Origin of the sequence: Rhizorhapis suberifaciens, from assembly GCF_014200045.1 — a bacterium.
Classification (GTDB): Bacteria; Pseudomonadota; Alphaproteobacteria; order Sphingomonadales; family Sphingomonadaceae; genus Rhizorhapis; species Rhizorhapis suberifaciens.
This window is the reverse complement of sequence record NZ_JACHOV010000012.1, coordinates 1-57235: the sequence shown is the minus strand read 5'-3', so window position 1 is coordinate 57235 and position 57235 is coordinate 1. Positions and strand designations below refer to the sequence as shown.

Here is a 57235-nt window from a genome sequence, read left to right as displayed (position 1 = left end):
GCGATCGTCGCCGTCCTGCGCTGGCGCGGCGACATCGCCGCCACATGGCGTTGAACTGTCGATCGCGCGGATTTCGCCGGCTTGTCCATGGATGCGTGTGACTTCATCAGCTTCCTCCTGTTTCGGCGCTCCGCGCACGCTCGTAAGCGGCTCGGGAAAAGACATCCCAGGCCGGGGGTGGTGGTGATGCTGCCCGCGCGGGCATGGCTTCGGGCATATTCTCCGCGACCAGTTCAGCCAGCATATTGGCTGGCGGCTTGATCGCTGCATCGGCTTGTACGGGCAGGGCAGGGGGCGCATAGGCGGCAGGAGCGATCCCGTCGGACACGCCGGCATTGTTCAGCACGCGGCCGACATAGCCGTTGCGAAAACCCCGCGTTCTCGAGCCGGTATTGTACATGGACAGGGCGACCCGAAGCGCCTCTTGCGGCATCCTTCCGTCGCGGACCTGACGATAGTTGCCCGCCAGCACTTTTCCGGCAGCGCCGATGTTGATGCAGGGATCGAACACATTGCTCCACGTCAGACCCAGGGCAGACATATTGTTGGATTTGATCTGGCCAAGGCCAAGATCCACCGAATGGCCTTGCGCGATATAGCGGCGTGCGACGCGTGAGGCCTCGACGGCATTGGTCGGCCGCGCGGGTTGACGGGCGACCCCGTTGACGTTGAGCGCGAACGGATAACCCTTGCTCTCGGTGTGCACCACGGCGGCGATGGTGGAAGGGGCCACGCTTGGTGCACATTGCGCCGCAAGGCCCAAGATCGCTGCCGTGGTGAACTGCATTATAGCGGTCCTCCCGGATTGGCTGTGGCTTCCGCCTGTGCCACGTCGGCTTGGGTCGGGACTGTGTAGGTGGTGCGGCTTCCGTCACGCATGGTCATCACGACGAAGCCAGGACGAACGCTTTTCGGTTTGGTGTATTTGGCCGCGGCGACGCCGCCTGCGGAGCATGTCGGGAAACCGCCGCCCAATGCCAGGCTCCGCAACAGTTTGCGGATAGGAGCGACGCACTGGGCATATTGCATCCAGCCCCCCGGATTGCTGGCGCACAACAGCACTTCACAAGCCCAACTGCTGTCGGCGGCGCGTGCCGAGGTTGGTGTTGCCGATGCCAGCAGAAACGTGATTGCTGAGACCAGATTGGACGAGCGATTTAGCATGTTTTCACCTCTCTTGTGAAAACACCTTAAATCGCTTTTTGAGCTCTGCCTAGACTGCGAAGGACTCGCAATACGGGTTTCTGCCGTCTCGCCTTCCATTCTGCGTCAGAAACGGGACGGGTCGTTCCAGTGGGGCGATGGGTTGACGCCGATTACGGAAGCGTAGCCATAGGCCGCCACGATGTGCCGAATGGCCGAGGAAACCTTTGAATAAACACGAATTCTTTTTTTGTCATAGAGGGCGACATGGAAAGCAGCGGACCCGCGCCAGCTCACGCGGACGTTGATATACCACTTGCCGTCGTCCTCGCGCTGATGCACCTGGACATCGGTGATCGTGCCGGCGACCGGACGCTGCGATGTCAGTTCGCGCTCCAGGATCAGTTCGAGTTCCATTTTCCCCCTGTAGCGATTTATATCATTTTCGCTGGATAAAATTATGTGTTTCGGTTAGTATAGGATAAGGGGCAAGCCAGAGGAGGTCCAGTGAGCGGACGAGATCCCGATGCCGTTGCCCGCGATGCCGATCGCATCGTGCGACAGCTTGGCGGTAAATGGCATGGTGATTACGCCATGTGCCGATGCCCAGCCCATGCCGATGGCGATCCCAGCCTTTCAGTGCGCGTGGGCCAGCGCGCGGTTCTGTTTCATTGTTTCGCGGGTTGCACGTCCGACGCGATCGTGGATGCTCTACGCACAGGCAATTTCGCTGCCGCGCGCGATCATGATCCGGGGCAGCGCCATGAAGGAGGGAAGGGCGACTTCAACAAGCTCGCCCTGTCGATATGGCGATTTGCCGATCCCTTCGCTGGCAGCCTGGCCGAACGCTATCTGCGCACGCGCGCCATTACTCCCGTTGGCATCAAGGCTCGTTTCGACGCGCGCTGTCAGTTCGGCGCCGGGGACGAGAAGGCGTTTGCACCCGCGCTGATTGTGCCCGTCGAAGAAGACGCCGGCGTTGTCGCCATCCATCGAACCTTCCTGCGCGCCGATGGCACCGACAAGGCCGAGATTATCAAGCCCAAGCGAATGCTGGGCAATCCCGGTGGCGGGGCGGTGCGCTGGGGCGGTATCCCCGCCAATGGCGTCCTGCGCCTTGCCGAAGGGGTCGAGGAAGCGGCCAGTGTGATGAACATGCTGGAGCCGGAAACCTTTGTCTGGCCGGTGTTGGGGATCGAGCGATACCAGACTCTCAATATTCCCGAGAGCATCCACACCATCATCATCTACAGTCAGCATGGGGCCGAGGCCGCGCGCGCCGTCAAACGCGCAGCGCCGCACCTGACGGCCAATGACCGCCAGCTCAGCGTGAAGCTGCCGCCCCATGCTGGCGACTGGAATGATCTTTTGCGTGAGATCCGCGCGCAATGAAGCTGTTTCCTGGCCTGCCCAATCACCAGCGGATCATGATCGCGGTGATGTTCGGGGCAGTGTCCGTCTATGCGCTGGCGCAGCAGAAAGAGCAGGTCGCGCATATCACGTCGTTGCGGCTCAATGATGCACGGCCGCGTGTCGTGGACGGTGATACGCTCGACGTGTCGGGGTCGCGGGTCCGGATTGTCGGGATCGACGTGCCGGATGATGATCGGCTGCGGCTGAAGCAGCTTTCGACGCTGACGATGCAGGGATTGGCGGAGCGGGATGGCGGCGTAGAATGCGCCACGAGCCTGTTCGATTTTGCGCTGAGGCGGGAGAGGCAGTGCCGCAGTCCGGCGACGAGCTATGGCCGGTTGAATCTGTCATGTCGGTTCAAGGCAAATGGTGCGAGCGTGGCCGCGACGATGGTGGCCCAGGGCTATGCCGTGGATTATCGGAGATATTCGGGCGGGGCCTATGTGAAACTGATGCAACGGGCAGCGCAGCAACGGCTTGGTTTGTGGGGGCAGGACTATGAAGGGATGCGCCAACTGGCGATCGATCGGGCGACCTTGCCTAGCGGTTGTGGGGCCAATTCCATCAGGAAGTGACGACCCTGCTTTATCAACTGTTGATAAGCTGCTATATCCCCCGTCGAAAGGAGACGCTGCATGATTAGCGCGGATCTCGGGCAGCAGCTTGAAAGTTTCGTTGCGGGCCTCGTCGCGACGGGGCGCTACAACTCCAAGAGTGAGGTTCTCCGTGAGGGGGTGCGGTTGATACAGGATCGCGAAGCGCGTCTTGTCGCGCTGGATTCCTCAATCGCGCGTGGACTTGCCGATGCCGATGCGGGGCGCACCAAGCCGGCGGGCGAGGTGTTCGACCGACTTGAAGCCAAATATCGCGCCATGGATTCCGGCGACGAATGATCGTCCATCTGTCGGCCGAGGCCGAATATGATCTTGAGACGATCGGTGACTATATCGCCCGGGACAATCCGGTGCGGGCCTTGAGTTTCCTGCATGAACTGCGAGCCAAATGCCTTGGTCTGGCGGAGATGCCGGAGCGGTTTCCGCTGGTCCCCCGTTTTGAAACGTCCGGCGTACGCCGGCGCGGGCATGGCGATTATCTGATCTTCTACCGTGTCGAGACTGAAAAAGTGGTCATCATTCACATTCTGCACGGCGCTCAGGACTACAGCACGATCCTCTTTCCCTCCTGACTGGCCGTTGCCTTCGGCCCGCGCTCTATTCCGCCCCGTTCCGGCGCTCCACGGAACCCCGCCACGGGTTTCCGCCCATTCGGGTGACGATCGACTAACGGAGCAGGGGGAGCCGATCGGCCTGGTCGACTTGTTCAAGTGGAGGCCTGACCGGCAGCTTCCGGGAACGTACGATAGGATAGCGGCCATTCCTGAAGGTTGGCCGCCGCACAGGCAGAAGCGGGCACCCCATTTTTACCGGATTACGCGACGGCGACTTGCGCAGTCGCAGCACCCGAGGGGTGGTACGCAAGGCGTGCGCCCCTTGACATATGCACTCGGATGATTCACGTTTTGTTCACAACCTGGCATGAAGATGGCGAGGAGCCCATGAGCCGGAAGTCACCCAACCTGACCTTGAGTCTGCCCCAGTGCCCACATTGCGGTCGACATTGGCGCCCAGCGCAGGGCGCGGTGGCTGACGCGGCGCACTGCAGGAAGTGCTCGGCCGAGCGTCAGGCGGTGGCTGCGCCACGGTTGGGCCTCACGCCCATCACAGCCGCTGATCTGACGGGCAACTACCTGCTGCCCAGGCACCTGAGGCCGCGCTAGCCGAAGAAGGCTTCGAGCCCCTTCACGGCCGCAGTACGACCGACCACGCCGCCCGAGCCCGCGAGACGCTTGTTTCGCCCCTTGCCGATGGGCTCGCTCCACGCCTCCCACTCATTCTTGCGCGGCGAGATCCGCCTCCATTCCACGACGACGCGGCGCGCGCCCTTTGTCTTCTCCCAACGGATTAGGTCCGTCGTGACGCTCGTCTCCCAGATTGGCGACGTGGGGAGGTTCGCCAGCACGTTGAGCGCCTGAGCTGCGTTCTGGCATCGGGCGTCGTCGTCGTCGTTCAGCATCTTGCGGATCGCGCGGCGCCATGGCTTCGAGACGTGGGGTAGCCATGTCAGCGTGTCGGCGAAGCCACCATCCTTGACGATGTCGCGGGGGTTGAGCGCTTCCTCGTACCAGACCTTCCCGTGGAGCAGCCGATATAGCGTCATTCCAATCGCCCAGATGTCCGATTTCGCGCTGGTGCCCTTACCGTTCCAGACCTCATAGGCGATGTGGTCGCTGTAGCCCGCCTGTGATGCGTAACCTAGGACGAGCTCGTCGGTGACGAGACCGAAATCGCTGATCTGAGCCTCGGCCTTGCCATTCAGCAGAATGTTCGCCGGCTTGATGTCCCGATGGACCATTCCACGTGAATGCATGACCCCCAGGCCCATGAGAACCTCGGTGCCGACCTTGCGCACCGCGGAAAGCGTCATGGGCCCGTGCTCGAAGGCCGACTGCAGGGAACCGCCCGGGCAGAACGCCATGCAGATCACCACGCTGTCACCGTCCGGCGCCTCGACGACATGATGCACCTGGACGACGTGCCGATGGCTCGCTTTCGCGAGATTCTTCGCCTCGGCCAGATAGCTTGCCTTATAGCCGGGCCACGTGGCGTCGTCGTGGAACCACTCGCGCTTCAGCACCTTCACGGCTACCTGGCCATGCGCCGGATCCTCTCCTTGGAAGACCTCGCCGAAATGACCATTGCCGAGCTTGGCGCCGAGCTTTAGGTCGGAGACGTAGTTGGCCATCAGGCGTTCCGCGCCGCTATCAGGAGCATCGTCGCTTCCCGGCTGAGCTTCCGCAGGGAGCCGCCGGTGGTCTTGTCCGTCCAGAAGGCATCGTCGCCGACGTATTCGTCGACCTTGCGATCACCATAGGTCCTGCTAATCACGGCTTTCGAGAGTGCCTTCACGGGGCATTGCGAGGCGGCGGCCGCGATCACGATGCCCCTGACCTCGGCGCTGAGGAGAAAGCCCAGCGTGGCGGAGCCCTTCCCCGCGACGGCGCTGGCCTTCACCACCACGGCATCGATGCCATTTTCCTTGATATAGTCGGCGCACTGCTGGTGAAGGAAATTGTAGGCGGCCGCCCGGTCGCCCTTTTGTACCTTCCAAGTATCATCCGACTTGATGATGATCGGTCCATCGTCATCCGGTATCTCGGCATCGACCGCCACAACCGAGTCTTTCGAAGCACTTAGCCCCAGCCACCGCGCTGCCATTCAGATCCCCCTATCGTTGAATCCGGTTGATACAGCACCGCCGCATCGTAGGAAATCGAGAACGTGCCGAATTCGGCCGCATTGAAATTGAACACGGCACGACGCGTGCGCTGTATCGGGCTGGAGAGGCGTCAGCTCCGGCCCGACACCAAGATCGTGGCTTCGGCAATCAGACTGTTCAGCACGGCCTCCAGCTTCGAAGTGTCGTACCCATCGCCAGCTAGATTTTCGTCCGTCTGCGCAAAGAAGTGCTTGGCGTAGGATTCCTTGAAGTCCAGCGCGCCCTGCCAAGCGTCGACCTCCTTCTTGTAGTTGCTCCACAGCACCTGCGCTGGACCATAGTCTGGTAGCGCGAGGTCTAGGTAGCATTCGATCGCGGCGGCTCGTCCGTTGATGTCGCTGGACGATATGCCCTGTGGTCCACGAGCCGGAAATGCACGGAACGCTTCCTGGTCCGGAAGCACCATTGCGCGCATGTTTTCCGGCATACCAAGATTTTGCAGGCGGCGATCGGCGTCTTTGCCTTCCGCATCATTGTCGAGCAGGAAGAGGATCTGGTTCTGGACATCGATCCGGACCAGTCCCTCGGCGAACTTCACGAGGCTGCCGGTGCCCCAGAACGGGTGACTCTCATTCACGTCGATGAAGCGGAAGAAGTCGGTCACGTCGGGGCGGAGCACGTCCAGCGCCCGTCTGACAATCCGTGCGTCAGAAGTACCTTCGGTCGCAACCAGGATACGCTTGTGCCGTGGCGCCCCCGGAACGAACGATGAGGCGTCCTCCCAGCCGTTCTTCACCAGCGGCCCGTATTGCCAGATCACCTCGGCATCGGCGTTGGCGCCATCACGGCCGAGCACCTGCAACATCGAATATGCGTCGAGAATGCAGGCCACCGAGGCGAAATAGCGCCTCTCCGACTGATCATACCCACCTAGCCAAGGGTAGGGGTCAATCTCTTTCGGGATCCTGCGGATCTCGTCCGCATGGGCGGCAAAGCGGCCTGGCGGCACCTCGGCCTCCCCTTCGGCATCAGATGCGACAACGTGATCGCCGAGGCTTGAAAGCGGGTAGCGCCGGCAGAACGCGCAGAAGTCGTCGAACGACATGAAATCGGTCGGTAGTTCGACGGATGTGACATCTTCCGCGAGCTCGATGGCGCTCTGCACCGCCGCTTCATACGCGAAGCGGGCACCGTCGAGACCGTGCCCAAGCAGGTTCAGGCGTGGAAGCACGCGCGCCAGTGGGCGCACGAACGCCGCTTCATACGGCGCAGCATCGAGCTGGTTCTGCTCGAAATAGTAGTAGTCGATCTCTTCAGCTCGGCGCCTGGCGCGATTCCCTTCCTGAAACAGGACGCCGTGATCGATCCCCATCATGTTCTTCGACCAGTCGAGGGCGATGCCCTCGACTGTCAGTTCGATTTCGGTGCCCACGTGAACTCCCCAATGTCTTGAAGAACATGCCTGCGTTGAGTGTGGAAGTCGACGGCGTCCTGCAGCGCAGCCGGGGGCCCGCTGCCAGCGATCGAGAAGCTGCCTGTCCGCTTTCGGAGCGCCGGCCAGGGCGCTCGGCCGCCCACGTGTCGGCGGCAAACCGTGGTGTTTCGCATGCATATTGTCTTCAAGGGGGACCGCCAAGGGCTGCTGCCCTTTCGTTCCCGAACAAAAATAGACCGCCCGTGTAGTCCGCCAACCCTGGGTAGCCCGCCGCCTTGCGGGCGGCGACCAGGCTAGGCGGCCGGCCCGCGCCAGCGGTCGATTTTTGCCCTCCCTCCCCATCCCGTTCCTCGCCGGAAGGGCAGAGCCGCAGGCCGCAGGCAGCGGCTTTCAGCCCGATGGAAGGAGCAAAATCATGGGACGGATCACCGAAAATCGCACCGATGTTTATCAGGAAATCACCGATCAGATGATTGCGATGATCGAGGCAGGCACAAGGCCATGGTCGAAATCATGGGCAGGCACTTCCCCCAGCATCCCGCTTCGTCACACCGGCGTTCCCTATCGCGGCATCAACGTGCTGACCCTTTGGGTCTCAGCCATGACGAAGGGCTTTGCGTCGCCGCATTGGCTCACCTTCAAGCAGGCGCTCGCCTTGGGGGGTTGCGTTAGGAAGGGCGCGAAAGGCTCTGTCGTGGTCTATGCCAACAAGGTCGAACGGACCGAGGAGAATGACGCAGGCGAGGAGGTCCGGCGCGGTATCCCTTTCCTGAAACGCTATGTCGTTTTCAATTCCGAGCAAATCGACGGGATCGAGGCCCGCTATCCGACGCCCGAACCCATCCTGAAATCCACCAATCGCGACGGCGAACTGGACGCCCTATTCCAGCGTATCACCATATCCTTGCGCCATGAGGGTTCGCAGCCCTATTACATGCCCGGCTGCGATCAGGTCGTGATGCCCGAGTTTCGGGACTTCTTCACGAGCGACGACTATTATTCCACGCTCGCGCACGAATTTTGTCACGGCGTCGGACACAGCAGCCGCTTAGCGCGCCCGACGCTCTATTCCGATAAGCGGGAGGATGTCGCCCGCGAGGAATTGGTTGCGGAGCTGGGCGCGGCATTCGTCAGCGCGGCCATCGGCATAAAGCTGCATGATCGCGAGGACCATGCCTCCTACCTAGCTTCATGGTTGACCGCGCTGCGCAACGACAAGCGCGCGATCTTCACCGCCGCGACCCAAGCTCAGGCCGCCGCCGATATGCTGCTCGGCATGATGGGCGCGGAGGCGCTGTCGTGCGCGGCATAGGCGATAATCATGGTCCTCGTCTCGATGACGAGGACCAGATACGTCCAGTGCTCGCGGCGGCCGCCAATTGCGGCGGATGCCGGCACTGGCGTCCGCCGCCTGAGCGAGACCGTGACGATTATCGCGCATTTCAGAATGGCGCGATCAAACGACGGATCGCCGAGCCGCGTGGGGCCTGCGATCGGCTGCGGCTTCGTCCCACCGGGCCGACTTCATTTTCTGCAACTGTCGAGCGGTCGCGTTGCTATAACTTCGAGCCGAAGGAGGCACCGGCCCGCGCGACGCGAGTGCGCGGATTTGTCACCATCTATGAAAATGGGCGCATTGCCTGGCAGGGGACCGAGGGGGACGAGCCAGCGCAGTATCGCCAACAGGAGTTAGACCTATGAGCCAAGTGCCCCAAAAGCGCCCGTTATCCGCGCTGTCAGTTCTGACGAGATGGGCGCGGCGATCGGCCGCCTCCTAGCCATAGCTCTTCCGTCGACCCGCGCGGCCGAACCGGCGCATCCGGCAAAGTGGCGGATTTCCTGCTTGCTTGGTGGAACGGTGACAAATGCGGCCATTTTCCGATCCTCCACTTTTGCAACGTCGATGCGGTCATTGCCGAAGATATGCTGACGATCATGGCCTATCTGGCACAGGAATCGACGGTCTATGCCGACGCATGGGGCTATCGTGACCAGGTGGGCGAGCTTTGGGAGCGATATCGCGTCTAGCGCGTGAGCGCTCGGCAGGCAGCGGACGCACTAGGCGCGGCGCCCTCGGCGGCGCCGATGCTCTCTGATAGGGCGCATTCAGCGCGGGGAACGCCAAGGGCGCCGCCCTTTCGTTCCCAAACGACAATCGACCGCCCGTGTAATCTGCCAAGGCCGGTATTGCGCCGCCTATGGCGGCGGCCGACCTAAGCAGCTCGCCCGCGCCAGCGGTAGATTCTCGCCCTCCCTCCCCATCCCGTTCCTCGCCGGAACGGCAGGGCCGCCAGGCCGTGGCCTTTCGGCCTGCGAAGGAGGACCATACTATGACCATCGAATTGCCCGACGCGGAGAAAACCGACCGCATTCGCTCGCTGAACGATACAGCGCGCCAAAACCCAGGGGTGGCGTGCCGCGCCAACATGACCATCGGCTTTGCCGCCCTTCAGGATCATGATCGTCATCGGGCGGTGCGGCAGATCATGGTTTTCGATCAGTTTGACGAGGGCAACGATCCGCACGGCGAGCATGATTTCGGCGCAATCTATCGCCTTGTTTCCGGCGAATGGGTGCAGCATCGTCCCCAGGATGAAAAGCTGATCGAGGAAACGGTTTTCTGGAAAATTGACTGTTATGACAGGGAGTTGGAATTTGGCAGCGAAGCGCCGTGGGACAGCGCCCAGACGACCCGTGTGCTGACCATCATGCTGGCCAGTGAGTATTGAAACAGGCCGCCGCCCCACGATGCGGGGCGGCGGCCTGTCCGATCGGCGCCCTAGTGATTTATTGTCTTTTCGCTCCATTTTGGATAAAGAAGCGGTAAGGATATCGACCATGCTTCATTTCGACATCGAGGCCATTTGGGCGCAGGTCAGGGCGATGGATTTCGTTCGCGGCACGCCACAGGAAGTTCATCAGTGGCGCATGGATGACGCTGAATCGCGCGCCAATCTCGCGATTGAAGATATGGCGCTGGCGTCCAACGAGGCCGAGCTTTTCGATATGCTGTTGGACGAGGCCGTTCCCCCGGCGCTTGCATCCAAGATTGTCGCGGGCCTGATCGAACGTGGCGCTGGCGAGCTTGCCGCCTGATCGACATTGGGCACCAACCACGAATCCGTTCAAGCTCGCACTGGCCCTGGAGGCATGGCGTTTCTACCTGCGCGTGATCCCCCGACCGGGCAGCGCTATCGCCTGAGCCTGAGCAAGGTTCGCGAGGAGCTTGACCGCTATCTGCCGGCGGCGCGCACCGAGGCAGCCGAGCGCCTGCAGAAGCTGGTGAACGATGGTGCGCCGGACAGTCGGATCGTCGCGGCGCGCATGGAACTTGCCTATGTCCGGCACGCCAAGGGGCCGGTCTATCAATCGCATTTGCTTAACTTTCTGGGGCAGCGTGAGGTTGAGGCGGTCATCTCCGCTGAACAGACGCCGTTGGAGCGCGTGCGCGAAATCGGCGCCGCCTTGGCGGCCCGTATCAATACGCAGCAGCTTGCGGCTATTCAGCGGGCGGTGCGGTCGCTTGAACGGCCGATCCTTCCTCCGGGCCAGTCTCCGGCGCATGAGCGCCTGGCCGACACCTTCCTGAAAAACACTCCCGACCAGAACAAGGCTGATCCCCGTCTCGCGGCCGCTCAGGATATTGTGGACAGGGCGCAGGCTGCATCGCTTGCGCGGGGTGATAGTGCGCGCCTGGTGGAAGCAGCGGGCGATGCCGCGCGCGCGTCCGTCGCTGCCAATATCCGCACGGGCAAGCCTTTTGACGAGGGAATGACCCTTCCGTCTCCCGGCGGCCCCAAACCCCCTGCCCTGGGCAAGGACCGCAGCCGATAAATAGTCGCGCGCGGCGCAGCTCGTGGCCCCGCAGCCCTTCCCCCGGAAGGTCATTGGCGCGGGGAACACCAAGGGCTGCTGCCCTTTCGTTCCCGAACAAAAATAGACCGCCCGTGTAGTCCACCAACCCTGGGTAGCCCGCCGCCTTGTGGGCGGCGACCAGGCTAGGCGGCCCGCCCGCGCCAGCGATCGATTTTTGCCCTCCCTCCCCATCCCGCTCCTCGCCGGAGAGGCAGAAGCCGCATTGCCGCAGAGCAAGCGGCTTTCAGCCGGAAAGGAGGTGAAAACAATGTCTTACACACGGTATCGAGGCGATCCCTATTGGAAGCGCGCCAAGAGCGACGGGATCAGCGTGGATGGCACCGCCTACAGCCAAGGCGACCGGGTTTTCTTCTACCCGCGCACCGGAGCGACATACGCCGGTGACAGCGCGCAGCGTGCATCAGCCGAGTTTGATGAACTGGCTGCCTTGGAGGGCTGACCCTCCCCTTTCCCCTTCAAAGACACAGAATTCAGGAGATCACATCATGGCTATCATTACCGTCAAGCTGTCGCAGCTTCGCATTTCCCCCCTCAATACCCGCCGCGTGAAACCTTCCGCGATTGAGGCGATGGCCGACGACATTGCCGCGCACGGCCTGCTACAGAACCTCGTCGCCTACGAGGAAGATGACCTTTTCTGGGTCTTTGCCGGTGGGCGTCGCTATCGCGGCCTCAAGGAATTGGTGAAGCGCAAGACGATCAAGAACAGCGATGCGTTCCCCATCGAGGTGCGGACGAAGGAGGAAGCCATCGAGCTTTCCCTTGCCGAAAATGTCGCCCGTGAGGATATGCACCCTGCTGATTGCATTCGTGCCTTTGCCGCGCTGCGCGATACCGGCATGGACGTTTCCGATATCGCCGCGCGCTTTGGCTATGCGACCAGCTATGTCTATCGGATGCTGCGCCTTTCCGCGCTCAACCCCAAACTGATCGACATACTCGCTAAGGACGAACTCACCATCGAGGCGGCCAAGGCTCTCACCCTATCTGACGACCATGCTGAGCAGCTTCGCGTGTTCAAGGCATCGAACGGCCAAGCCCATGGCATTCGGCGGATGCTGACACAGGAGAAGGTGACAACGCAGAGCGGCGCGTTCCTGTTCATTGGACGCGATGCCTATCTTGCACAGGGCGGGACGATCACCCCGGACCTGTTCTCGCAGGGTGACGAGGGTTATGCCGATCAGCCGGAAATCGTGCAGGATTTGGCCGAAGCCAAGCTGGATGCGCTGGCAGACGAATATCGTCTGGAAGGATGGTATGAGGTCAGCGCCGCGCTCGACCAGCCCTATGACCTGTATGCGAAGGGTTATCTCTACCCCAGCGAGCGCGATCCCAGCGAAACGGAAGCGGCGCGCATGGCCGAACTGGACACCCAGATCGAGGCCATTGCCGAAGCCGAAGGCGAGGATAGCGAACGCATCGAACCGCTGTCGGCGGAAAGAGAGGCCATCGTTGAAGGGCTGCGCTCCTACAATGCGGATCAGAAAGGGGTGGGCGGCGTTGCGCTTTGGATTTCTCGCGACGGTTCGGTTGCCCAGCGCATCTATCGTGCGAAGGCTGAGAGGGCATCCAAGGTGTCGAGCGTGAGCGATGGCCCTGCCCCGCTCTACCCCAACAGCCTGATTGCGGACCTGACCCGGATCAAGACGCAGATCGTGCAGGAAGCCGTTGCGGCCAATCCGGTGCTGGCGCTCGATGTTCTCTTGGACTCGCTGTCCGGTCAATTGCTGCATGGCGCGCACAGCTATCGTTTAGCGCTGGAATTGAAGGCCGAGGCCGTGGCGACCGATGTGCCCGATGAAATGATGGCGACGAGCGATGTTCGTCCGGTTGAGGAAGTCATGGCAACCCGCTTCGCTTCGCTGCCTACCGAGGGACGGTTTGAAGCAATCCGGGCCATGACGACCGACGATAAGATGGCCCTGCTGGCGGGTTTGGTCGCCATGATGGTCGACGGCACGGTGTTCGCGGGCGGTTCGCCTTCGGATCGGCACCACCAGTTCGAGCAGATCGCCAAGGCGAGCGAGGTCGAGATTGCTGATCGCTGGTCAGCTCCTATCGCGGTGTTCGACCGTATGAAGCGGGCTTCGCTGATTACTCTTTTGCGTCAGGAAACTGGTGATGCCAGCGCTGAAAATTGCGCGACCATCAAGAAGAAGGCTGACCTTGCCGTCAATGTGTCGGGCCGTCTCCCCGGCAAGTGGCTCCCGGAGCCGATGCGGATCGGAGCTTTTGCTAAGGCCGAAATGCCGGAAGGCGATAATGGCATGGTGGAGAGGAACGAGGCCGATGAGGATGCCGATGAAATGGTATGAAGGGCTGGGGGCGGCGCAAGCCGTCCCCTTCCCTACGCCTCGGGATCGGGAGCGGCGAGGCGCCGCGCTCCCAAAGTCGCGCGGCGCCGGTTCCTGAATAGTCAGATAGATTGAATTAAAGGCGGCTAATTCGCCAGATGGCACCTGAAAGTCAGGCGGAAGAGCGTGCGAACCCTGCCCGATCAGGATCGTATTGATATTCAATGATCGTACCGTCGCTGATCTTGTTCACCAATTCATCAATGGCTGACAAGGGGACAAGGAACCATTCTCGGGGCTGAACGGCTTTGCCGAAGCGGTCACCCGCAGATAGATCGAGCCTTGCCGGTGCCAGAGCGCGATGGATCAGATTTTCAAGCTTGGTCTTGTTGATATTGTACAGCCGATAGGTGGCGACAATCTCCACGTCGGCCAAAAGAAATGTCGGGTCGTTGCGCGCATTGGCGATCCGAGTTTCGACCGGCTGACCAGTGACGCCGATCTTGTGAATCAGATCGCGCCGTTCCGCGACATAGGGGTGCGCGGATTTGCTGCGCAGGACATAGATCGTGCCGCTCTCAAGGTCGTCGGGCTCAGCGATACTGCCGAAGAGCGGGCCAGCGCCTGGTTCGGTGATGCGCCGTGCAGTATCGTCTCGGTAGAGAGCCTTCTGAAAGGAGCGCGACAGGACGCTGCTTTCGGTCGCATTGTCATAGATCACGCGAACTCGACGATCCTTGCGCTCATATTGGGTGACGAATTCATCGGTGGCGCCAGCGATATAGGCCAATTGGCCACCAACAATGTAGAAACTACCCGGCTGAATTTCCGCGAGCGTGATCTCGGTCTGCACGATTGGCTTGGTTTCGCGCACGCCGGCCGCGAGGTCGACCCGCACTTGCTCGAAAAGCCTCGCAAACTCGCCGAAATCTTCGCACTTCTCGCGGTTGGCGATTTCTTCCGCAGCCCGCTTTTCAGCGCGAGAAACGACATGCTTGAGCTGGGTGATGTCGGAAGCGGGATCGGCAGCAATGCCGAGTTGCTGAAGCAGTTCATCATCGGCGAGAGTCGTGGGCGCATCTCCCGAAGACGTGCCCAGAAGCCCGCCGGTGTCCAGGTTCGCCAGAAGTTCACAGCAATCGGGTTGGGCGCGCAGGCGATCCAGACGGACGGCGTAAAGCCGTTCGAAAATGTCGCAATGCTCTCCATGCTGAGGTAGCCTGCCATGTTCGGCAACGAAGCGCTGAATGTCTTCGAACCCGGCGATGATGCGTTCATCGCGCGGCGTCAGGGCGCGCTTGCTTTGCAGCGCGGTATCAATGCCAAGCTCGGCCAGGAGCTCAAGATCAGAAAGCTCAGCCATCGGCTGCAGTCTTCGTCGCATGGCGCTGCAAGAAGGCGACGCCTTCGGCCATTTTGCGCTCCCAGGCATCCTGAGACGTCAGCGATGGCAGCCGACCGCGCTCCCGCTTGAACTCGAGCGCCCGTTCGGCCAGCGCACGGGCGTCGTCGTAGGTCAGCTTGTCCTTCTTCGCGTTGATGACCGCCTGCACTTGCAGCAGCGTCTTTTCGTCCATCGCCTTGGCGAGCACTGCATAGGTCGCGCTGAAGGGGTTGATCCGATCGATCAGGTCGATGTCTAGCTCCGTCACACTCAGCGCGAACTTGCGCACGCCGTCGATGAAGGCGGTACTGGCTTTGCCCAGTTCGTCGAGATCTTCGCCTCCGAGCGCGGCCTTTGCCTGTTGAGTGACTGTCAGCGCGGCGATCGCGTGCTGGCGCACCGCCTCCTGGTCCTCCTCGGCAAGATCTGGATATTTCTCGCGGACGATCTTGCCCATCCGCAGTTGCGTCAGTTCTTCGGGTACGACTTCGGGATCGAACATCCCGCGCTCGACGGCTGACTTGTCCTGGACAAACGCGGCTATCACCTCGTTCAGATCCTCGCGACAAATGCGGGTTGCCTCGATGCTCTTGGGCAATTTCAGGCCCTTGATCTCGAAGTGCATCTGCCCCTGCTCATTGATCCCGACGTTGGTGGCGCCTTCCTGATAGCCGTCCGGACCATAGTCGAAGCCCGGCTTTTCGCCGGCATCCTTCGGAGTAAAATCGAAGCGCGGCGCCAGCACCTGCTCCATCAGCAGGCTGGCCGCGATCGCCTTGAGATAATCGTTGATGGCCTCGACGACGAGTGGATCATCGGCGGCGGGTTCCGCGATCAGATTGGTAAAGCGGGTCCGGGTTTTACCCGGCGCATCGCGCGTGGCGCGGCCGATGATCTGGATGATCTCGGTCAAGCTCGAGCGATAGCCGACCGTCAGCGCATGTTCGCACCAGATCCAGTCGAAGCCTTCCTTGGCCATGCCCAGCGCAATGATGATGTCGACAAAATCGCGATCGCTGCGCGCCTGCGGGCTTTTGAGCGCACCAATAACGCGATTGCGTTTCGCCGGGTCATCATCGACCAGATCGGCGACCCGAACGATGCTGCCTGCTGCCGTTCGAATGAGGTGGAAGCCGGTTGCGTCATCGACCCCCACCCATTCGCCAAGGTGGTTCATGATGTCCTCGGCCTCGCGGTGCTTGTCCTTGAGGCTTTCCCGCGAATTGACCGAGGGTATGTGGACGATCGTCTTGACCGTCGGGTCGAGCAGCGCCGAAATCTTGTCGGTATAGGGGCCGGTGTAGAAACTATAGCCGATGTCGAGCACCTTTAGATGCTCGTAGCCATTGAGCTGTTGGTAGTAGGTGTAGGTAACGGTCTCAAACTTCGCTTCGTCGTCCGGCGCCAGCACGGGGATTGCGTCACCGCGGAAATAGCTCCCGGTCATCGCGACGATATGCGCCTTGTCCCGTGCGATCAGCTGGGCAAGCTGGGCGCCAAGACGGTTGCCCGCGTCGGCCGAGACATGATGGAATTCATCGATCGCAATCAGCCTGTCGTCGAAGGCCTCCACGCCGAGCTCGTCAAAGGCGAAGCGGAAGGTCGCGTGGGTGCAGACCAGAACCTTGCTGTCACTGGCGAGAAATTCACCGACAGCCTTCACCTTCGATTTCGCGACTTTGGGATCATCCGCACCTGGCGTGTTGCAGAGGTTCCATTGTGGGGCGACGTCCCAGTCGGCGAAGAAGCCATGCTTGCTCAGCGGCTCGCTGTTGAAGCTGGCACCGATTGATCGTTCGGGCACGCAGATGATGGCCTGCTTCACGCCCTGGTTGGCCAGCTTGTCGAGCGCGATGAACATGAGCGCGCGCGACTTGCCCGACGCCGGCGGAGATTTGATTAGCAGATACTGCTCACCGCGCTTGTCATAGGCCAGCGCCTGCATCGGGCGCATGCCGAATTCATTCGATTTGGCGGAAGCTCCAGGGGGAGCGACAGCGAACGAGATTGCGGGAATGATCTTGGCGGAGTCGGTCATGTCAGAACTCATCACTTGAACAGTTCGCTATGGGTGCCGGCCCGAACAAAATAGATCGTACCGCTTTTGCCGATGGTTTCGTCGAGGTTGTAGATTAGCAAGAAGTCGCCGCCTACATGGCATTCGCGGCTGCCGAGCCATTCTCCTTTCAGCGCGTGGTCCTTCCATTCGGGACCGAGCGGGGCGTCATTGGCGATCAGCAGCAGCATCGCCTCCTTCAGCTTGCCCATGTCATACCGTCCAGAGCGGGACAGCCGCTCCCAGTCTTTATGGAATGCCTGCGTATAGTCGACGGCACGCGGAATGGCCGCGCGCTTACTCGGCTTTGCCATCGAGCGCTGCAAACATCTCGTCGGGATTGGCGAAGCGGGCAGTGCGCGCTGCCTTCATCTGCTCGGCCTCCGCGAGTGCTGCGCGGGTCTCCGCATTGGGCACCTTGAGTTCGAGAGGGAACGCCTGGTCAGCGGCGATGCGGTGAAACAGCAGCCGAACGGCATCGGACGCGGTCAGGCCCATCGCCGCCAGCGCCTCGGTCGCCTTGGCTTTGAGCTCATTATCCAGTCGGATGTGGAGCATTGAACTCTGGGCGTTCATCACTGCCTCCTGTATCTCATTTGAGATATATGCGCTTTGGATGTAAGCGAGTCAAGGAATGCGCCATCAAGCCGCAGCCCTGGCTCCGGTCATCCTGGCGTAGAGCTCAAACAGCTTTTCCAGGCGCTCGGTATCGTTCTTGAACCGGCGGCCGATGTAGATCCGTTCCAGGACCTCATCGTTGCGCTCATGCGCGTGGCGGAGGTTTTCGGGCATTTTATTTTCGCCGTCCTTAACCTCATATAGGTCAGCGATGGTCGCCGGAAAATGCGCCTCGCGAGCGAGCAGAATGTCCTCGGCGCAGCGCATTAGGTCAGCTTTGTTTTGCTCGGTGAGCTTCGGGATAGGAAAGGTATTCCAGCCCATAGTGTTGGAATAGCGGTAGTCTGTCTTAAACTTCCCGCAGACCGTTGCGATCCAAATGAAGTGCAGTCGAGAGTTCAGAATCGCGATGTCCGAGATTGGGCCGTCCAACTGCGCGAATGAAAGGTTCGTGATGATTGTGCCCGAAGGTTCCAAGCCAACCGGAATAAACTGCCGCTTTTCCGAGGTCAGCACAGGAACGAGGGTTACCCTCTCAACACCCGTTTGTTTCACTTCCTGAAACCTGTGGGGTCGACCTGCGCTCGCCCTAGTCGCAGGCTTTGGGCTGGCCAATCGCATCTCGCGGACGCCATCCAGCCTGCGTTTTAGCCGTTCATCCTGCTCAGCAATTGGTGCGCCGTCGTCGCCAATCCACAGCGCATACCTGACGATTCCCTTGTTGTGTTCGTTCGCGCCGAAGACACGCTTCAGGAACCGAGAGGCCATAGGCACCTCTCTCAGCAACTGGTCGCGCTCGTGGACAGTGAGCAACAGGTGTCCACCCTCGACAGGTTTGCCGCCAGCGTCGATTTCCTGTCGTCCGTCTGGCGGCGAATTACGGGAATGGACGATGATGTTTGGCCCAGCTACGAGATAGGCGTTGATATGTGAGACTTGCTGCATAATCGGCTCGCCGATGTCGGATTCCGAAAACAGCTGCCGTGAGCTGGGCACGTCGATGGCAATCGAAATGATCGCGACGGTGACACCGGCATTGAAACTGGCAAGATTGGCCCACTTGAAACTGGTATGAGCGAAAGCGATCTCATGCCCGGTCGCGAAAATCAGAGGCCATAGGATCGGCACCTGCTGGCCCTGGCAAATGCTATTGGTTGAAACGAAAGCGGCGGCAGCGTTCGTCCGCATTCCGTAATCAGCGGCTTTCATGAACCAACCGGCAACGTAGTCTAGAGACTTCCAGTTGTTGGTGCGATGGCTGAAAATTGCCTGAAGATCGGCCTTTTGCTCGTCGGACTGCAAAGTGGAGCCGAGATAGGGCGGATTGCCGCAGATGTAAGTTTCGCCCCCTTCGTTCTCGAAGTCGATCTCTGCTTGTTGCAGGTCAGTCTTGAAAAGGTCGTCGGCCTGCAACTTCACGCCCGTGCCGGTCGGTGGACACAAATACAACCAATCGTATTGCAGCGCATTTCCACAAGTGATCCAGTTCTGGCTGTCGAGCGGCAGGAATTCGAGCAACGCCTCTTGTTGCCCACGATAGGTCACGTCACACTGAAATTCGGCGATGATCAGGGCAAGGCGCGCGATCTCCGCCGGGAAGTCGCGCAGTTCGATGCCCCGGTAATTGGTGAGGGGAATGTCGCTGCGCCGGTCCGGCTCGCCGCGGCGCCGATTGATCTCCGCCTCGATCTCGCGAATCTGCTTGTAGGCGATGACAAGGAAATTGCCCGATCCGCAGGCCGGATCGAACACCCTGATCTTCGCCATGCGTTGGCGCAGGTTCAGCAGCTTCCGGCCATTGTCGCCCGCCTCGTCAAGACTGGCGCGCAGATCATTGAGGAACAGCGGGTTCAACACCTTCAGGATGTTGGGCACGCTGGTGTAATGCATGCCGAGAGCGCCGCGCTCCTCGTCGTCGGCCACTGCCTGGATCATGCTGCCGAAGATGTCGGGGTTGATCTTCTTCCAGTTCAGATTGCCGATATGGACCAGATAGGATCGGGCGATGCGGGTAAAGCGAGGCGTTTCCGTGCTGCCGGAGAACAGCTGGCCGTTCACATAGGGAAAGCCACACGCATAGCGCGGGATATTGGCACCGGCACGATCGTCGAGCTTGGTATCCATGGCGCGAAATATTTCGCTGATCACATGCGCCGTATCCGATGAATCGCGGGCGCTGATCTGCTCGACCGTCTTGCTGAACAGGCCTTCGCCATGGAAGATGTCGGTATCCTCGGCAAAGAAGCAGAAGATCAGCCGGGCCATGAAATGGTTCATGTCCGGACGCCGCTCGGCGCTTGCCCAGTCGGGATTGTCCTTCAGCAGCTCGACATAAAGTTTGTTCAGGCGGCTCGTCGCCCGGATGTCGAAGGTGCTTTCGCGGATCTGCTTGACGGTGGTGATGCCCGCTAGCGGCAGGAACACGCCGAAGTGATCGGGGAATTCGGCATAGGTGCAGGACACCGTCTCGCCGCTGGCAAGGTCTTCCGCCTGGAACTGGTCGCCATCGGTGGCGAGGATGAACTTTGCCTTGGCGGCAGCGGTTTTCGGGCTGTCGCGCAGGGCTTTCAGCGTGTCATCGACGACGCCGCTATCGCAGGTCGCGATGTGGATATTGCTGCGCTGAAGCACGCCGCCAGGGACATCCGACGCATTGGACGCCCCCGAGCGCAGCTTCTTCAGCGTAGTTGCCTTGTTGCCGAACGCCTCGAGGAAAGCGAACGCGAATTCAGCCCGATCGAATGGCAACGCTGCCAGATCGGAAATGGCCTGTTCAATTTCTACTGCGTTCATAAATGCCTGCTTGTCTCTCAAATGCGACACTACGCTGTGTAGCGGCATAACCGCAAGCGCAGTAGCATGAGGTAAGCGGCCACGATGACACCCGCCTTTTATGCGGTTGCTTTCATCTGCTGGGCACCGGTCGTCTGGTTCCAAATCAGCGCGCAGCGCCTTGCGCTAGGCTGACCTGCATTTCTTGGCCTTATGGGCGTGAGCACATCCTGCCCAATTCGCGGACGATTCACATTCGCGCCACTTCTCGATGCAGAGCCTCGCGCGCAAGTTTGAGGGTGCAGGAGAACACCTCCTTGGCAGTCGTGATTTTGCCGTTACGGATCCAAACTCGATTGACGCCATAGGAGGCCAGAGCACGCTTTACCCCTGCCTCCACCCGGCCCATTTCCTGGACGTAGCGAAAATCTCTCACGATCCAGTCCCAGATGTCTGCGTATCCCTCCAGATTGGCAATATACAGGCGGTTATCGAAGTCCGCGGATAGGCCCACTTTGACAAGCCTCGTACTGTTCGATCGAGCAATATAGACATAGCCAGGCGAAACGTTGTGGCGGACATACGACAGGTACTGCGTATTGCATTGCGGGCAACCACCAACAGTCCGCATAGTATGGCCATTCTTGCAGGGCGGAAGGCCGTAGGCGAATAGCTTGCCATCCCGACTAAGGGCAGCCTGATATTCGCGCCTGGTAAGTCCAGTAGCATTGAGTGCCCATGATCTTGGATCGTTAAATCCGTGAGACTTCAAGAAGCGTGAATGCTCGGCCGTCCAACGTCCCATAGCTCGCTCCCCCAGCGTTCGCTTCCAGCGACTAGAAAACAGGAATTCTTAACAACTTGCTCGTTCCGTTCCTAATAGCATCTTCTGCTGAAGCTCAGGAAAATTGAGTGAAGCACTGACTCACGGATGCTGCACTGATTCAGAAGATCGATTGGACCCCAAGGCGCGTAGGCTGCTCTAGTGGCGGCTATGATAACGAATTTGCCCACCCAGTTACGCGATTGGCGCTGCGATCTCAGGGCCATCAACGAAACCCAAAATGTGGCGCGCGCATACAGGGTCAGCGTGACGCATGACTTGTTCGGGCACTGGATTGTCGAGCTTAGCTGGGGCCGGGTCGGGACATCGGGAACAGGCTTAAGCCTGTCGTTCGAGAGCGATGGCGCCGCCCGCCGATTTGTCGAGCGAACGCTCGTTCGCCGGGCCTCTGCACCGAAACGAATCGGCGTTCCCTACCGTCCTGCATAGTGGGATATCCAGCGTCAGATTGCTAAAGCGCGCTCGCACATGTCACCCCGTCATTCCGGCTGTAGCCTCAGCCCCCTCGCTCGTATCTGCCCGCGTCAGCAGTCGTCCGGCGGAAAACATGCGACGTGATCGCCCGCGCGTCTGTCTCGACCATGACCTCGTACAGAAACGTCGTCTTAGGCACATAGCGGACGCACGGCAGGTTGGACTCATCGTAAATCTCGAGCTTCAAAAGAAACTCGCCGCCGAAGTCGATGAAGACCGGACAAGTGGCGTCCAGCCAGGTCCGGCGCGGCCGGACCCAGTCATATTGGTGATGGCCGCAATAGGAGTCTTCGACGTCGGCCTGAATGTCGCGAAGGCTGTAAATCCGCCCGAAACTTAGCGTCGCCTTTGTTATCGTCCGCTCGGGATAGTCACGCTGCATCTCGGCCAGCCGGAAGAACAGCCCACCCGCCGCACCCTGCATCGGACGGGTCGCCTTCGACCACACGATATCCCGCGCGATCTCCGACCTCGGGTCGGGCAGCCGATGGTAGATATCGAAATTGTCCCGAAAACCTCGCCCGTCGATCACCCATACAAGGTTCTTGTAGAACGCCTCGCGCGAGATCCGTTCGGCGTCGGACATCGCCGAATGTTGGACCTCGATATAAATGCCGGTCGGCGTCATGATGTCGGCGCGGTGAATCTCGCCGTCCGGCGCGGTATGGGAAATCTCCCTGCAGTCCTCCGGAAAGAGGTTCTTCCATTCGCGGTGCCATTCGGTTTCATTCTCCCACCATGGGTCACAATCCCGCCGGCCCGCGTGTGCCCAATGATGGAGAATGCGCGGCCCACATTTGGCGACCATCACCGCGCTGCAGGTCGGGCACTGCCCACGCCCGCCGGGGAAGGCTTCGAGCCGCTCAGAACCGACGAGCGCGAGTTGCATGAACCGACCTACTCCAGCTGCGAACTTCCGGGAAACGGCCGGATCAGCGATTGCGCCGGAATAGCGGGATCGAGGCGACCGCGCCAATGCCAATCATAAACATGACCGTTGGTGATTGCAGGCGAGCTGTCTATCCTCAGTTGCACCTTTGTCGTGCGGTCCTGACCCAGATGCATGCATCGTCGAACACCTCATGCTCCGGGCGGATGGGCGGCTTCACGACCTCATACCCCTGCTTCGCGGTGGGTCCGTGCCTGGATTGCGTGAGAAGGCTTATGCTTCTCCCTCTTCCCAGAAGGCGAGACCTTCCTTGACCATCTTGGTGGCGAATGCCGGACCGTCGCCGGTCAGGTGTCCGCCGTCATCCTGCCGGTTGCCATCGTCGGCATGGAAGGTCACCGGCAGGCTCATGCACCTGATGATCTCGCGCCCGATACCCTGCTTCAAATATGCCCCGGTCCCGTTCGGGCCGTCGAGATACATGTTAGTGACCAAGAAGTGGTCGTCGTCCTGATGCCCCGCCCCCTCGATGTGCATGAAGGTCATGCTGCCGATCAGTTCGGGCGGGGAGCCGGTGGTGCGGACGAACGCCTCGTCGTCGTATGTCCACTCGATCTCGACGTCGCCCTTGCTCTTTGTCTTGAAAATCCATTTCGTCATCGGAACAGTATAGCAGAAAGCTGGATGTGGACGCCATATTCGCGTGAAACCTAAGCGTAGCGTAAAGCGATCACCTGAACCTGACAAGGCTAGGCAGCCGACCTCTACCTTCGTACAGGCGTGGCACGATGTCGCTATAGTCCAGAACCGCTTTTCCGATCGCTACCTTGAACGGCACATACAAGCAGCCATTCGATTGTAGCACCAAGGTTGTCTGTTCTCGCCAGATGCCTCCGTTCGGAATGCTACAGATCGGTAATTCGAAACGGAACCTTTCGCCTATAAAACCTGAATGCTGGATGCTCGTTTCCGCGTCAACGGCGATGACGGTCCGGAAAGGCGATGACATGACCTTCGCCTTGCGGTGATGCCTCGCCCTTCGACGTGGCGGGCTTCAGCGTCACGACCTCAGCCGCATCGCGCTCGAACCAGCCCGACGACAGACCGCAAAGCAATTCGACATCGGTTGCCGAGATCGTGAACTCGGTCGCGAGCAGGTCCGCTTTGCTGCGCACGCCATTGTCGACAATCAGGTTGAGGCTATCGCGAAGAGCTCGCGGCGGCTGGACGGGCCAGTGCTGATCCAGCGGCTCGCCCTTCGACCAGCCTTTGGCCGAATAGAGTTTGTAGAGCTGCCGCGACAAATCTTCAGGAATGATGTCGAGGTCGGAAAGGCGTTTGATTTGCGCCTTGATCGAAACCCGCCACCTCTCCTTGAGGCTCGCCAGCACCGCAAGCGAGCAACGGCGAACCTCATGCGGATAGCTCGTCGACGGCATGAGGAAAGCGCTGCCGAGCCGAAAGGCCTGACGCTCGATAACGCGAAGATTGGCTTCGAACTCCTCGGCCGGCACCGCCCTATGGAGAATGGCATGCGCCAATTCGTGAGCAGCATCCATCTGCCTACGAGGAAAGGACATCTTGTCGGTGGCGAGCAGAACATGCGGCCGCCCGTCGATCGGCGACCAGCTACAGAGGCCATCCAGCTTAGTCGTGTTCATCGGGATGGTTGCGACAACGATGCCGATGCGCTCCATTAAGGCGACCATGTCGCCGCTGGGCCCTTCGCCGAGGTTCCAATGCCGCCGCAGGTCAAGCGCGATCTGCTCGATGTCCTCGTCGCGCAGCTGAGTATAATCAGCACCTGCAAGGACATCGGGAATATTGACCTCAGGCAGGTCGACATAATGGCTGATGATGTAGCTGGCTTCATGCAGCCACTGCATCTGAGCCTTCTGATACGCCAGGTCGCGAACAAGGGTGCTCGACAGCGAACGCAAAAAGGTCGGCCGATCGCTCTCGTAGGTATCGCGAAGAAAATATTCCGGACGAACCTGCATCTCGCCAGCAAGCTGAAGAAGTGTGGCCGGGTCTGGGGTCTGGTCTGAGTCCTCGTCTTCCCATCGCGACACCGTGCTGGCGCTTGAAGTGAGTCGCCGGGCCAGCGCAGCGCGAGAAGGGATGCGCCGCGCATGGCGGATCTCAGTTAGCCTCGCCGGAATGAATCCTGGAGTACCAATTCTCATGGCCGGAATCCTTACGGCTTCGCACCCTTTTGGGGTGCGAAGCGGAGAAATCTGCGTCTGTCAGCGCGACCGACTTATTCGTTCGAGCCGTCCTCGACGTCGCTATCCGGGCGATTCTCGGGAGGCAAGAACAGCTTGCGAGTTTTGCGGAGCTTGACCTCGGCGCCGCGGTCGTCGGAATCATCGGGACCATCCGGCGCGTCGCTGCCTTCGCCGTAACCGCGCAGGAAGTCTTCGAGCGATTCGTAGAACAGGAAGTCCTTGTAGTCGGCGCCGATGACGCCGACCGCGATTTCCTCGATCATCCCGGCCTTGTTGCGATCGCGGGCGGTAAGAAAGAGTACGAAAATATCGTTTGCGCGCACGCTGTTGGGATCGTCGAACATGCTCGGCTGGAGATGCCAGTTCAACGACACGCCGGCAGCGCGTGACATGTTCTTTGCGGGCATCTTGCGCGGCTCCGGCATCGCGGCGAAGCCGAGGATGACGCCGATTTCCGGACCTTGGAAGCGGGCGAAGGGCTGATAGACGCGCAAATCGGTGCCCGGCATGATGCCGTCCTCAACAAGATGGCCGCCGTGAAGCTGCACCACCTCTTCATAGCCCTGTTCCTGCAGGCGGAACCGGATTTGCCCCTCAACCTCGCGGCTGCGCTTGACGTTCAGCGGAATGTTCGTCTTCACGACTTCGTGCGCCTTGAACGCCTCGGCGCGGTGACGGTCCTCAAGGTCGATCCACAGTTCCTTCGGAACGGTATTTAGAATGGTACGGCGAATATCCATGGAGCAGCGTCCCCGTTAGCAACAACGGATTTATGGTAGTAATATTTGCGTATTGCAAGTTATATCTGGAAAATTCGTGCGCGTAGCCACGCCATTCCTTATAACCGAGGCGAAATGCGAAGGCGCGCCCATTTGTGCTATCTCGAAGGCGCGACCGGGAACTGACAATCTCCAATCGTCCATGCCTCGCGCGTTCAGGCAGGAAAGCGGACGGTCGGCACCCGGGGATCGAAAATCGAGGGCTGAATGACGACAAAGGCCTCAGTGCATTATTGGGACACAGATATACGGTAGCGCCATGACAGTCTGAGCGACAGAAATTCGTCCTGTCCAGGGGGCGCCATCCGAGAACACATGGTCGCCTGTGAGATCGATGATCCCAACCTAAACGGCGAAATTTCGCCGAGCAAGTTTCCTTGGAACAGGCTGTTTATGGTGTTAGCGAAGCCCCGGCATAGGGATCATAAGAATTCGCCAGAGACGGTGGTGGTACAGGCTTTATTGGGGAAGGAACAGGTCCGAGGCTACTATTATTGCTCGCTTCGTCCACAGCACCGTTTCCAAACCCGCGCAATCCCTTTGCAATGGTCGGCGCACCGAACAGGATGAAGCAGCCGAGAACGACCGTCAGGCCACGCCTCAGATCGATGCGGCCAGATAGCATCATCAGGCCGACCCAGCCAATCGCGATCACCGCGATCGTGGTGGCGAGCGACCCCAACAACGTACCTGACATCCATTGCGTCGCAGCAAGGATCGCGCTCGATCCTAGGGGGTCGATAAGCGAGGATGCGCGTGCACCGACAGAAGCGAAGAAGCCGAAGCTCATGACAAATCTTCCTTGACCCCGATGTCGAGAACATGACGGCGTCCGCCGCTGCGTCCCAGTTGCACGAAGATATCGACGGTCGACCGCACATAGCGGACGATATCGTCATGAGTGAGTTGTGTACCTGTTTGCAAGACAAGGAGCGCGATCTGCTCGATGGCGCGCGCGGGGCTATCGGCATGGATCGTTGTCATCGAGCCAGGATGCCCCGTATTGATCGCGCGCAGGAAGGTGAAGGCTTCCGGGCCGCGTAATTCGCCGAGGATGATACGATCAGGACGCATCCGTAGCGAAGCGTTCAAGAGATCGTCGGCGGTCATGGCGGATTCCCCCAACGAACTGCGCGCAGCGATGAGACCAATGGCGTTGGTGTGATGAAGCGCGATTTCAGGTGCGTCCTCGATCAGGATCAGACGTTCGTCTTCCGGAATTTCCCGGATGAGGGTATTGAGGAAAGTGGTCTTGCCGGTCGAGGTTCCACCTGAAACGAGTATATTTTTCCGTGCCCTAACGGCTTCACGCAGCAGGTGAGTGAACTTCCCTTCGTCGCGTAGCCGGCACAGCACCGCGTCGATATTCTGTCCATCATCTCGACGATGCACCGCATCGAATGCATAAGCGGCGTTATAATCTTCCAGTCTTAGATCGAGCGCCTGATGCTTGCGGATCGCAAGCGCCAATGCCCCGCGGGTCGCCGGGGGCACGATGATCTGGATACGCGAACCATCGGGCAGCGATGCTGAAAGCAGCGGATGCTCGCGATTGATGCCCTGGTGGGCTTGCGCCGCCACCTGACGCGCAAAGCGGTCCAGCAGCGCCGCGTCAAGCGGCTCCACCTCATGGCGCTCGATCGCGCCACCTTGTGTTTCGAGCCAGACTTCCTGAGGCCGGTTGACATATATGTCAGTGACGTCGCTGCGCTGGAGATAAGGCTCAAACAGCTGGAGATAATGGGAGAGATATACAGGGCGACTGGCAAGGCTCGCGTTCATCGACCGGCTTCCACCGATGTAAAATCAAGATCGCGCATCACGAATACAGAGATTCGTCTGCCCTGACGCACTTTCAATGTCGGCTTGGGGGCAGGTCCCATGATCTGCGAGGTTGCGCCCTGCACGCTGCCGGGAACCGAGATAAATACCGAGTCGCCGCCATCATAGATTTTGCCCGAGGCGACGATCGTTCCGATATCGATCGTCGATTGCAGCAACGCCCCGGTCAAGCGTTCAAAAAAGTGGCTGTTAACGCGACCCTTAATCCCGGCGCGGCCCAATTGATCGGCGGCGGGGGAATCGATCGCGATAGTAACGCCGTCGGGCCGCACCAAACGAGTCCATTGTACAAAGGCGCGCTTCTGCCCTGGTGCAATATCGCCCTTATATTCTCCAAACAGGCGGCTACCGCGTGGAATAAGTATACGATCGCCGCGCAGATTGACGACGTCGGATGACACGAGTGCCCGCGCTTGACCCGGCTGCGTTGAATCGAGTGCGGTTTCAAGCACGGCCGCGATCAATGTGCCCTGCGGGACGACCGTCGCGCGATTACGCAGACGCGATGCCCGCGCGCGGCTTGCAACCGCAGGTGCCCCACCATTGGTATTAGGCGGCCCATCGGGTTCAGTCATACTGGCGTCGAGCACAAGCAACGGACTGCTATTTGCCTGCGGCGTAGGCGGCATAGGTGCAGGATTGGATATAACACTCTCAAGCTGCGTGACGGCAGCGGGGAGTGCGGACGGCGCAGGAGACACAGGAGCAGGGGCTGGCGTCTCCGGTATGTTTTCTCTGATGGTAATGACTTCAGGAGCTGGGAGCGGGATTACGGAGTCGGGAGGAATATAGAGCGGTGGCGGTTTGACCGCCGATGTCCAGGCGAGATCATCCAGCCGAGCTTTGACGGCGGGAGCTGAAAGGTCTTGCCTTCTCGTCTCCAGCATGAGGAACAATAATAGTCCCAGGCCTAAAATAACCGCCATGCCGATCCACAAAGGCCTGTTGCCTGTGTCCCGTGCAACCAGCGGACGAATGTCCACCGCTTCGCCCTGGTCCTGCTCTGCTGTTTGTGTCATCGCTTGCCTCTGATACGCGAGCGACTGGCGTTGGCTGTCAGGCTATCGAGGCGGAAGATGAGTTTCTTTGGCGTTCCCTCAATCACGAAGTAACCATCCTGCATTTCGCTGTTGACGAGGCTTTCCGCACCATCGTCGTCAATGCGGTACATGGCGGGCAGAGGCGATGTCTCAGGCCAATTAAGGAAAAGTCTACCTCCATCCTGAACGATGGAGGTAGGTCTGATCTGCCGTGCACCACCGATACGATATTTATAACGGACGGGCGTTTCCAGCAGTGGCTCGGCAGGTGGTGGCGGATCGGGATAGACAAAGCGGACGGTAAAGGGCGTTTCTCCCTCCGTTGCGGAGGAAAGCATCAGCTCGAAATTATAAACCCGTGCATCGGTGACTATGGTCATATTGGTGGCAGGCGCGGGCACAATATTCTTGATGAAGAGATAATCGCCCCGCCTGTTGGCGGTAATCTGCCACGACGTGCTATCGCCCACCGCGATGGTTTCGATGCGCTCGCCGGTAGCAAAACTCACCATCAGCTGATAGCCCGATGCTACGGGAAGCTGGACGACCTGCTCGGGATCATAAACGATCGTCTGCAATCGTGGATCGCCCGAACCGGGTATCGGACTGACCTGCCCGGCCAGGGGCACTGCCAACAATCCGATCAGTAAAGTGCCCAACCGCCAGTACATGGTTTATTGCCCCTGTCTGGTAGGAGTAACCGCGCCGGCACTTTCAGCTTGCCGTGTTTCGAGCGGAACTTCAACCGATTGCGGCGGTGCTTCGGGGCTGCGCTTATAGCGCGTCACTTGAAAGCCCAGGGGATTGATGAACCGCTCCTCCATTGACATCGGCCCATGGGAATAGCGATAGGTGATCATCGCCACCCAGTTGCGCCGCTCTTGCTCACTTCCCTTGTTGTCGCGGCGGACAGTCTCGAAACGCACCAGCGCCGAGCCAGCCCCTAGAGGCGAGATCGAGCGCACCTGCGCCTCGACGCTGCTCCCGCGTGGCACGGTCAGCAGCGGGCTGGCGGGATTGGTGACCTGCATATAAGCCGTATAATCGTTGCGCGCGCTGTCGGCCGACCAGGCCCATGCCTTCCTATAGTCGCCTTTAACGGTGCCAAAATCGAAATTTTCACGCGCCAGCACATATTGCACGAGAAAACTTTGGGTGAGCGCGGCGTCGGGTGCGATCCGGTTCGCATCGAGCGGGTCGAGCTTCTGCACATTTCCTGTCTGGCGATCGACAAGCAACGTATAGGGCACTTCCCGTTTTAGCGGCACAAGGAGGATCAGCGCAAAAGCTTCTGCCAGGGCGATGACAATGGCAATAATCGCCACGATCCATGCAACGCGGCGCGAGGATGCAAGCGATTGCCGCCTATCGTCGGCCCATGTCGCCGCATCCTTGTAATAGGTTTCCAGTGCTGCTCGATTTTTGGGGGTCATGGACGTTGCCGCCGTTCCAAAGTAGTGATGGAAATTCTCCGCCGGATCGGATGATATGTCTGCGAAGTTGGCCCTGCCCCTTCATTGACCCCCCCTGAGCTGGTAGAGGAGGAGGTCACGGAAGATGGCCCCCATGCCCCAAGCGAAGACCTGCGGCTCGTCATCAGCGTTTCACGGCGCTGTGTTGAAGCAACAGCTTCGGAAATGATCATAGCGCGCGAGACGACGGACGCTTCATGGAGCGTTCTGGGTGTGGGGGTGGTTGAGGTGGAATAGAAGGACGATGGTAGCGAACGCCAGCGGTCTGGCAGGAAGCCCGGAATATGCAGGGCAAAGGCGATTTTTCCACACAGTGCTGCGGAACCAATGGACATGAGCGCGAAGGTGAGCGTCACCACCAGCAACTCCACTGGTGCCGCCGGAGTAGCGATCTTTACCTGCCTAAGCGCGAGAATATTGGCCAGCCACGGTTCTAGCATGCTGATCTCTACGCCAAGCAGCACATAGATGCTGAGCGCGCCAAGTGCAGTTGCAGCCAGGGCCCGGACCCACCCGAAGAAGGCACCGCGTGTTCCCTCGAACAGCAGCAGTCCGGCGAACAGGGGCGCAAGCGCCAGCAACAGTCCCGCTGAGAGCCACAGCAATGACAGCATGCCGGCAGTGGAAACGAGAAAGGCCAAGCGTCCCATGCCAAAGGCAAGATCGTCGCTGATGACCGTGCGGGCCAGCGGCAATGCCCCTTCCGCGCCACTATTGGGATTGACTCCAAGATCGAACCGACCCGTACCGAGCGCGGTAAAGGCCAGCATGCCATCATCTACGCCCTGCAGGCCGATGACAAGACCATCGCTTGCCGCAAGATCAGTAGCACCGCCAATCGAGCCCGCTATCTCCGCAGGCCCATGAAAGACGATGTCATAGGCTATAACGCGATAGGCAGCCCAGCTTGACGCCAACATTAGCACGATGCCGATCTTGAGGGCGAAGGCAATGAGCGCGCCTCCATCGGGAATTTGGCCCATCAGCAGCCTGATACCCCAGATTGCGATAAACAGTGTCAGCAGCCCCGTCAGGGCCATTGATACTGGCGAGCCGCTATTGGCCAATGCCTGATAGCCCGACGCGCCGATGGACTGCGCCTGACAATCCATATGAGTGAGGACCGAAGTTAGAAAGCTAGGACCGGTGGAAATCGGAAGGCAGGCCGACATCAGGCGTGCTCCAGCAGATTGGGCATCCAACTCTCCGGATCGTCGCCATGCTGCGCGCGCAGAGCGTCCAATATGCGCACCGTGCGCTCACGGCCCGAGAGGATGGTGAGGAGGTCTTTCTCGCCGGAAAGATCGAGCCTTGCGACAACACTCTCATTGCCATGCTTGATCAAGAAACAATGCGCGCTGTCGGGCAATGTACGAATGAGATCAAGCTCGTGCGTGGTTAGACCGAAGCCCTCGATATAGTCCTCGGCCTGTGCCTTAGGGTTCACCATGAACAATTGCGTGGCGGCCTGTTCGATGATCGCACTCGATATTTTGCTGTCGAGCGCATCGCGCGCGCTCTGGGTAGCAAAACCCACAATACCGTTCCTCTTGCGGATCGTCTTCTGCCAGTCCTTGATCCGGCGCACGAATATATCATCGTCAAGCGCTTTCCAGCCTTCGTCGACGACTATAATGGCAGGGCTCCCATCAAGCCGTTCCTCGACGCGGTGGAACAGCACCATCATCGCGGGCGTGCGGGCGACAGAATCGTCGAGGATCGCAGTCATGTCGAAGCCGACGGCACGGGCATCGAGATCGGTCAGATCTTCCGCGTTATCGAACAGCCAGGCGCGCTCGCCTGTCCCCCACCAGGGCTTCAAGCGCGACCATAAATCGTTGCTGGTCGGACGCGCGCCGCCCCGAAATAGCTCCACCAGATGGCGCAGTCGCCGATGCTCTTGTGGCTGTGCATAATTGGCGTAGATTGCATCCTTGATCTCGGCAAGTTCCTCGACGCTGGCGCCTCCAGCAAGCAAAGCCACCCAGTCGATCAGAAACTGGCGGTTGGGGGGCGTGTCGTCCAATTGAAGCGGATTAAGGCCGGAGCTGACCTCGGGATGCAGCCGGTCATAGCGCCCGCCGATCGCGCGGATAAACAGTTCCGCACCCCGATCCTTGTCGAAAAAGATAATGCGCGGGTTAAACTTGCGCGCCTGAGCGAGCAGAAAATTGAGGATCACGGTCTTTCCCGTGCCCGAAGGCCCAATCACCGTGAAGTTGCCAAGATCGCCCTTATGGAAGTTGAAGAAATAGGGTCCTGCCGCCGTGGTTTCGAGGAGCGTCACCGCCTCCCCCCAATGATTGCCGTCCATCTGGCCGACCGCGAAGTTGTGCGCACTCGCAAGGCCAGCGAAATTGGTTGTCGAGACAAGCCCGCGTCGCGCGATATAACCGAAGTTCCCCGGGAACTGGGCCCAGAAGGCAGGTTCCAGCGCAATATCCTCGCGCACCCCGATGGTGCCGAGATCGGCGAGCGAGGCAGTGACGTCCGCCACCGCCCGGTCGATATCGCGTAAGCCACTGCCATGCACCGCGACTGTCATATGATGTTCGCCATACCCCGCTCGGCCCGCCGCCGTCTCATCTTTGGCAAGCAAGAGTTCGTCGCGCAGGCTCACGGCCTCGTCCTCCGCTGAGCGCATCCGCCGGATTGCGAGGTTCATCCGTCCCAACGCCGCCTGCCGTTCGACAAAGGCAAAGGATTGGGTAAGTGTCATCTCGAACGGAAGGCGCAGCAGTTCGTCGAACATACCGGGTGCGGTTTGTCCCGCATAGTCTTTGACTGAGACAATCGCCGAATAGCTGCGCGGCAGCAGCCCATTCGCGCCATGTTCAATTGCATTTTGCCCGAAACTCACCCGACGGACCGGGATATAATCGCCAATGTCCTGATGCGGGAGCAGTGCCGGACGATCGTCGCCATTGTAGAGTCGCGAGAGAAATTCGATAGGCTGGGAACAAATTCCGCTGGGAGTTTCATACACACCCAGCAGATGCGGTTCATAGCTCCCCAACGCCGCCATCAGCGCTTCGCGGCCAGCATTCAAATGACGCAGCTCTGCCGCCACGAACGCGGCGTCCTGTTCGCCGATCCGCCCCAGCCAGCGCCCGAGGCGATCCATGATTCCGATCCGTCCCTGCAGGGGTCTGCGGATCACGGTCAGATAGAGATCGTTCACGTAAAGCTGTTTTGTATCGAGGCGGCTTTTCCAGCGAGCATCGAGATTATGTGAGAAATCATCCGGAAATGTTGCGGAGAGTGCCGGATCGACGCGTCTCCTCACGACATGGTGATAGAGCGCAAAGCGCGACGATCCGATCGCCTGCAACATCGCATCGCGCAAGTTCTTGCGATAGTTCAACTCGCTGGTATCGGCGGTCTCAAATAGGAAGCCGCGCAGATGCAGGCACTGCATCAGCAGGCCGTCGCGCGTTTCTAGCGTATGATCATTGACATGACGGGCAAAGGGGAGATGCGCGCCCGCTGTCTTCTCGCGATCAATGACGCGCCGATCTCTGGTCAGGGCCGGTAGGAATTGCATCGCCACAGACTATGATTAGGGACACGTCCGCATCTGCTCGCGCGAACTAGCCAAAGATCGACGATAAGTGGCTCGCGCAGACAGAGCAGTACGCCTCCGCCATGGATGAGAAGTGCGGGCAAGATCACCCAGAATGAGCGGAAGATAAGGAATAATTCAGCCGACAATACGAAATTGACGACGAAATAGCTATAGGTGACGCCCGCGAACATCTGCGGGCGAGTCAGAGCAACGAAGAGCCGATCCCGGTCCAGCGCCTCCATGCTTTACTGTCCCGCAGACAAGGAGACGGTCGATTGAATGCCCGCGACAATGCTCGCCGCCCCGAACAGGATGAAGCAACCCAAGATCACCACCGCGCCATAACGCCAGTTGATTCGGCCACTCAGCATGAGCAGGCCGACCACCCCAACCGCAATAACCGCAACGACCGTTGCTACAGACCCCAGCAATGTGCCCTGTATCCAGTGCGCAGCACCCAAAATCACACCCGAGCCTTGAGGATCGGTTGAAAGTTCCTGGGCCACGGCCGAACCATGCAAAAAGCTAACCGAAATCAATAGGATTGATAGAAAAAATTTAAATATTTTCATATACCTCAGAAAATAAAAGATAACATTCATGATTTCATTTTGAAATACCATATAATCAAAGGTGCGGTCATAATCGTAAAAACTACAACCTTAGAAATCCAGTTATCGCTCGAGAAGTATGATATTCCAGCGGCCGATAATAAAAATAAGATCCAATAAATATAATAATTCATATCTCGAAAACAAAATCTTAAACTAATAATGATAAACTGTCAAAACTACTTCCTTCGTTCTGAAAGAGCCCAAACGCGAATGGCCATGTATAGAAGGTAAGCAAGGCCGGAGGCAATGAAGACCAAAGGAAATATAGTTCCATCGGCCTTATATACGAGAGAATAGGAAAATGAGAGCGACATGATGGCAGCGCTTCCCACTTCTAAGAGAGTAAATTTCCAGAATTCTTTCCCAATAAATCTATGAACAAAAGAAAGAAATATCTGCGCGTTTATCCAGTAAAGTAACTTTAAGGCGATAAATATCAGCACCGATAGTCCTGCAAATGAAATAAGCTGTTGCATCACCGTACCCCGCAAACACCGGATTCGGTGCCGTAAGATGTGGCAAGCCCATATCCCTCAGCAGCTACTCCGGCAAAGCGATCCGTAGCTCCATTTAGCTTTAGCAAAATACGCGTGCCAGCCTCGGCTCCGCCCCCTACTAAGGCGCCTATGCCCGAAGCTGCCGCACCTCGATAGTTTCCATCATATAACTTAAGGCCAGCACTTACCAAGCTTGTGCCTGCAGAGAACAGCCTCGCGCCTGCAGCTACACCGCCGGCGGTGATCCCACCCCCTATAGTAGGTGCCGTCGCTACGGGGACCCCTGCAGCACCGAGTGCTATCACGTCAGCGCCAAGAGCCACTCCGTCCAAAACATCGGTGCAGTACCCAGCATCGAATCTGAACTCTGACATGGAGCCCTATCCCCCCTCTGCCGCTCCGCCAAAGAGCGCAATGGCAACAGCCCACAGGAACAATGCCAAAGCACTCACGATAGCCGCGACACCCACAGCTGTGCCGATGCCGCCAGCATCCCCAACGGCCACACTGCCGGTCAACAGGGCTGCCGAACCAAGAAGGATGCGAACAGCCTTCTTGGCGACTCCGAGACGACCTGACGCTTGATAAAGAGCCTTTGGCTTACCGGTTGCAGCAACAATCGCGTAAACCGCTGCGACCCCAAGGTAAGCCCACTTGCCAGATGCATCGGCTTGGCCGGCCCCATCAACATACCAAAGCACGATGAGCGGCAAGGACAGGACCAGAAGTCCCATATGAACGCCGGCCAAGCGGTAACCGGGGCTCACTTCGGGCACCTATCAGGATCAAGCGAGGCGTTGGTTGCGGACGCCACTTCACCGATGACTTGGCCGAAAATAGCGTCGCCGATACCGCTTCTCACCGATCGCGGAACAACATTATTCACCGCGCGCGCGCCGAACGCGTTAACGGCAGCCCGCGTAGCAATCTCTCCGAAGGGGCGACCAAAAGCGACATCTTGCGAGACCTGGCCGAGGGTTGAAAGCACTCCTCCAACCTCGGTAATGAAAAGACCCGGCACCGCTCCCTCTGGCCCTGCGAAAGCACCAATCCCAGCGATCGTGAGGCCGGAGTAGCTCACCCCCTTACCCGCGTTCTCAAGAGCGTTCCCGATCCTATTGCCAAGAGACTGGCAAGGGTTTGGCTTGTCTTTTTGCTGCGACTGAGACGCCTTTACCACATTTGCGCTATCGTTAGGCTTGTATTGCGAACTGGGTGAAGATGATGGCAAGTTGATAATAATGGACGGTGGACGCATCGGTATACGAAACGAAGGTGTCCACGGATTGAAATTCCAATTAGAAGTCCTATTGCCAGTTACAACTATCCCGCCTGGGCTAGCAGAAGATGTGGCGTTACAGAGCTGGCAGGATCCATAACCATAATATCCCGCCGATCCATTGCTTCCATATCCAATAAAGGAACCCGCCCCTCCTAATCCTGTCGGATCAACCATGTTGACCGGGTCACTGCCGACATAATTATACCAGTTGATGCCGTCCTCATAGCCGATGGGATCGGTTTGCATGAACCGGCCCAGGGTAGGCGAGTAGAGCCGTGCCTTATAGTAATACATGCCCAAGCCAGAGAGCCAAGCCTGCCCGGTATATTGAAACCGACCAATATTCGCGCTGCCCGGAATACCGAACTCATCATAGCGGTTAATCGCCGTCATCGCGCCGGTGCTGTCCGTGAGGGCGATAATCGAACCGCGTTCGTCGGCATGCATCCACCGGCGGTCTGTCGTACTGCTCCCTTCATACCAGACGAGCACCTCGTCACTACCCGGTCCCCAGACATAACGGCGTAGAATAGCTCCCCCGGTCGACACCTCAGATGCCATGTGCGATCCATCGTAAACAAACCGTGTCGTGCCCGATGAGATATAGTCCTTCAGGCGACCAAGTGCATCATAATTGGCAGAAATGCTGCCTGTCGCTGTGGCCAGGCGGTTCTCGGCCGTATAGGTATAGCTGGTCGTGCCGGAAGTGATCAGGTTCCCCCTTCCGTCATAGCCGAGGGCAACCGATCCAGACGCCGTCATCTGATTGAGCCCGTTGACGGTATAATTGCGGTTCACATTGTAATGACCGTTCCAAGCATAGCTGTCATTGGACCGCTGCTGGCTCTTAATCTGGGAGGCAGGGTTATAGGACATTGACCCAATGGTGATGTCATTGGCCGTGCCGGTCAGATTCTGGGCCAGGCTTGTGAGCCTCGATACCGCGTCATAGCTGTAGCTGGTCGCCGCAGTGTTGCCACGCGTGATGCTCGTCCGGCGGCCCAGATTGTCATAGGCATATGTGGCGAGCACGCCGATGCCGGAAGCTGCGCCATTCTCACGGATCGCAGTCACATTCCCCGCAACATCATAGTCATAGGTCACATAGAAGCCATCATTCCATGTGGCCCGCGTGCGCCTGCCTGCAAGGTCATATTGCCAGCTCATCGAACCATAGGGTTGGTTCTCGCTGGTCATGCGACCGAGCGCGTCATAGATGAAAGTCTGCGTCGTGCTGTCCCCGGGGCGTGAAGCAGTCAGCGTACGGCCCAGCAGGTCGTATGTATAGTTGACCGGAAATTCCGGGCTGGGAAGCGTTTTGGTCGTCACACGGTTGAGATTGTCGTAGGCGAAACCGATAAGCTTGCCATCCCGAAGACGACGCTGCGTGACGTTGCTGTTTGCGTCGTAGGTCTGCTCGTCATAATCCGTCGTCGAACTCGAATTAGCGCCTTGTGTCGCTATTGAATAGCGTGTCCGCGACAGGCGGTCGAAACCATCATAGACGTAGGTTGTCCGGTTGTTTTCGCCATCGCGAACTGAAGCGAGCAGGCCGTTGTTCGACCATGTGTTCAGTTCTTCGATCGACTCGTCGGCCGTTCCCACGCCGAGCCTGAACTGAGTCATATTGCTGGCCGCGTCGTAAAAATATCGAGTGATGCGATCCGGACCGTTGGGACCGGTGGTTTGAGGAGAACAGGCGTCCGACTGGCCCGCCCATTGCGCCGGGTCCATACGAGTGGCCACACAATTCACGCGAGACGCTGTGTCGTAGCTGGTCTGCGTCAGTGCATAGGTGGTGCCACCGGACTTGACCTCTTGTTTGACGGCCCGGCCGACCGCGTCATAGGTGACGGCCATTTGCTGCTGGGAGCTGAAAGCGGTCCAGGCAGCGTCCGTCTGTGCCGTGACGGTGCCGGCTTCGGACAGCGTGACCCTGCCGTCAGCATTATAGGTGATACGCTGCGCCTTCATTAAGCGTGCGCCTGCGCCATCGGGGTCCGGCCCTATTGCGCCAACCACCTGTCGGGCGGCATCATAGCGGGTACGTGTCGTATCGGCTGTTCCGCTCAAGGGTCCGTCGACGGTTAAGCGGTTGCCAACCGTATCATAGGTGAAGGCCGTCGTGGCACTAAGAGAATTGTCTCCCGCCGCCACGGTTATGCTGGTTGGCAGCAAATTGGTGTTGTTTACGATGGTGGTCTTCACTTCATCGGCGCCACCGGTGCAGCTTGCCGTCGTGCGGCATGCGGAAACCCCGGTTAGCAACGTGACACCGCCGGTTGCACCATAACTATACCGGGTTTGGGGGCGGGTTCCTCCCGTTGTCGGTGCAGGAGCTGTGATGGTCGTGATGAGGCCCGTGGTCGCGTTGTAGGCGTAATCGGTCTGGTTGCCTTTGGCATCCCGGGTCCAGGTAGGTTGGTTACAAGTTTTAAAATTGGCTCCGCAGCTCGTCGGGAAGGCGGCGCTCGTCACGATATCGGCGAGGCCGGAACCCGGCTTGGCAATGAGACGGGTCTGCGTCACATTATGCCGGCTATCATATGTGTACCGGGACTCATTTAGCTCAGGCGCGATCATGCGCGTAAGGCGATTGTGACCATCATATTCATAGGTTGTCACGAAGCCGCGCGGATCGATTTGCCTGGTCTGATTTCCGAACTCATCAAGATAGGTGACGTTGGCATTGCCAAGCGGATCGCGGGTTTCGAAACGCGTACCCGATGCATAGAAATTCCAGGCCTGCCCCGCAGCATCAGTCTGGCTTTTCAACCTACTGTCGGCATCATAGCTATTGGTGAGGTAAGCCGTACCGGGCGCCGTTGGCAAGAACATCTGATACAGCTGACCGGGCTGGGAATAGCTGTATGTGAACTGATTGTTGAGCGGGTTGCGGAATTGAGTGAGGTTTCCGGTGCCGTCATAAGTGAAACCAATTGATCGGCCGGTCCCGTCGGTGATGGAGGTGATGCGGTTTCCGGTATACCCAAAGGTCAGCGTCCGCCCAGCGTTCTTGCTAACGGAAGAAAGCTTGCCGCTCGTGTAGGAGAAGCTTGTTGTCAGCCCCCTCGGTTCGGCGATGGAGGTGATATTGCCATCCGTTCCGAAATTAGCTTTGGTACCATCGCCCGTTTCCAGTGAATACAGCCCGGCCGTCAATGTCAGCCTGGACGGATTGCCCTGCGACCCGTTATAGGTCCCGTCAGGAAGCTTGACAAAAAGTTGGCCACTCGCGCCGGTGTTCACTGAAACCACATTATCAATGAGCTGATCGCCGAACCACCGCTGCGCGACGCGAGCGATCACCTGGCGATCAAGTGGAATAGTAGTGACCGATGGATTCGATAAGATGTCATTGGTCACGAAAAGTTCGGTGATGGCGGCCGCCGCATCGATCCCCGAGTCGTCCCCCATGCCTTCAAATGCATCGCTGCCCTTTTTTGCAGAGGCAGCGAAATTGTGCGTCCAGCCCAGGCCGAGTGCACCGTCCTTATGGCCGCTGCCCGAACTATATTGCCGGACAAACGCAAGGTCGCCCGGCATGCCAGACTGGCCGAGGCTGATATCAGTGTTGCTATATCTGTAATTGCCTCGAAATGCGTCGATCGGGCCGGCATTGGCCTGGTAGTCCGGGATTGGCGGCTGTTCAACGCTATCAATGACCGTATCGCCAGAGGGCGTTCCCGATGTACCGCCGACGCCGCCGCTCAGTGTGCCGTTGATAAACTCGTAGAGGAAGAAGCTCCCAGAATTGTCCTTCTCACCGTGGAACCCCACGCCTGTATATTGATTCTCCGTCAGATTCCCATATTCCGGGACGATCAAACGCCATCCGTTGGCGACGTCGGTATCAATGACGGAAACTATGCCTGACTGATAGGATTTGAGATTGGGACGGACAACGGAATTATAATTGGCGCTCTTGGCATCGTAAATTTTGTGGCCATTGGTCACGGCCATGTCGATCAGCTTGGTTGTTGAGATGCCGCTGACACCAGTCACTTCCTGAATATTTTGGCCTTCCAATATACTGAAATGGCCCGACTGTAAAATCGTGTTGGAGACAAACCTTTTATATTCATTGGTGCTGTCGTAGGATTTCAAGATATTATCCCACACGTTGCCGCCAAGATCGACGAATGGCGATCCATTCTGGCCAGCAATCCCAAGGTTCTGGTGGATCAGCGGAACGCTGCCCGCCAGTTGGGCATGAATATCGCTCATCCGTGTGATTTCAGCGGTCCAGTTCGCGGCGATGAGTGCCGAAACTTGCCCCCGAATAGGCTCTGACGTGTCCGCGTTGCCCGCGGCCTTGGCTGCGATCAGCCTGCGACGGTGCAGTTCAATTGATCCCTTGCCCGTTGGACCCCATGCATTGGCGATTGCGTAGTTTCTATCCGGCGCCGCAAAAAGCGCTGGCTGAATAATAATGTTTGCGCCTGTGTCCGAATATGCTTGGTGGTTGGTCGTCAGCGTCACATTGGTCCAGCTATTCAGGGCAGGAGCCGCGCCTGACGCCACAAGCGCTCCATCGAGGCGCAATTCGGGTATGTTGGCCGAGGTATAAGTGATTGTTAGCCGCTTGCCCGCTATCTGATCGGAGAAGAAGGTCTGATCGATCCCCTGATACTCAAGGCGCAGCGAAACACGATAGCTATCGGGAATCGAGACCATCTCTTGCGGCGTTGAATCGCTCCATTGATAGGGCAGCGTCGTCTGCCGGAGCGTTCCGCTGACGGGATCAATCTTGCGGCCGCCAATCACATCGTCAAGACGTGCGCTGGGCGTGTTCGCCTTGAGGTAATTGGCGAGATTGGTCGCATAGGTGGCGAGATTATTGCGAATGTTGGTCCGATTGATGTTCTGCGCGTAGTCCGTGGTGATAGTGGCCCCGCTGCGCGCATTGGTGAGAAAGGTGGTCGAATTGTAGCCCATCGCGCTTGCGAGCGTCGCGGCGGATAAGCCCGCAACAGCCGTGTGGCTCTTGAAGCTCGGGTCGAAGACATACCAAGTGCCGCCGATATTGACTTTCACCCACATATGGGTAAGCCGCATCGCCTCCATCGGCGCGTCACAATAGGATTGCGACCAATAGTTGAAGAGCGGAATACGTCCCGCAGCAGGTACTTTCCACGTACTGCAAGCGCTCGACACGTTTACGCCATACCATGACTGGAATTGGGCAGGCGTCAGATAGACCTCGCCGAGCATGTAGTTGGCCGTATAGCCCGAGGCCCGCAAAAGCTGAATCATGAGGTCAGCTTGATCGAAAGGGGTTCCGGCGCCGTCGATCAACGCTCCCACAGCGCCCTTCTGAACGCCATGAATAGGGACGAAGGCGATATTCTCGCGAACAAATTGATATATCAGATCCGGGTCGTTCTTCAGAGATCGCGCCAGGTCCGTTATGGATAGCGGAGATTGAACAGTGGCCTGTCCGGTCGACAATGTCGACATCGCCTCGACCATCTCTGGCTGCTCTTTGTTTGCTTGAGATCCGGCGCTTAGGAGAGATTTCTGCTTTTGCTGTTGCAAAGCGCGCTCGGTCTCCGGAGTGATAGGCTGGACCTCTGCGGTACTTTTCCAGCCCGGGGTCTTTGACAGGGCCGTTATACCGCCTGCCTGCGATGACAGAACTGGAGTTTCCAAGCTCAGCGGGGCTTGTTGTTCCGCCACCTGCGCAAGAGCAGGGGCGGCTAAGCCGGAAATCAATATCGTGGTGGTGCCAAGAGCAGTACGAAAACGACGCGCGCATAAAGATGCGCTCCCAAGCCCAGCGGCCATAGAGTCCCCCAATCAACAGAAATATGGAATATTCAGCCTGTCTCAGCCTGATCCTGTAAGATCAAGCAGGCGGCGTATTGGCGGACCCAGTTGTAGTGGTGTTCTTGCGATTATTGGCTTTATCATGCGTATAGATCGTCTGAACATTGTTGTTCACAGTGCCGGCGCGAACAACTTTAATAAGCCGACCTTTAGCGTCATATGTATACGTTATTGTTTCGGAAGCGTTTGCGGCGAAAGGCGTTAAGATCAAGGTAGACGCAGCAAAAATACCAATGAACCGCAGCATGATCAATCACCCCCGTGTGCCTGCAGCGCAATCTGCACAATATAAAAGCATATGCAAGACCTTACTTTCATTGATTAAAAAAACTTCGGTGGCGTAACGAATTTGAGCCGCTCTGGCGGTAGCGATATGGACCATGCCTATGAAGCTGACGGCGAGAGGACCGGATATTCGGTCACACTTATTGAAGCGAGGCAATCGGACCCCCCGAACAATGTGTGTGCGTGAGCTTCCGGCAGGAGCGGGCAGAGACTGCAATGTGATCGGCGGCAGTGCGACAGAAGGGGCACGGAAAAGGTTCCGAGTTGCATCGTGCAATTCTGAACGCTGCGCCTCTTGCAAGAGGATGGCCCCGAAAAGAATCCACGGAGGAATCCGCTGAACCTCCGTTCCGATTTTCGGTGGGCCATCCTTACGAAAATAGGCGATCACCTGCTCCGAAGTGGATGCTGATTCTGCAAGGGACGCATCAACTGCGGACGGCTGCGAGGTGTGGGAGGGCGAAGGCAAGGCCAGCATACCTGCAGCCATCAACTTGCCGGGGATTCTCTTCCACCTGATCCTTGATATGCTGCCGCTACGATGCGTGAGACCGTTGGCTGACTAACACCAAAAATCCGCGCCATTTCTGCCGCGGACTTGCGGCCTGAAATCACGCTTTCGGCAATTTCAGCTCGCTGTTTGGCATTGAGTTTCGGGCGGCGACCGCCGACACGGCCTTCGGCCCGCGCCTGATCGAGACCAGCCTTGGTCCGCTCCCGGATCATGGCACGCTCGAACTCGGCGAAGCTGCCGACCATCTGCATCATCATCCGGCCCGCCGGCGTGGTGGTGTCGATGCTTTCGGTCAGTGAACGGAAGCCTGCGTCGGTTGTTTCGATGCGGTCGAGCAAATGCAGCAGATCCTTCAGCGATCGCGAAAGCCGGTCAAGCTTCCAGACAACCACGACGTCCCCGTCACGAAGCTGATCGAGCATGCGGTGAAGTTCCGGTCGATCCCAGCGGCCGCCGCTGGCCGCCTCTTCGAAGATGCGCTTGCATCCAGCGTCCTTTAGCGCGCGCATCTGCAAGGCTGTGCTCTGGTCATCGCCTTTGGAGACACGGGCATAGCCGATCAGCATTACGACCTCATTTCCTAAACGGTCGTTTCTGAAAGAGCGGAAACCGATGCCGCACCGACTGCGGTTGCGTCTTTCAAAATCCTATTTCAAAACCGTAGCGAATGGAAAGACGTTTGTGAAGGAATTTTGACGTTGCCAGCACGCATTGCGATGACCGATCGGCAGAGGCAGGAACATTTGGCTCTCCCGTCGACCGAGGAGGAGGTCGTCACCCATTACAGCCTCGATGATGCCGATCTGACCGCAATCACAAAATCGAGGACACCAGCAACACGTCTCGGCTATGCTCTGCAACTGTGCTGCCTTCGTTTCCCGTGCCGCTATCTGCGCCGGGGCGAGATGCTGCCTGCCGTCATGCTCGACTATATCGCCGAACAACTCGACATCGATGCGGACGTCATCGCCGAATTCGCGCGGAGAGGCCCGACCCGTTATGAACAACTCGCGGCCATCAAGCGTAACCATGGATTTCGCGATCTGTCCCATCCTATGCGCGCGGAACTTGCGGCGTGGCTGGAGGAGGAGGCTATAAGCATCGTCGATGGCCAATCGCTTCTGATGCGGCTGATCGGGAAGATGCGATCCGAGCGTATCGTGATCCCTGGCATCAGTGTGGTCGAACGCATGGCGCCTTCGGCATTGCACCGGGCGGACAAGGCGTTCGCGGAAAGGATTTACAACCAGGTCGCGAGTTCTGCCCGTCAAAGGCTGGAAACAATTCTGTCAGACAAGGTGCATGATCAGCAAAGCCGGTTGAGCTGGCTGAGGGCACCACCAAACCGAGTCAGCGCCAGATCGTTACTCGAACTGCTCGACAAGATCGATACGATCCGGAGTATCGGCGCCATCAGCGCGCCGATCCCGGAGATTTCGCATCCGAGAATGCGGCAATTGGCGCGCGAAGGCGTTCGCCTCACGGCCCAGGCGATGCAGCAAATGTCGCCAGCCCGTCGCATCGCAACGCTGGTCGCCACCTTGCGAGAACTCGAGGCCACAACGACCGATGCCGCACTCACCATGTTTGGCTCGCTGGTCGGCCGTGCGAACCTCAGAGCACGAAAGCGGCTCGAAGAGACAATTTTAGCGACAGCCGACCAGGGACGGGAACGGCTCGCACGAATCGCGACTGTGCTTGAAGTAATGACACAGGCGCTACGCAAAGGGGGCGATGTCGCCGCAGCCGTCACAGCCGTTGCCAGCCTCGACGTGATCGAAGCCGATGCACACGTCATCCGCCGCACGACCAAACCCGGCAAGCCGGACGTTGTCGGCGAGCTTGGCCCGGAATACCGAATATTTAAGCAGGTCGGCACACGCTTCCTTGCCAGCTTCGTGTTCGAGGGCAGGCGGGCGACCCGCGATTTGCAAACAGCCCTTGGCATCCTGATCCAATTGGGCGGGAATTGGCGCAAGCCTTTGCCGGTGGATATCCCGCTAGGGCATATCGAGCGCCGCTGGCAGCGACACTTGTTCGCCGACGGCAAGATCGACCGGACCTACTGGGAGCTTGCAACCTATTTTGCCGTCGCCAGCGCGCTGGCCTCCGGGGATCTGTGGGTACCAACGTCGCGGATGCACCGCGCGCTCGAGGATCTGATTACCCCGGCTCCGGGCTCTGCACCGGCACACAGCGCTGCATTACCGGAACTTCGCAAGCCCGACTTTTGAGGAATGGATTACGGCCAAAGCGGGGCAGTTGGATCGGGCATTGCTGTCGACCATGAAGGGTCTGTCCGGCAAGGATGCCGCCTTGTTTGCAGGAGACCGACTGCGTTTCCCGAAAATGCCCAAGGACGTCGAAGAAGACGATGACCGATCACGCGAAAATGCGCTGCGCATCTACCGCCTCCTGCCAACTGTCCGGATCACTGACGTTTTGCACCAGGTGGCGCGTTGGACCGGGTTCATCGACCACTTCACCCACGTTTCGACCGGCATGCCACCGAACGACGAAAAGGCATTTCTCGCCAGCCTGATTGCCGAGGCGACCAATCTGGGGCTGGCTCGCATGGCAGACATATGCGACGTCGCATCGCGACGGGCCCTGCTGCGCATGCAAACCTGGCACATGCGCGATGAAACGTTCCGGGCGGCCCTCGCTACGCTCACCGATGCCATTCATGCTGAGCCGATTGCCGCGTGGTTCGGCGATGGCTGGCGGGCATCGGCCGATGGCCAGCACTTTTACGTTGGTGGCCAAGGGGAAAGCGGCGGCACGGTGAACGCGCACTACGGTCGCGATCCGATCGTGAAGATCTACACCACCATCACCGATCGCTACGCACCGCTCCACCAGACGGTCATTGCCGGAACGGCAGGCGAGGCAATCCACGCTCTCGATGGCATCCTCGGCCACGGGAGCAATGTTGAGATGGGGGCTTTGCACGTCGACGGCGGCGGTGCATCCGATATTGTCTTTTGCGTGATGTCCATGATGGGCCTCAGCTTTGAGCCCAGAATTCCGCGCCTCTCAGACCGCAAACTCTACGCCTTCGAACCTCGGGGACGGTATGGCCGACTAGGCCCGGTATTCGGTCACCGGCTTGATGAAAACCTGATCCGTAGCCATTGGGACGACATCCATCAGATTATGGCCGCCATGCGCAACCGCGTCGTCACGCCGTCACTGATCCTGAAAAAGCTGTCGGCCTATCGCCAGCAAAACAGCCTTGCCGCAGCCATGCGCGAGATCGGCAGGATCGAGCGCACGCTATTCACGCTGCGATGGTTCGAAGATCCCGACCTGCGGCGATTGGTCACAGCGGAATTGAACAAGGGCGAAGCCCGCAACACCCTGGCGCGCGCCGTAGCATTCCACCGGCTTGGCCGTTTCCGCGACCGCGGCATGGAAAATCAGCAGGTTCGCGCAGCCGCGCTCAACCTGGTCACTGCCGCAATTATTCTATTCAACTGCAAGTACCTCGGCCGTGCTGCCGACATGTTCAGCATCACTGGTCAACCTCTGCTGGAGGGTTCGCTGGGCGAACTTTCTCCGTTAGGCTGGGATCACATCAATCTGACCGGCGACTATGTGTTCTCGGATAGCTCGGCGCTGGACGATCACGGTTTTCTGCCGCTTCGGCTCAGTAGAGGATAATGTCACGGCGCTACCGTATATCTGTGTCCCAATAATGCACTGAGGCCACAAAGGTCGGGTCGAGACCCAGGCCGGTTGCGCCGGATCGTCCGCCATCCTGATTCTTGAAGCTACAAGCTGCCCGTCAGGACTGTCCGACGGTTCCGGTCAACCGAGCTTCGCCATGAGTCTCCCCGCTGCACCCGCCTCGGCCGCGAGGTTGCGGTTGTAGGCGAGCGGCATGCGCGGGCTTTTCCAGCGCAGAGCGTCCATGATCCCGGCAAGGTCCTCGCCGCTGGCGAACAGGTCCTGATTCAGCCCCACCCGCGTCGAGTGCGCGCTGATCCCTTTCAGGAGCCGCGCCAGATCGTCAGCCGTCAGATCGGGGAGTGCGCCCCGATCGAACGCACGGCTAATGATCGAACGGTAGATCGGCCCGATCGAGCCGGGGTGGAGCGCGCCCTCCCCGACATCGTAATCGACACGCGCCGGGACAGCGGGCCGGGTCAGCGTCTTGCGCAGATCCCACGCCTCGCGCCCGGACAGGCTGTCAATCCTGCGGCCTTTGATCGCCGCGCGCGGCTTGTAGCGCCGCACCTGCACCCGCCGGAACAGCGGCCCGCTGTCAATCCCGGCGGCCTGCTGCCAGGCGAGGAGCGCGCGCGTGCTGCGCGGGCTGAGGTACGCGGTCGCCCCCTCACCTTCTTGGTCGCCCTTGCTGCGCGGGATCAGGAGCAGCCGCGCTTCGGGATCGATCGCCTCGATCAGGTGCTCGACTTGGGCCGCGACCAGCTCGGAGGCGCGCAGCCCGGTGTCGTAGGCGACCGAGAGCAGCGCCCGGTCGCGCAGACCCGGCAGATCCTCACCGCAGCTTTCAAGCAGCGCGCGCACATTAAGCCCGCGCGCTGTGTCGCGCGCGACATCCTTAACCGGGCCCTTGAAGCGCAGCGGCCGCGCCTGAGCTTGCGCGCTGCCGACCCGCCGCCGGATCGCGGCAAGCCGCAGCTTGACCAGCGGCACCTGGGTTGGATCGGCAAGCTCGAGCAACTGGTGGAGCTTGGCGATCGAGGCCTTGTAGCGCGCGAGCGAGGCGGGTTTGGCTCCCTGTGCAGCACGGGCGTCGAGATAGTCGGCCACCGTCTCGGGGGGGGCCGGCAGGGTCACGCGGCCCAATCGCCGGCACCACAGGTCGAACGCCTCGCTATCGCTGGCAAGCGCGCGCAGGCTGTGCGGCGAGGAGGCGCCCTCAAAGGCGGCGATCAGCTCGGCGTTGATGGTGATGGTCGGGGCCGCCTGGAGCTTGGTGATCTCCCAGACCAGATCCGTCCCTCCGCGCACGGCGGGGACCACCGCGGGTAATGCTGCGTCAGTCAAGCCTATCTCCCTGCCTACCGATAACCGCGGGCGGCTTGCGGCCAGCTGGCGTGATGCGGCGGTCGCTTTCCCAGGACCCAAATACCGTGTTTCCCACGCGCCGCCCTCCTCGCTGCCGAGGGTTCAGCCTAGCCTACTTTATAGAAGGAGCGCAAATCCGTTTCTGTGATAACTGCAATTATCGTATGTCCGTATCTGAACCGTCCCTAGGAGAGAAACCAACGGCTGACTTTGGTTTCTCATTCTGGCATCTACAGACCGATGGAAAAGCACGACACCCCCGAACTGGCGCGGACGATGCTGCTGCTCGGCCGCCTCGACGGGCGGCTGCAGAACAGCCCGGCCACAGACATTTTCCTGGCGCGGGCCCGGCTTGAGGGCGCCGTGGCGCTGGCGGGCCTCGCCGGTGTCCCGATTGACGTTCGGTCCCTCCAGGACTGGATTGCGGGTCGAAGCCCCCCTCCCCGTGCCTCTGAGGGCCTGAACGACCCCATCTCGGTGTCGGCGGTCTTCCACTTCGCCATCAGCCGCGATGAAGATACCCGCGACCCGGTCCTGCGCGCCACGCTCAACGTGCTGCGCTCGGTATTGGATGATCGCGCCGAGGCCAAAACGTACGGGAGCGACGACCTTGCCTACTTCGGGCCGATGTGGCGCACGATCCGCGATGCCGTCGACCTTCCATTCGCGCGCGCCGATCTTCTCGCCATTGCCCACCGGGTGTTTGAGCTGGTCGCGCTGACCGAGCCGTCCTCCGGGGATGGATCCGAGATCGTCGCCATTGACGGTCGATCGCTCGATCTCCCCCCGCGTGCCCGGGATCGCCATTGGCTGATTGCCGCTGCCCTGCCCCGCATGCTTCACCGCGCGGGCATGACGATGCGGGTCATCCCCTCCCTGGTGCTGCTGCCAAAATTCCTGCCACCCTCACCCATGGCCCTCGCAGAGGTGCTGGAGCGCGCTCTTCGCAAGGCAATCCATGCTGGCCTTCGTGATCTCGACTGGATCGAACGAGAGGAGGCACGCATCCGGACCGGGGCACAGGCGACCAAGCGCAGCCGAGCTCCGCTCCTGTCCCGCTTGCAGATCGCCTATCCCGGTCTTCAACCCAAGGCCGTCGCGCGGCTGCTCAGCGTTTCACCGCAAGGTGCCCGGAAGCTTCTGACCGCAAGCAGCCGCTAGTCACGGCCAGTGAAGGTCCAATATCTCCCGGACCGCCTTCTCCGCGTCCTCACGGGTCGCGCCGCTCTTGTGCAAGAGCGTCAGCCGGACTCCTTTGCGATCGGCACCCTCGATCCGCATGACGGGCTTTCCATCAGCATTCGAGACGGTTTGAGGCTTTCCTGACTTCTTGGGGGATCCTGACCTCTTGGGGGGGTCTGCGGCCAGTGTCAGCAATCTGATGGTTTCAACCACGGTGAGAACTGTCGCGCTATCCCTTTGCTGCTCGGCGAGACGCTTGGCCTCCGCAAAGGCGAGCGCGCGCTTCTCGTCTGGTTTCAGCAATGCCTTCAGGGCGATCACATTGCGGATACCCAGTTCCTGCGGTTCCGGGAACGCCACGAGAAGCGCGTCAGGAATTCGCGCCAGATCGAGATAGCGGCTGAGCCAGCTCTCGGTCACCTTGAGCCGCTCGGCCATAGTCCGCTGTCGGCCATCATAATAGGTATCGAGGGCACGCAGATAGTCTTTTGCCCGCTCCAAATCGGTCAGGTCGTCACGGGCGCGGTTTTCTAGATCCGCGAGCCGAAACGCCTCTTCGTCGCCGATCTCACGGACGTCGATGAGGAATTTGAACTCTGGATAATTGTGCGCCCGAAGCCAGGTTATCGACCAATGCCGACGTGCCCCGCAGATTACCTCGAAATCGAAATCCGGATCGCCGGAAACGCGCCGGACGATCGCCGGCATCTCCTGCTTGCCCTGCGCCTTAATGCTCTCGATGAGATCTTCGCAGCGTTGCTCGTTCAACAGCGCATAATCGCGATTATGGCCCGCCCACATTCTGCATCGTGCGGGGTCGACCAACTCGTGCGTCCTGGTCTGGACCGCCCCCGACGCGAGCTCCGCGATTCTGTTCGACCGTCCCGTGAGAACGTTGGTTGCGATACCAGATCGGCGTGGTGCCGCCTCGTTCGTAAGGTCAATTCCGGCGGTCAGATCGGCCGCAAATCCGCTGTTCTTCTTGCTCATGCGAGCCTCCTACCCGTCGAAATTGCACGCGTGCAATTTCGCATTTTCATGCCAGTGCCTCCTGGCGCAAACGCTTCTGATGGCTTGGCCACATGGACCGGATATCCACTTCAATTTCAGCGTTCACGCCGTCCAGATAAGCGAGGCAGCGATTGCGCACCGACGAGCTCGTGGCAGGACCGTCCAGCTCATACACCGTCATCAACCTCGCGGTCGCATTGTCGATTTCGGCGGAGTCTTTCAGCGGTGTCCGAAGCATCGCATGACCGAACAGCGTCCGCATCAGGTTCAGCAGTTCTTTCTGCATCGACTTGTTCTCGTCGACCTTCGAAGCGACAAACCGGAGGAACTGCAATTCCGGCGCGAGGTCCCGCTCCGCTAGCTGCTCGATCGTCTCATCAAGCATCGACAGAAATGCGGCCGTGGACGAGAAATCCATCACCGTCGGCGGCACGGGTACAACGAGCGCGTTCGCGGCTCTCAGCACTGAAAGCGAGATCGCGCCGAGTGCCGGGGGCGGATCCATCACGATGACGTCAAAGCGATCTGCGATGCTGTTGATCCCTTCGCGCAAGCGGTCCAGCAACGCTCCGCTTTCCCGCGCCATTCGCGCCGCCAGCTCATATTCCGACTGGAACAGTCGAAGGTTCGCCGGGATCAACTCGAGGCCGTCAAAATGGGTCTTCCGCAAAGCATAGTCGAGCGAGGATCGTTCACCCTCCCTCAGGAACGGATAGAGCGTATCATCCTCATCCAGATCGAGGTCAGGCACGTAGCCGAAAAGCGTCGTCGCCGAGGCCTGGCTATCGCAATCAACCAGTGCCACGCGGTAGCCGCGAATGGCGAGATATTGAGCAAGGTGAACGGCCACGGTCGATTTGCCAACGCCCCCCTTGAAGTTTTGGACGGCTACAACGCAGCAGGGATCTTCCGGGCTACGATAGGGCCTCGTTCCAAAGACACCGCGCATGTCGTTAAGCTGTGCAAGCGTGTATCTTTCGCGGCGATTATTATCAGTCCGCGCCGGCTCCGGAAGCCGTCCGTCCTTCTCGGCATCGCGAATCGCCGCTGCGGTTCGTCCAACGAGCTCAGCCGCCTTTGTAATCGTAAAGGTCGGCTCGCGGCGATCGTCAGCACGAGCGCTTCTGGCGGAATCACGGAGCTTTTCGAGAACCGACGCCGTCCGGTTCGCGAGGGTCGCCACCGACACCAATCGCTCGGCGCCCTCTATTGCTAGTTCGTTCGACACATGCCCGCCTTTCGAAATCTGGAGCACGGTATACGCATTTGCGCTTTTTGGTCAATATTTTCGGATATTTCGAAAGGCAGGGTGTCGTTCCGGAGAGTTCGGAGCCGTTCACGGAGCTATCCTGACTCGATGGGGGGTCAAGAAATTGCACGCGTGCAATTTTTAGCTCGCCCTGCCCCTTCGGGTCACCCAACCCTCACAAAATCCGGTCCAAGCAGAGATCAATTTTGCGCCCCGCACCTTTTCCAATCTCTCGCCCATATGGTCGCGAAACCCAGAAGCGATCAGATCGATATCCCAGCCACCCCCATGCTGGCGACCGATCGCGAGCAGGTCGTCATGCCCAAATCGGATCGACCCCGTGGGAAACATCTGCTCGTCCGCCTTACGCTTGGTGATAGCCTTTAGCGGCGCGGCAACGACCCCCTGCCCTACCGCCACGGTCTCGACCGTGCTGTCGCGCCGTTGCTTTCGCCCACTCGAATGCCGATCGAGCTCGTCTACAGTCTCGATGACCTCCGGCGCGCCCTTCGGCTCGAACCTAAACTCGATCTCCGCGACGGTTCGGCCCTGCCGTATTTCCCGCCACTCAACACGAAAATGCGCGAGCTGGTCGATCTCGGCCTTCGCTTTCTCAAGGACCTTGCGCCGCAACTGCGCGAAATCAGTGTAAACTTCCGGTGGAATGCCGAGGGCTGCACGCAGCGCTGCCATGTCCCCTTTCCAAGTCGCTTGTCGGCGATGCAGCCGCAGTGCGCCAAGCTCGTAGAGCTTCAACGCATAGTTTGAGCGGAATCCCAGGACCGCTTGCCGGTTCAGCACGGCATAAGTCTCCGAGGCCTGGATCATCTTGCGCGCGTCGGGCGTAAATTCCCACTCTATCCAGCCCGCCTCGCCGCCATCCTCCTCCGTCTCCTCCCGAGAGCGGGAGATCAGCGAGAACAGCAACGTGGCCTTCTTCCCGCGCCATGATCGATCATCGACGGCGAACAGCGTCCGATGCAGTTCCTGAAGCATGTCGGTGATGCGCTCATTGCCTTTGTGGCCACGGCGAATGTCGGCTTTGCGCATTCGGTGCGGCTTGTCTTCCCAAGCATCACCTCCGGCGGTTAAAATCATGAGCGCCAGCAGACGGGATGCCGTCAGGCTCAGAGACTCGCCCTTGACGAACTTAACTTCAATGATGTTGCCCGGCTTTGCGAACTCATCGCCGCCTTTGGCTCGCAAAGCAGCCGCAACGCGCATTGCACGACCGGGCGTTGCTTCCTCCGTCGCATCTTCAACTGCGTCTGTTATTTGGCCAGCATCCGTTTCCATGCCATAATACAATCGAAATGAGTCTTCGGAGCATGTTTGCTGCCTGACCTGACCTCATCCGTCAAGTCAGGTCAGGATAGGATCCTTTCTCACCACCCCCAAGCGGTCAGGATAGAATCACGGTGATCGACACCGAAACGCCAGGAGTTTCGCCGAGTCGCGTTTTCCGTAGGGAGCGGTCGATCAACTTGCTTTCCAGGCGCATTTTTGCTCCTAATTCGACATCAAATCGACTTAGCGAGGAGTTGAAACGGCGCGGTCCCCAGGAGGTCAGGATTGCCCCAGCGGGTCAGGAATGATCCCCCAGGAGGGCAGGTTACAGCCCCCGATCGGTCAGCCAAACTCCCCCAGCAGGTCAGGTAAAACCATCTATCGCATTGTAAACACACCGTTTTTGTGGGCCTGAATCAGAATCTTTTGAATCACGAATCCTTCCGCTGCGATGCAGCGGCGTTTTTATAAAATGATTCTTTGGACATCATCGCCCGATTCGCGATCGCCGATGTGAGCATCGCCGGACAGTTGAACCCGACCAGCGCTGAACGAGGAAAGGGGCATAGGCTGACGAGTACGCTGGGCACGGCACTCACAAGGAACGCTTCGTTCAAAGCCGCCTCGACAACCCTAGGATGCGGAAAGAGAGAAGTCCGATAGATCGAGCCGTAGCGTCTACGGAAATTAGATAGTTCTATACAGATCGCATAGAATGCCATAAATCTCCTATATATGGATCCCCGTCGTAATCCCTTCGCGCCAGGTGCAGGCAGCCGTCCCCCGGAACTTGCGGGCCGAGAAACCGTCCTGGAAGCTGTTTCTGTTGCGCTCGATCGCATCCGCAATGGACGCCACGCCCAAAGCAGTATCCTGATGGGGTTGCGAGGTGTCGGCAAAACGGTCTTGTTGAACGAGATGCGCCGGGCAGCGGAAGGCGAGGGCATCCAATGCGTGCCGATCGAGGCGCCCGAAGGACAATCCCTACCGGCCATGCTCGTGCCAGCCCTTCGCACTGCCCTGCTCAAACTCGATCGCGGACAGGCGGCGATGACCGTCGCAAAACGAGGGTTGGGTGCTCTCGCTCGTTTCGTGAAGGCCTTCAAACTCAGCTACGGCGAACTTCAGGCCTCACTTGATCTGGGCGAGATAGGCGTTGCGGATAATGGCGATCTCGAATCCGACCTTATCGATCTCATCGATTTAGTCGGAGCTGCCGCCGCAGAGCGCAACACCGCGGTCGTTCTGTTCATCGACGAACTGCAATATGTACAGGAGCGCGAACTCGCTGCTCTCATTACCGCGCTGCATCGCGCCCGACAGAACCAACGCCCAATCACGTTGGTAGCTGCCGGCCTACCGCAACTGGCGGGACAGATGGGGAAGGCCAAATCCTACGCCGAGCGGCTCTTTCTTTTTAACAGCATCGGCCCGCTCGATGATGACGCCGCAACAGCCGCGATCGTACATCCGATAGAGTTTGAAGAGTGCAGCATTGAGCCAGATGCGGTAGCAAAAATATTGTCAGTGACGCAGGGCTATCCCTATTTTCTCCAGGAATGGGGCAAGCAGTGCTGGGAGGCGGCCGATACCTGCCCGATCACTGCCCACGACGTCGACCTTGCATACCCCACCGCCATCGCAGCTCTTGATGAAAGCTTCTTCCGGGTCCGGTTTGATCGTCTCACTCCATCAGAGAAGCGTTACCTGCGAGCCATGGCAGATTTGGGGGAGGGGCCTTATAGTTCAACAGCCGTTGCCGATCATCTGGGACGCAAACCCTCCTCGTTCGGCCCTGTGCGCGCGTCATTGGTGGCCAAGGGTATGATCTACACGCCTGGCTATGGGCAAACCGCATTCACCGTGCCGCTATTCGATGCGTTTATGCGCCGGATCATGCCTGCGGGGGAGGGCGCGGCAGTCTGACATAGGCGGTGGCAGCCAACGGCTGCCTGTGGCGCAATCTCGCAGACGGCATAGAAGATGCGAAAAGACGAGATGATGTTTCAACAAGTTAAGCCGGACTAACCTTGGTTGCTCGACCAAAAAATTCCTGTTTTAAATGGGGATGTGGTCGCGGCGCCGCCTATGCGATCAAGAGAATAACCGCCCTTGTGGGCTACGGCTTCCACAGGTGGACCCTCCGTTTTTTCTCTTGATCGCGTCTGTCCCGCTTCCTGCTCGTCCCCATCAGGAATTAGCCTGATCGAGTGGAGTTAGCCAAATGCAGAACATTGCTGAATTTCGCATCATCGGTCGCATCGGAAAAATTGCCGAGCTCGACAAGGTCACCAAGGTTTCCGTCGCCGCAAATTACAATCGGCAGGACAACGGCGAATGGATCACCGACACACATTGGAATGAAGTGACGCTGTTTGGGCGGTTGATCGAACGCGCTGCAAAGGCCGAGAAGGGTGACATGGTCCATATCGCCGGGCGGGTCCGCCAGAACTCGTATGATGCCCCAGAGGGCAAGCGATACACCGTCGAACTTATTGCTGACGGCTTCGCCGTCCTTGCCAAGGCCAATGACGCAGATCTGGCCCACCGGTGAGAAATTCTGGGGTCCGCCTTGCGCGGCTCCCAGAAGCCCGTCCTCGGTCGGGTGGAAGGTGGTCGCGGTGGCCAGGGGACTCCTGATCCGATCCGCTTCACATTCCAGCGTGGAAGGTGGTCGGTTAAGCCGATTGAGAGCGATAAGCCATTGAAGGGTAGGCGCAGTTTGGCTTTTCTGCATTTGGACCGGTTCGCGCAGCGCAACTGCGTAGTCGTCCAGAATTGGAGCAAGTCGGGAGGCGCTAGGTGAGTGGGATCGCTCAAGCCGGTCTTATCTTCCTTGTACTTATCGTGCTGATGATCCTTAGCGCGCGAGACAGGGGAGCAGAGCCAGGCATCCGCAATGAGGATGATGAGACGTGGTGGTTCGCTCGACGTGCGTGGTGGGATGAACGGCGGTGAAAACGATCGCGGTGAACATCGAGAAGGGCGGGGCGGGGAAGACCACGATCGCCTGCCATCTTGCGTGGCACCTCGCTGACGCCGGGCATCGAGTTCTCGTGCTGGATCTCGACCGGCAACGCAACGCTTCCGCTGCATTGCGCGATTTCGAGCCCTTAGGATCGTGCAAACAACTCTTTGACGTCGGCTTTGCCGCGCCGGTGGGGCGTCATCGCGGAATCTACTCCAATGATCTGACGGGCGAGTATGATGCGGATTTCGGAAAGGCGCTGAGTAGCTTCCGAGCGAACTTTCCGGCGCTGACTGATGCTTATGACTATTGCGTGATCGACACGCCTCCTGCCTGGAGCTGGATTAACTTCGGGGCGCTGATGGTATGTGACGACCTGATCGTGCCAGTCGAGTTAGGGCCTTTCGGACCTGACTCGACCAAGCAACTCTCCAACTCGATCCAGACGGTCAACCAGCGGGGGCGGCGTACCCCAATCCGGATCGCAGGCCTGATCGCAAACCGGGTGAAGGCGAATGATCGGAACCAAATCGCGATGCTTGCGGACTTGAAGGCCAAGATTGGCCGCAACCTTTTTTCGACCCATCTCCCCGACCGTTCGCATTACAGCCAAGCTGTTCAGGCGGGGGTTCCGGTGTGGAGGTTTGATAAGGACGTGCGGTCGTCACTTCCCCCTATGCGTGCATTTCTGAAAGAAGCGATGGAGAGGATCGCGGCCTGATGGACTTTGGCGATTTCGATATCTTCGCGGCGAAGGATGAGGTTGCCCAACAGGGGAGGGTGCTGACCCTCGACCCGGCGAACGTATATCCTGATCCAGAGAACGTACGCCGCGCGATCAACCCAAGCGAAATCGACGCATTGGCCGAGACGATCAGCGCGCGGGGGCAGTTGCAACCGATCATGGTGGCACCCGCCGGTGATGACGGCCGCTACATGATCCAGTTTGGAGAGCGCCGGTGGCGAGCCTGCCACAAGCTTGGGCGCAAAGTCAGCGCTATCGTCCGCGAGGTATCCGATCCCGTCCAGGTGCGTATCGACCAGTTCATTGAAAACGATCAACGCGAAGAGCTTTCTGTTCGAGATATGATAGCGTTTATTGCAGGGCAGGTCGCCGCCGGGACGAGCATAGCGGATCTCGCCCGCGCCACGGGCCGAGATCGTGCGCGACTATCCCGGTTGCATGGCTTGGCATCCGCACCGGACTTCATCGCTGCCAGACTGGATGACCTGCCTGTTCGTGGTGCGGTCGCTTTGATGAAGGCGGCCCAGCATGATGCGGCGGGCGTGCGCGTCTTTCTCGACGATGCGCCTCTTGGTTCATTGACGGTAGCTGCCTGCGAGGCCTTGTCCCGCACTGTGACACTGCGGTCGGATGAGAGAGTGGAGAATGGACGTGCCCGTCCATCGCCGCCCGCTGATGAGCCCGTCGCTCCGTCGCCCACGCACCATCAACCGTCGGAGTCAGTAATCCCGGCTGATAATAAAGTCTGCGGTGAACGGTTCATTGATATCGACGGACGGATGGCACGCTTGCTAGAGGCAGTGGTGCAATTCGAGGGCGAGTCCCAGGTGCGTACGGTCCAATTTGACAGTTAACCGAGCACCGCATTCTTTTCCGCGTTTTCTAATCATCATGGAATGATAGGAGGCTGTGGCCCGAGCCACAGATTCGAATGATATTTTGTGGAGGTTGTTTAGGGCAGGATAGGGATTGTGGTTGCCATTGTATTACAGTAGCTTAGCTTGCAGGGATGATAATGGGAACCACGACACCCTCCGCCGAAGGCAAAGCCAGCATGACGGTCCGCGTCGATCGGGCCACGCTTGAGGCCTTCGACGCGCTCGCCGAGGGCAGGGGAGGGCGCAGCGCGCTCCTTCGATCCTTGTTGGATCAGGCGATGCGGCAGGCCGGCGACGTGCCGAAGGTGCAGGCCCGAGCGGTGCCGGCGACCAATCGCATTTCCTTCCGCGTCACCGATGCCGAGCTTGCCGTGCTGGATGCGCGCGCGGCCGCGCGCGGGACGGATAGGGCGGGGTGGGTCAAGGCACTGATGCGCCGCCATATTGGCTTGAA

At 59.2% G+C, this 57235-nt stretch carries 55 protein-coding genes and 1 pseudogene (1 of these 56 cut by a window edge); 22 read left to right on the top strand and 34 right to left on the bottom strand.

The annotated features are described in order from the left end of the window. The 4 genes from HNQ99_RS14385 to HNQ99_RS14370 all read right to left on the bottom strand — a co-directional run. On the bottom strand, positions 1–107 hold the 5' end (the start) of the coding sequence (locus HNQ99_RS14385; protein WP_246415011.1) for a TrbC/VirB2 family protein. Its footprint begins 271 nt before the window's first position; the window shows 107 of its 378 coding nt (coding positions 1–107); the start codon lies at positions 105–107; the stop codon falls past the left edge of the window. Then, a complete protein-coding gene (locus tag HNQ99_RS14380; RefSeq protein WP_184476870.1) occupies positions 107–787 on the bottom strand; it encodes a lytic transglycosylase domain-containing protein in 681 nt (226 codons plus the stop codon). Before HNQ99_RS14380 ends, HNQ99_RS14385 begins: the two co-directional genes overlap by 1 nt. Beyond that, complete coding sequence (locus tag HNQ99_RS14375) at positions 787–1164, bottom strand: hypothetical protein (protein ID WP_184476869.1); 378 nt, start codon at positions 1162–1164, stop codon at positions 787–789. Before HNQ99_RS14375 ends, HNQ99_RS14380 begins: the two co-directional genes overlap by 1 nt. A 105-nt stretch (positions 1165–1269) precedes the next feature. Then, entirely contained in the window at positions 1270–1560 is a 291-nt protein-coding gene (locus HNQ99_RS14370; protein ID WP_184476867.1) for a hypothetical protein, read from the bottom strand. Positions 1561–1650: 90 nt separating this feature from the next. Between HNQ99_RS14370 and HNQ99_RS14365 the strand changes: the two genes are divergently transcribed. The 4 genes from HNQ99_RS14365 to HNQ99_RS14350 are packed head-to-tail and all read left to right on the top strand — an operon-like array spanning position 1651 to position 3742. Then, on the top strand, positions 1651–2535 hold the full coding sequence (locus HNQ99_RS14365; protein WP_322790378.1) for a DUF7146 domain-containing protein: 885 nt from the start codon (positions 1651–1653) through the stop codon (positions 2533–2535). Beyond that, positions 2532–3131 carry a thermonuclease family protein gene (locus HNQ99_RS14360; RefSeq protein ID WP_246415010.1) on the top strand — a complete coding sequence of 200 codons (600 nt, stop codon included), beginning with the start codon at positions 2532–2534 and terminating at the stop codon, positions 3129–3131. The genes HNQ99_RS14365 and HNQ99_RS14360 overlap by 4 nt, the downstream gene beginning before the upstream one ends. A 60-nt stretch (positions 3132–3191) precedes the next feature. Then, entirely contained in the window at positions 3192–3449 is a 258-nt protein-coding gene (locus HNQ99_RS14355; protein WP_184476865.1) for a type II toxin-antitoxin system ParD family antitoxin, read from the top strand. Further along, positions 3446–3742 (top strand): type II toxin-antitoxin system RelE/ParE family toxin, encoded by a 297-nt coding sequence (locus tag HNQ99_RS14350; RefSeq protein WP_184476863.1) that lies wholly within the window; start codon positions 3446–3448, stop codon positions 3740–3742. The genes HNQ99_RS14355 and HNQ99_RS14350 overlap by 4 nt, the downstream gene beginning before the upstream one ends. A gap of 587 nt (positions 3743–4329) precedes the next feature. Here HNQ99_RS14350 and HNQ99_RS14345 read toward each other — a convergent pair. The 3 genes from HNQ99_RS14345 to HNQ99_RS14335 form a co-directional block, all read right to left on the bottom strand. Then, positions 4330–5358 (bottom strand): serine/threonine-protein kinase, encoded by a 1029-nt coding sequence (locus HNQ99_RS14345; protein WP_184476861.1) that lies wholly within the window; start codon positions 5356–5358, stop codon positions 4330–4332. Next, on the bottom strand, positions 5358–5831 hold the full coding sequence (locus HNQ99_RS14340; protein ID WP_184476859.1) for a hypothetical protein: 474 nt from the start codon (positions 5829–5831) through the stop codon (positions 5358–5360). The genes HNQ99_RS14345 and HNQ99_RS14340 overlap by 1 nt, the downstream gene beginning before the upstream one ends. Positions 5832–5962: 131 nt before the next feature. Further along, the gene (locus HNQ99_RS14335) at positions 5963–7264 is read right to left on the bottom strand and encodes a HEPN/Toprim-associated domain-containing protein (RefSeq protein ID WP_184476857.1); all 1302 of its coding nucleotides are present in this window, start codon (positions 7262–7264) and stop codon (positions 5963–5965) included. Between the two features lie 418 nt (positions 7265–7682). Here HNQ99_RS14335 and HNQ99_RS14330 point away from each other — a divergent pair, with 418 nt between their 5' ends. From HNQ99_RS14330 to HNQ99_RS14295, 8 genes are all read left to right on the top strand, one after another. Then, complete coding sequence (locus HNQ99_RS14330) at positions 7683–8579, top strand: ArdC family protein (protein ID WP_184476855.1); 897 nt, start codon at positions 7683–7685, stop codon at positions 8577–8579. Further along, on the top strand, positions 8567–8968 hold the full coding sequence (locus tag HNQ99_RS14325; RefSeq protein WP_184476853.1) for a hypothetical protein: 402 nt from the start codon (positions 8567–8569) through the stop codon (positions 8966–8968). The genes HNQ99_RS14330 and HNQ99_RS14325 overlap by 13 nt, the downstream gene beginning before the upstream one ends. Before the next feature lie 126 nt (positions 8969–9094). Further along, positions 9095–9295, top strand: coding sequence for a DUF7673 family protein (locus HNQ99_RS16695; RefSeq protein ID WP_246415009.1), 201 nt, complete (start codon positions 9095–9097; stop codon positions 9293–9295). Between the two features lie 302 nt (positions 9296–9597). Then, positions 9598–9996, top strand: coding sequence for a DUF3768 domain-containing protein (locus HNQ99_RS14315; protein ID WP_184476851.1), 399 nt, complete (start codon positions 9598–9600; stop codon positions 9994–9996). A 109-nt stretch (positions 9997–10105) separates the two neighbouring features. Next, positions 10106–10363 carry a hypothetical protein gene (locus HNQ99_RS14310; protein ID WP_184476849.1) on the top strand — a complete coding sequence of 86 codons (258 nt, stop codon included), beginning with the start codon at positions 10106–10108 and terminating at the stop codon, positions 10361–10363. A gap of 54 nt (positions 10364–10417) precedes the next feature. Next, entirely contained in the window at positions 10418–11101 is a 684-nt protein-coding gene (locus HNQ99_RS14305; protein WP_184476847.1) for a hypothetical protein, read from the top strand. A gap of 289 nt (positions 11102–11390) precedes the next feature. Further along, on the top strand, positions 11391–11582 hold the full coding sequence (locus HNQ99_RS14300; protein ID WP_184476845.1) for a hypothetical protein: 192 nt from the start codon (positions 11391–11393) through the stop codon (positions 11580–11582). Between the two features lie 46 nt (positions 11583–11628). After that, positions 11629–13461 carry a ParB/RepB/Spo0J family partition protein gene (locus HNQ99_RS14295; RefSeq protein ID WP_184476843.1) on the top strand — a complete coding sequence of 611 codons (1833 nt, stop codon included), beginning with the start codon at positions 11629–11631 and terminating at the stop codon, positions 13459–13461. Positions 13462–13612: 151 nt separating this feature from the next. Here HNQ99_RS14295 and HNQ99_RS14290 read toward each other — a convergent pair whose 3' ends face one another. The 6 genes from HNQ99_RS14290 to HNQ99_RS14265 all read right to left on the bottom strand — a co-directional run bounded on the left by HNQ99_RS14290 (position 13613) and on the right by HNQ99_RS14265 (position 20901). After that, a complete protein-coding gene (locus HNQ99_RS14290) occupies positions 13613–14803 on the bottom strand; it encodes a GIY-YIG nuclease family protein (RefSeq protein ID WP_184476841.1) in 1191 nt (396 codons plus the stop codon). Beyond that, positions 14796–16862, bottom strand: coding sequence for a DEAD/DEAH box helicase (locus tag HNQ99_RS14285; RefSeq protein ID WP_184476839.1), 2067 nt, complete (start codon positions 16860–16862; stop codon positions 14796–14798). The genes HNQ99_RS14290 and HNQ99_RS14285 overlap by 8 nt, the downstream gene beginning before the upstream one ends. Positions 16863–16873: 11 nt before the next feature. After that, complete coding sequence (locus HNQ99_RS14280; protein WP_184476837.1) at positions 16874–17194, bottom strand: type II toxin-antitoxin system YafQ family toxin; 321 nt, start codon at positions 17192–17194, stop codon at positions 16874–16876. Next, a complete protein-coding gene (locus HNQ99_RS14275) occupies positions 17178–17456 on the bottom strand; it encodes a type II toxin-antitoxin system RelB/DinJ family antitoxin (protein WP_246415008.1) in 279 nt (92 codons plus the stop codon). The genes HNQ99_RS14280 and HNQ99_RS14275 overlap by 17 nt, the downstream gene beginning before the upstream one ends. Positions 17457–17522: 66 nt before the next feature. Next, a complete protein-coding gene (locus HNQ99_RS14270) occupies positions 17523–20291 on the bottom strand; it encodes a class I SAM-dependent DNA methyltransferase (RefSeq protein ID WP_184476835.1) in 2769 nt (922 codons plus the stop codon). 229 nt (positions 20292–20520) lie between these two features. After that, positions 20521–20901, bottom strand: a complete 381-nt coding sequence (locus HNQ99_RS14265; RefSeq protein WP_184476833.1) for a GIY-YIG nuclease family protein — start codon at positions 20899–20901, stop codon at positions 20521–20523. A gap of 363 nt (positions 20902–21264) precedes the next feature. On the opposite strand from HNQ99_RS14265, the gene HNQ99_RS14260 reads away from it, so the two are divergent. After that, complete coding sequence (locus tag HNQ99_RS14260) at positions 21265–21543, top strand: WGR domain-containing protein (protein WP_184476927.1); 279 nt, start codon at positions 21265–21267, stop codon at positions 21541–21543. A gap of 67 nt (positions 21544–21610) precedes the next feature. Here the strand turns inward: HNQ99_RS14260 and HNQ99_RS14255 are convergent, their stop codons facing one another. The 17 genes from HNQ99_RS14255 to HNQ99_RS14175 form a co-directional block, all read right to left on the bottom strand. Next, positions 21611–22477, bottom strand: coding sequence for a competence protein CoiA (locus HNQ99_RS14255; protein ID WP_184476831.1), 867 nt, complete (start codon positions 22475–22477; stop codon positions 21611–21613). Between the two features lie 273 nt (positions 22478–22750). Beyond that, a complete protein-coding gene (locus HNQ99_RS14250) occupies positions 22751–23137 on the bottom strand; it encodes a hypothetical protein (protein ID WP_184476829.1) in 387 nt (128 codons plus the stop codon). A gap of 314 nt (positions 23138–23451) precedes the next feature. Continuing rightward, positions 23452–24663: a helix-turn-helix domain-containing protein gene (locus HNQ99_RS14245; protein WP_246415007.1), complete on the bottom strand. Its 1212-nt coding sequence runs from the start codon at positions 24661–24663 to the stop codon at positions 23452–23454. Between the two features lie 74 nt (positions 24664–24737). Then, positions 24738–25445, bottom strand: coding sequence for a hypothetical protein (locus HNQ99_RS14240; protein ID WP_184476827.1), 708 nt, complete (start codon positions 25443–25445; stop codon positions 24738–24740). Between the two features lie 430 nt (positions 25446–25875). Further along, positions 25876–26274: a TrbC/VirB2 family protein gene (locus tag HNQ99_RS14235; protein WP_184476825.1), complete on the bottom strand. Its 399-nt coding sequence runs from the start codon at positions 26272–26274 to the stop codon at positions 25876–25878. Next, positions 26271–27266, bottom strand: coding sequence for a P-type DNA transfer ATPase VirB11 (gene virB11 / locus HNQ99_RS14230; protein WP_184476823.1), 996 nt, complete (start codon positions 27264–27266; stop codon positions 26271–26273). Before virB11 ends, HNQ99_RS14235 begins: the two co-directional genes overlap by 4 nt. Then, on the bottom strand, positions 27263–28345 hold the full coding sequence (locus HNQ99_RS14225) for a TrbI/VirB10 family protein (protein ID WP_184476822.1): 1083 nt from the start codon (positions 28343–28345) through the stop codon (positions 27263–27265). The genes virB11 and HNQ99_RS14225 overlap by 4 nt, the downstream gene beginning before the upstream one ends. After that, on the bottom strand, positions 28342–29037 hold the full coding sequence (locus HNQ99_RS14220) for a TrbG/VirB9 family P-type conjugative transfer protein (RefSeq protein ID WP_184476820.1): 696 nt from the start codon (positions 29035–29037) through the stop codon (positions 28342–28344). The genes HNQ99_RS14225 and HNQ99_RS14220 overlap by 4 nt, the downstream gene beginning before the upstream one ends. 3 nt (positions 29038–29040) lie before the next feature. Next, entirely contained in the window at positions 29041–29799 is a 759-nt protein-coding gene (locus HNQ99_RS14215) for a virB8 family protein (RefSeq protein WP_184476818.1), read from the bottom strand. Further along, positions 29796–31010 carry a type IV secretion system protein gene (locus tag HNQ99_RS14210; RefSeq protein ID WP_184476816.1) on the bottom strand — a complete coding sequence of 405 codons (1215 nt, stop codon included), beginning with the start codon at positions 31008–31010 and terminating at the stop codon, positions 29796–29798. The genes HNQ99_RS14215 and HNQ99_RS14210 overlap by 4 nt, the downstream gene beginning before the upstream one ends. After that, entirely contained in the window at positions 31010–33382 is a 2373-nt protein-coding gene (locus HNQ99_RS14205) for a VirB4 family type IV secretion/conjugal transfer ATPase (RefSeq protein ID WP_184476814.1), read from the bottom strand. Before HNQ99_RS14205 ends, HNQ99_RS14210 begins: the two co-directional genes overlap by 1 nt. Further along, complete coding sequence (locus tag HNQ99_RS14200) at positions 33361–33645, bottom strand: type IV secretion system protein VirB3 (protein ID WP_184476812.1); 285 nt, start codon at positions 33643–33645, stop codon at positions 33361–33363. Before HNQ99_RS14200 ends, HNQ99_RS14205 begins: the two co-directional genes overlap by 22 nt. Positions 33646–33648: 3 nt before the next feature. Continuing rightward, the gene (locus HNQ99_RS14195; protein ID WP_246415006.1) at positions 33649–34005 is read right to left on the bottom strand and encodes a TrbC/VirB2 family protein; all 357 of its coding nucleotides are present in this window, start codon (positions 34003–34005) and stop codon (positions 33649–33651) included. Between the two features lie 188 nt (positions 34006–34193). Continuing rightward, the gene (locus HNQ99_RS14190) at positions 34194–34493 is read right to left on the bottom strand and encodes a hypothetical protein (protein ID WP_184476810.1); all 300 of its coding nucleotides are present in this window, start codon (positions 34491–34493) and stop codon (positions 34194–34196) included. A gap of 401 nt (positions 34494–34894) precedes the next feature. Next, on the bottom strand, positions 34895–35281 hold the full coding sequence (locus HNQ99_RS14185; protein WP_184476808.1) for a hypothetical protein: 387 nt from the start codon (positions 35279–35281) through the stop codon (positions 34895–34897). Further along, positions 35278–41268, bottom strand: a complete 5991-nt coding sequence (locus tag HNQ99_RS14180; RefSeq protein WP_184476805.1) for an RHS repeat-associated core domain-containing protein — start codon at positions 41266–41268, stop codon at positions 35278–35280. The genes HNQ99_RS14185 and HNQ99_RS14180 overlap by 4 nt, the downstream gene beginning before the upstream one ends. Before the next feature lie 1131 nt (positions 41269–42399). Further along, positions 42400–42990: a recombinase family protein gene (locus HNQ99_RS14175; RefSeq protein WP_184476803.1), complete on the bottom strand. Its 591-nt coding sequence runs from the start codon at positions 42988–42990 to the stop codon at positions 42400–42402. Positions 42991–43122: 132 nt separating this feature from the next. On the opposite strand from HNQ99_RS14175, the gene HNQ99_RS17015 reads away from it, so the two are divergent. Then, complete coding sequence (locus HNQ99_RS17015) at positions 43123–44658, top strand: DUF4158 domain-containing protein (RefSeq protein WP_246415005.1); 1536 nt, start codon at positions 43123–43125, stop codon at positions 44656–44658. Between the two features lie 40 nt (positions 44659–44698). After that, complete coding sequence (locus tag HNQ99_RS17010; protein ID WP_246415004.1) at positions 44699–46087, top strand: Tn3 family transposase; 1389 nt, start codon at positions 44699–44701, stop codon at positions 46085–46087. Positions 46088–46234: 147 nt separating this feature from the next. Here HNQ99_RS17010 and HNQ99_RS14165 read toward each other — a convergent pair whose 3' ends face one another. Further along, on the bottom strand, positions 46235–47440 hold the full coding sequence (locus HNQ99_RS14165; protein ID WP_184476801.1) for an integrase: 1206 nt from the start codon (positions 47438–47440) through the stop codon (positions 46235–46237). A gap of 261 nt (positions 47441–47701) precedes the next feature. Between HNQ99_RS14165 and HNQ99_RS14160 the strand changes: the two genes are divergently transcribed. Continuing rightward, entirely contained in the window at positions 47702–48622 is a 921-nt protein-coding gene (locus tag HNQ99_RS14160; protein ID WP_184476799.1) for a hypothetical protein, read from the top strand. Here the strand turns inward: HNQ99_RS14160 and HNQ99_RS14155 are convergent, their stop codons facing one another. From HNQ99_RS14155 to HNQ99_RS14145, 3 genes are all read right to left on the bottom strand, one after another. Continuing rightward, the gene (locus HNQ99_RS14155) at positions 48623–49633 is read right to left on the bottom strand and encodes a ParB/RepB/Spo0J family partition protein (protein ID WP_184476797.1); all 1011 of its coding nucleotides are present in this window, start codon (positions 49631–49633) and stop codon (positions 48623–48625) included. Between the two features lie 46 nt (positions 49634–49679). Then, positions 49680–50882: an AAA family ATPase gene (locus tag HNQ99_RS14150; RefSeq protein ID WP_184476795.1), complete on the bottom strand. Its 1203-nt coding sequence runs from the start codon at positions 50880–50882 to the stop codon at positions 49680–49682. A gap of 162 nt (positions 50883–51044) precedes the next feature. Further along, positions 51045–52127 carry a replication initiation protein gene (locus tag HNQ99_RS14145; RefSeq protein WP_407692321.1) on the bottom strand — a complete coding sequence of 361 codons (1083 nt, stop codon included), beginning with the start codon at positions 52125–52127 and terminating at the stop codon, positions 51045–51047. Between the two features lie 798 nt (positions 52128–52925). Between HNQ99_RS14145 and HNQ99_RS14140 the strand changes: the two genes are divergently transcribed. The 6 genes and pseudogenes from HNQ99_RS14140 to HNQ99_RS14115 form a co-directional block, all read left to right on the top strand. Further along, complete coding sequence (locus HNQ99_RS14140; protein WP_184476791.1) at positions 52926–54116, top strand: ATP-binding protein; 1191 nt, start codon at positions 52926–52928, stop codon at positions 54114–54116. Positions 54117–54414: 298 nt separating this feature from the next. Further along, the gene (locus HNQ99_RS14135; protein WP_184476789.1) at positions 54415–54744 is read left to right on the top strand and encodes a single-stranded DNA-binding protein; all 330 of its coding nucleotides are present in this window, start codon (positions 54415–54417) and stop codon (positions 54742–54744) included. A gap of 248 nt (positions 54745–54992) precedes the next feature. Beyond that, positions 54993–55148: a hypothetical protein gene (locus HNQ99_RS14130; RefSeq protein ID WP_184476787.1), complete on the top strand. Its 156-nt coding sequence runs from the start codon at positions 54993–54995 to the stop codon at positions 55146–55148. Further along, positions 55145–55879 carry a ParA family protein gene (locus HNQ99_RS14125; RefSeq protein ID WP_184476785.1) on the top strand — a complete coding sequence of 245 codons (735 nt, stop codon included), beginning with the start codon at positions 55145–55147 and terminating at the stop codon, positions 55877–55879. Before HNQ99_RS14130 ends, HNQ99_RS14125 begins: the two co-directional genes overlap by 4 nt. Further along, positions 55879–56757, top strand: a complete 879-nt coding sequence (locus HNQ99_RS14120) for a ParB/RepB/Spo0J family partition protein (protein ID WP_184476778.1) — start codon at positions 55879–55881, stop codon at positions 56755–56757. Before HNQ99_RS14125 ends, HNQ99_RS14120 begins: the two co-directional genes overlap by 1 nt. 161 nt (positions 56758–56918) lie before the next feature. Continuing rightward, a pseudogene (locus tag HNQ99_RS14115) lies at positions 56919–57235 on the top strand (hypothetical protein); the annotation flags it as partial.

Bases quoted from the DNA above. Each gene is read 5' to 3' on its own strand.
- HNQ99_RS14380 (WP_184476870.1), bottom strand. From the start codon at position 787: ATGCAGTTCACCACGGCAGCGATCTTGGGCCTTGCGGCGCAATGTGCA.
- HNQ99_RS14375 (WP_184476869.1), bottom strand. From the start codon at position 1,164: ATGCTAAATCGCTCGTCCAATCTGGTCTCAGCAATCACGTTTCTGCTG.
- HNQ99_RS14370 (WP_184476867.1), bottom strand. From the start codon at position 1,560: ATGGAACTCGAACTGATCCTGGAGCGCGAACTGACATCGCAGCGTCCG.
- HNQ99_RS14360 (WP_246415010.1), top strand. From the start codon at position 2,532: ATGAAGCTGTTTCCTGGCCTGCCCAATCACCAGCGGATCATGATCGCG.
- HNQ99_RS14355 (WP_184476865.1), top strand. From the start codon at position 3,192: ATGATTAGCGCGGATCTCGGGCAGCAGCTTGAAAGTTTCGTTGCGGGC.
- HNQ99_RS14350 (WP_184476863.1), top strand. From the start codon at position 3,446: ATGATCGTCCATCTGTCGGCCGAGGCCGAATATGATCTTGAGACGATC.
- HNQ99_RS14345 (WP_184476861.1), bottom strand. From the start codon at position 5,358: ATGGCCAACTACGTCTCCGACCTAAAGCTCGGCGCCAAGCTCGGCAAT.
- HNQ99_RS14340 (WP_184476859.1), bottom strand. From the start codon at position 5,831: ATGGCAGCGCGGTGGCTGGGGCTAAGTGCTTCGAAAGACTCGGTTGTG.
- HNQ99_RS14330 (WP_184476855.1), top strand. From the start codon at position 7,683: ATGGGACGGATCACCGAAAATCGCACCGATGTTTATCAGGAAATCACC.
- HNQ99_RS14315 (WP_184476851.1), top strand. From the start codon at position 9,598: ATGACCATCGAATTGCCCGACGCGGAGAAAACCGACCGCATTCGCTCG.
- HNQ99_RS14310 (WP_184476849.1), top strand. From the start codon at position 10,106: ATGCTTCATTTCGACATCGAGGCCATTTGGGCGCAGGTCAGGGCGATG.
- HNQ99_RS14305 (WP_184476847.1), top strand. From the start codon at position 10,418: ATGGCGTTTCTACCTGCGCGTGATCCCCCGACCGGGCAGCGCTATCGC.
- HNQ99_RS14300 (WP_184476845.1), top strand. From the start codon at position 11,391: ATGTCTTACACACGGTATCGAGGCGATCCCTATTGGAAGCGCGCCAAG.
- HNQ99_RS14295 (WP_184476843.1), top strand. From the start codon at position 11,629: ATGGCTATCATTACCGTCAAGCTGTCGCAGCTTCGCATTTCCCCCCTC.
- HNQ99_RS14290 (WP_184476841.1), bottom strand. From the start codon at position 14,803: ATGGCTGAGCTTTCTGATCTTGAGCTCCTGGCCGAGCTTGGCATTGAT.
- HNQ99_RS14285 (WP_184476839.1), bottom strand. From the start codon at position 16,862: ATGACCGACTCCGCCAAGATCATTCCCGCAATCTCGTTCGCTGTCGCT.
- HNQ99_RS14280 (WP_184476837.1), bottom strand. From the start codon at position 17,194: ATGGCAAAGCCGAGTAAGCGCGCGGCCATTCCGCGTGCCGTCGACTAT.
- HNQ99_RS14275 (WP_246415008.1), bottom strand. From the start codon at position 17,456: ATGAACGCCCAGAGTTCAATGCTCCACATCCGACTGGATAATGAGCTC.
- HNQ99_RS14270 (WP_184476835.1), bottom strand. From the start codon at position 20,291: ATGAACGCAGTAGAAATTGAACAGGCCATTTCCGATCTGGCAGCGTTG.
- HNQ99_RS14265 (WP_184476833.1), bottom strand. From the start codon at position 20,901: ATGCGGACTGTTGGTGGTTGCCCGCAATGCAATACGCAGTACCTGTCG.
- HNQ99_RS14260 (WP_184476927.1), top strand. From the start codon at position 21,265: ATGATAACGAATTTGCCCACCCAGTTACGCGATTGGCGCTGCGATCTC.
- HNQ99_RS14255 (WP_184476831.1), bottom strand. From the start codon at position 22,477: ATGCAACTCGCGCTCGTCGGTTCTGAGCGGCTCGAAGCCTTCCCCGGC.
- HNQ99_RS14250 (WP_184476829.1), bottom strand. From the start codon at position 23,137: ATGACGAAATGGATTTTCAAGACAAAGAGCAAGGGCGACGTCGAGATC.
- HNQ99_RS14245 (WP_246415007.1), bottom strand. From the start codon at position 24,663: ATGAGAATTGGTACTCCAGGATTCATTCCGGCGAGGCTAACTGAGATC.
- HNQ99_RS14240 (WP_184476827.1), bottom strand. From the start codon at position 25,445: ATGGATATTCGCCGTACCATTCTAAATACCGTTCCGAAGGAACTGTGG.
- HNQ99_RS14235 (WP_184476825.1), bottom strand. From the start codon at position 26,274: ATGAGCTTCGGCTTCTTCGCTTCTGTCGGTGCACGCGCATCCTCGCTT.
- virB11 (WP_184476823.1), bottom strand. From the start codon at position 27,266: ATGAACGCGAGCCTTGCCAGTCGCCCTGTATATCTCTCCCATTATCTC.
- HNQ99_RS14225 (WP_184476822.1), bottom strand. From the start codon at position 28,345: ATGACACAAACAGCAGAGCAGGACCAGGGCGAAGCGGTGGACATTCGT.
- HNQ99_RS14220 (WP_184476820.1), bottom strand. From the start codon at position 29,037: ATGTACTGGCGGTTGGGCACTTTACTGATCGGATTGTTGGCAGTGCCC.
- HNQ99_RS14215 (WP_184476818.1), bottom strand. From the start codon at position 29,799: ATGACCCCCAAAAATCGAGCAGCACTGGAAACCTATTACAAGGATGCG.
- HNQ99_RS14210 (WP_184476816.1), bottom strand. From the start codon at position 31,010: ATGTCGGCCTGCCTTCCGATTTCCACCGGTCCTAGCTTTCTAACTTCG.
- HNQ99_RS14205 (WP_184476814.1), bottom strand. From the start codon at position 33,382: ATGCAATTCCTACCGGCCCTGACCAGAGATCGGCGCGTCATTGATCGC.
- HNQ99_RS14200 (WP_184476812.1), bottom strand. From the start codon at position 33,645: ATGGAGGCGCTGGACCGGGATCGGCTCTTCGTTGCTCTGACTCGCCCG.
- HNQ99_RS14195 (WP_246415006.1), bottom strand. From the start codon at position 34,005: ATGAATGTTATCTTTTATTTTCTGAGGTATATGAAAATATTTAAATTT.
- HNQ99_RS14190 (WP_184476810.1), bottom strand. From the start codon at position 34,493: ATGCAACAGCTTATTTCATTTGCAGGACTATCGGTGCTGATATTTATC.
- HNQ99_RS14180 (WP_184476805.1), bottom strand. From the start codon at position 41,268: ATGGTCGAGGCGATGTCGACATTGTCGACCGGACAGGCCACTGTTCAA.
- HNQ99_RS14175 (WP_184476803.1), bottom strand. From the start codon at position 42,990: ATGCTGATCGGCTATGCCCGTGTCTCCAAAGGCGATGACCAGAGCACA.
- HNQ99_RS14160 (WP_184476799.1), top strand. From the start codon at position 47,702: ATGGAAAAGCACGACACCCCCGAACTGGCGCGGACGATGCTGCTGCTC.
- HNQ99_RS14155 (WP_184476797.1), bottom strand. From the start codon at position 49,633: ATGAGCAAGAAGAACAGCGGATTTGCGGCCGATCTGACCGCCGGAATT.
- HNQ99_RS14145 (WP_407692321.1), bottom strand. From the start codon at position 52,127: ATGCGCGTTGCGGCTGCTTTGCGAGCCAAAGGCGGCGATGAGTTCGCA.
- HNQ99_RS14140 (WP_184476791.1), top strand. From the start codon at position 52,926: ATGGATCCCCGTCGTAATCCCTTCGCGCCAGGTGCAGGCAGCCGTCCC.
- HNQ99_RS14135 (WP_184476789.1), top strand. From the start codon at position 54,415: ATGCAGAACATTGCTGAATTTCGCATCATCGGTCGCATCGGAAAAATT.
- HNQ99_RS14120 (WP_184476778.1), top strand. From the start codon at position 55,879: ATGGACTTTGGCGATTTCGATATCTTCGCGGCGAAGGATGAGGTTGCC.